This is a genomic window from Acidobacteriota bacterium, from assembly GCA_016195325.1.
Classification (GTDB): Bacteria; Acidobacteriota; Polarisedimenticolia; order JACPZX01; family JACPZX01; genus JACPZX01.
The window spans coordinates 1-57,541 of record JACPZX010000085.1 but is presented as its reverse complement, the minus strand read 5'-3'; the positions used below and the strand labels follow the sequence as shown (position 1 = coordinate 57,541).

49 protein-coding genes (1 of these 49 cut by a window edge) are annotated in these 57,541 nt (G+C 68.4%); 21 read left to right on the top strand and 28 right to left on the bottom strand.

Features of this window, described 5'->3' with window-relative positions; genetic code table 11:
• On the top strand, nt 1-3,150 hold the 3' portion of the coding sequence (locus HY049_15815; GenBank protein ID MBI3450368.1) for an isoleucine--tRNA ligase. It extends 192 nt beyond the left edge of the window; only the last 3,150 of its 3,342 coding nucleotides appear in the window; its start codon lies beyond the left edge, outside the window; the stop codon is at nt 3,148-3,150.
• Here HY049_15815 and HY049_15810 read toward each other — a convergent pair.
• Together HY049_15810 and HY049_15805 are read right to left on the bottom strand one after the other, a co-directional pair.
• Nucleotides 3,147-4,628 carry a hypothetical protein gene (locus tag HY049_15810; GenBank protein ID MBI3450367.1) on the bottom strand — a complete coding sequence of 494 codons (1,482 nt, stop codon included), beginning with the start codon at nt 4,626-4,628 and terminating at the stop codon, nt 3,147-3,149. The two genes, HY049_15815 and HY049_15810, sit on opposite strands and share 4 nt — an antisense overlap.
• Nucleotides 4,629-4,710: 82 nt before the next feature.
• Nucleotides 4,711-6,132 carry a beta-lactamase family protein gene (locus tag HY049_15805; GenBank protein ID MBI3450366.1) on the bottom strand — a complete coding sequence of 474 codons (1,422 nt, stop codon included), beginning with the start codon at nt 6,130-6,132 and terminating at the stop codon, nt 4,711-4,713.
• A gap of 108 nt (nt 6,133-6,240) precedes the next feature.
• Here HY049_15805 and HY049_15800 point away from each other — a divergent pair, with 108 nt between their 5' ends.
• The 3 genes from HY049_15800 to HY049_15790 are packed head-to-tail and all read left to right on the top strand — an operon-like array spanning nt 6,241 to nt 11,093.
• Nucleotides 6,241-8,931 carry a protein kinase gene (locus HY049_15800; protein ID MBI3450365.1) on the top strand — a complete coding sequence of 897 codons (2,691 nt, stop codon included), beginning with the start codon at nt 6,241-6,243 and terminating at the stop codon, nt 8,929-8,931.
• The gene (locus HY049_15795) at nt 8,928-9,908 is read left to right on the top strand and encodes a quinone oxidoreductase (protein ID MBI3450364.1); all 981 of its coding nucleotides are present in this window, start codon (nt 8,928-8,930) and stop codon (nt 9,906-9,908) included. Before HY049_15800 ends, HY049_15795 begins: the two co-directional genes overlap by 4 nt.
• 51 nt (nt 9,909-9,959) lie before the next feature.
• On the top strand, nt 9,960-11,093 hold the full coding sequence (locus HY049_15790) for an AI-2E family transporter (GenBank protein MBI3450363.1): 1,134 nt from the start codon (nt 9,960-9,962) through the stop codon (nt 11,091-11,093).
• Here the strand turns inward: HY049_15790 and HY049_15785 are convergent.
• Nucleotides 11,090-12,727: a hypothetical protein gene (locus HY049_15785; protein ID MBI3450362.1), complete on the bottom strand. Its 1,638-nt coding sequence runs from the start codon at nt 12,725-12,727 to the stop codon at nt 11,090-11,092. The two genes, HY049_15790 and HY049_15785, sit on opposite strands and share 4 nt — an antisense overlap.
• A gap of 305 nt (nt 12,728-13,032) precedes the next feature.
• Nucleotides 13,033-14,859, bottom strand: coding sequence for a hypothetical protein (locus HY049_15780; GenBank protein MBI3450361.1), 1,827 nt, complete (start codon nt 14,857-14,859; stop codon nt 13,033-13,035).
• A 634-nt stretch (nt 14,860-15,493) separates the two neighbouring features.
• On the opposite strand from HY049_15780, the gene HY049_15775 reads away from it, so the two are divergent.
• The 3 genes from HY049_15775 to HY049_15765 all read left to right on the top strand — a co-directional run bounded on the left by HY049_15775 (nt 15,494) and on the right by HY049_15765 (nt 17,855).
• Nucleotides 15,494-16,087, top strand: a complete 594-nt coding sequence (locus HY049_15775) for a DUF502 domain-containing protein (GenBank protein ID MBI3450360.1) — start codon at nt 15,494-15,496, stop codon at nt 16,085-16,087.
• A gap of 82 nt (nt 16,088-16,169) precedes the next feature.
• Nucleotides 16,170-16,439 (top strand): hypothetical protein, encoded by a 270-nt coding sequence (locus HY049_15770; GenBank protein ID MBI3450359.1) that lies wholly within the window; start codon nt 16,170-16,172, stop codon nt 16,437-16,439.
• A 417-nt stretch (nt 16,440-16,856) separates the two neighbouring features.
• Nucleotides 16,857-17,855 (top strand): hypothetical protein, encoded by a 999-nt coding sequence (locus HY049_15765; GenBank protein ID MBI3450358.1) that lies wholly within the window; start codon nt 16,857-16,859, stop codon nt 17,853-17,855.
• 4 nt (nt 17,856-17,859) lie between these two features.
• Here HY049_15765 and HY049_15760 read toward each other — a convergent pair whose 3' ends face one another.
• The gene (locus HY049_15760) at nt 17,860-18,705 is read right to left on the bottom strand and encodes an aldo/keto reductase (GenBank protein ID MBI3450357.1); all 846 of its coding nucleotides are present in this window, start codon (nt 18,703-18,705) and stop codon (nt 17,860-17,862) included.
• A gap of 72 nt (nt 18,706-18,777) precedes the next feature.
• Between HY049_15760 and HY049_15755 the strand changes: the two genes are divergently transcribed.
• Nucleotides 18,778-19,617 carry an SRPBCC domain-containing protein gene (locus HY049_15755; protein MBI3450356.1) on the top strand — a complete coding sequence of 280 codons (840 nt, stop codon included), beginning with the start codon at nt 18,778-18,780 and terminating at the stop codon, nt 19,615-19,617.
• A gap of 11 nt (nt 19,618-19,628) precedes the next feature.
• Nucleotides 19,629-21,149 (top strand): M28 family peptidase, encoded by a 1,521-nt coding sequence (locus tag HY049_15750; GenBank protein ID MBI3450355.1) that lies wholly within the window; start codon nt 19,629-19,631, stop codon nt 21,147-21,149.
• Here HY049_15750 and HY049_15745 read toward each other — a convergent pair.
• Nucleotides 21,146-22,054: a hypothetical protein gene (locus HY049_15745; GenBank protein ID MBI3450354.1), complete on the bottom strand. Its 909-nt coding sequence runs from the start codon at nt 22,052-22,054 to the stop codon at nt 21,146-21,148. The genes HY049_15750 and HY049_15745 overlap by 4 nt on opposite strands.
• Nucleotides 22,055-22,122: 68 nt before the next feature.
• Between HY049_15745 and HY049_15740 the strand changes: the two genes are divergently transcribed.
• Both HY049_15740 and HY049_15735 read left to right on the top strand, forming a co-directional pair.
• Complete coding sequence (locus HY049_15740; protein MBI3450353.1) at nt 22,123-22,740, top strand: glutathione S-transferase family protein; 618 nt, start codon at nt 22,123-22,125, stop codon at nt 22,738-22,740.
• Between the two features lie 12 nt (nt 22,741-22,752).
• Complete coding sequence (locus HY049_15735; protein MBI3450352.1) at nt 22,753-23,388, top strand: class I SAM-dependent methyltransferase; 636 nt, start codon at nt 22,753-22,755, stop codon at nt 23,386-23,388.
• Here HY049_15735 and HY049_15730 read toward each other — a convergent pair.
• Together HY049_15730 and HY049_15725 are read right to left on the bottom strand one after the other, a co-directional pair.
• A complete protein-coding gene (locus tag HY049_15730; GenBank protein MBI3450351.1) occupies nt 23,348-24,169 on the bottom strand; it encodes a TatD family hydrolase in 822 nt (273 codons plus the stop codon). The two genes, HY049_15735 and HY049_15730, sit on opposite strands and share 41 nt — an antisense overlap.
• Nucleotide 24,170: 1 nt before the next feature.
• A complete protein-coding gene (locus tag HY049_15725) occupies nt 24,171-26,192 on the bottom strand; it encodes an oligopeptide transporter, OPT family (protein MBI3450350.1) in 2,022 nt (673 codons plus the stop codon).
• Nucleotides 26,193-26,686: 494 nt separating this feature from the next.
• On the opposite strand from HY049_15725, the gene HY049_15720 reads away from it, so the two are divergent.
• Nucleotides 26,687-27,784 (top strand): hypothetical protein, encoded by a 1,098-nt coding sequence (locus HY049_15720; protein MBI3450349.1) that lies wholly within the window; start codon nt 26,687-26,689, stop codon nt 27,782-27,784.
• 147 nt (nt 27,785-27,931) lie between these two features.
• The gene (locus HY049_15715; GenBank protein MBI3450348.1) at nt 27,932-28,897 is read left to right on the top strand and encodes a prohibitin family protein; all 966 of its coding nucleotides are present in this window, start codon (nt 27,932-27,934) and stop codon (nt 28,895-28,897) included.
• Between the two features lie 23 nt (nt 28,898-28,920).
• On the opposite strand, the gene HY049_15710 is transcribed toward HY049_15715, so the two are convergent.
• On the bottom strand, nt 28,921-29,394 hold the full coding sequence (locus HY049_15710; protein ID MBI3450347.1) for a hypothetical protein: 474 nt from the start codon (nt 29,392-29,394) through the stop codon (nt 28,921-28,923).
• Between the two features lie 203 nt (nt 29,395-29,597).
• Between HY049_15710 and HY049_15705 the strand changes: the two genes are divergently transcribed.
• The 3 genes from HY049_15705 (at nt 29,598) to HY049_15695 (ending at nt 31,234) form a co-directional block, all read left to right on the top strand.
• A complete protein-coding gene (locus HY049_15705; protein MBI3450346.1) occupies nt 29,598-29,885 on the top strand; it encodes a YfhL family 4Fe-4S dicluster ferredoxin in 288 nt (95 codons plus the stop codon).
• A 17-nt stretch (nt 29,886-29,902) separates the two neighbouring features.
• Nucleotides 29,903-30,592 (top strand): LON peptidase substrate-binding domain-containing protein, encoded by a 690-nt coding sequence (locus tag HY049_15700; protein MBI3450345.1) that lies wholly within the window; start codon nt 29,903-29,905, stop codon nt 30,590-30,592.
• Nucleotides 30,593-30,733: 141 nt separating this feature from the next.
• Nucleotides 30,734-31,234, top strand: a complete 501-nt coding sequence (locus tag HY049_15695) for a hypothetical protein (protein ID MBI3450344.1) — start codon at nt 30,734-30,736, stop codon at nt 31,232-31,234.
• Between the two features lie 153 nt (nt 31,235-31,387).
• Here the strand turns inward: HY049_15695 and HY049_15690 are convergent, their stop codons facing one another.
• The 8 genes from HY049_15690 to HY049_15655 form a co-directional block, all read right to left on the bottom strand.
• Complete coding sequence (locus HY049_15690) at nt 31,388-31,861, bottom strand: hypothetical protein (protein MBI3450343.1); 474 nt, start codon at nt 31,859-31,861, stop codon at nt 31,388-31,390.
• A gap of 165 nt (nt 31,862-32,026) precedes the next feature.
• The gene (locus tag HY049_15685) at nt 32,027-33,112 is read right to left on the bottom strand and encodes a DNA topoisomerase IV subunit A (protein ID MBI3450342.1); all 1,086 of its coding nucleotides are present in this window, start codon (nt 33,110-33,112) and stop codon (nt 32,027-32,029) included.
• Nucleotides 33,112-34,845, bottom strand: coding sequence for a DNA topoisomerase VI subunit B (locus HY049_15680; GenBank protein MBI3450341.1), 1,734 nt, complete (start codon nt 34,843-34,845; stop codon nt 33,112-33,114). Before HY049_15680 ends, HY049_15685 begins: the two co-directional genes overlap by 1 nt.
• Nucleotides 34,846-34,895: 50 nt before the next feature.
• Nucleotides 34,896-36,314 (bottom strand): replication-associated recombination protein A, encoded by a 1,419-nt coding sequence (locus HY049_15675; protein ID MBI3450340.1) that lies wholly within the window; start codon nt 36,312-36,314, stop codon nt 34,896-34,898.
• A 264-nt stretch (nt 36,315-36,578) separates the two neighbouring features.
• Nucleotides 36,579-37,997: a 16S rRNA (cytosine(967)-C(5))-methyltransferase RsmB gene (rsmB, locus tag HY049_15670; protein ID MBI3450339.1), complete on the bottom strand. Its 1,419-nt coding sequence runs from the start codon at nt 37,995-37,997 to the stop codon at nt 36,579-36,581.
• 12 nt (nt 37,998-38,009) lie between these two features.
• The gene (locus HY049_15665; protein ID MBI3450338.1) at nt 38,010-38,954 is read right to left on the bottom strand and encodes a methionyl-tRNA formyltransferase; all 945 of its coding nucleotides are present in this window, start codon (nt 38,952-38,954) and stop codon (nt 38,010-38,012) included.
• 11 nt (nt 38,955-38,965) lie between these two features.
• Nucleotides 38,966-39,493 (bottom strand): peptide deformylase, encoded by a 528-nt coding sequence (gene def / locus HY049_15660; GenBank protein MBI3450337.1) that lies wholly within the window; start codon nt 39,491-39,493, stop codon nt 38,966-38,968.
• A 13-nt stretch (nt 39,494-39,506) separates the two neighbouring features.
• Complete coding sequence (locus HY049_15655; GenBank protein ID MBI3450336.1) at nt 39,507-40,451, bottom strand: cyclic nucleotide-binding domain-containing protein; 945 nt, start codon at nt 40,449-40,451, stop codon at nt 39,507-39,509.
• Between the two features lie 340 nt (nt 40,452-40,791).
• Between HY049_15655 and HY049_15650 the strand changes: the two genes are divergently transcribed.
• Nucleotides 40,792-42,897, top strand: coding sequence for a FecR domain-containing protein (locus HY049_15650; protein MBI3450335.1), 2,106 nt, complete (start codon nt 40,792-40,794; stop codon nt 42,895-42,897).
• A 125-nt stretch (nt 42,898-43,022) separates the two neighbouring features.
• Complete coding sequence (locus tag HY049_15645) at nt 43,023-43,352, top strand: hypothetical protein (GenBank protein MBI3450334.1); 330 nt, start codon at nt 43,023-43,025, stop codon at nt 43,350-43,352.
• A gap of 10 nt (nt 43,353-43,362) precedes the next feature.
• On the opposite strand, the gene HY049_15640 is transcribed toward HY049_15645, so the two are convergent.
• Nucleotides 43,363-44,283 (bottom strand): HEAT repeat domain-containing protein, encoded by a 921-nt coding sequence (locus HY049_15640; GenBank protein ID MBI3450333.1) that lies wholly within the window; start codon nt 44,281-44,283, stop codon nt 43,363-43,365.
• Nucleotides 44,284-44,324: 41 nt separating this feature from the next.
• Here HY049_15640 and HY049_15635 point away from each other — a divergent pair, with 41 nt between their 5' ends.
• The gene (locus HY049_15635) at nt 44,325-45,152 is read left to right on the top strand and encodes a hypothetical protein (GenBank protein ID MBI3450332.1); all 828 of its coding nucleotides are present in this window, start codon (nt 44,325-44,327) and stop codon (nt 45,150-45,152) included.
• On the opposite strand, the gene HY049_15630 is transcribed toward HY049_15635, so the two are convergent.
• The 5 genes from HY049_15630 to HY049_15610 all read right to left on the bottom strand — a co-directional run bounded on the left by HY049_15630 (nt 45,149) and on the right by HY049_15610 (nt 49,809).
• Nucleotides 45,149-45,613, bottom strand: a complete 465-nt coding sequence (locus tag HY049_15630) for a hypothetical protein (protein MBI3450331.1) — start codon at nt 45,611-45,613, stop codon at nt 45,149-45,151. The genes HY049_15635 and HY049_15630 overlap by 4 nt on opposite strands.
• A gap of 8 nt (nt 45,614-45,621) precedes the next feature.
• Complete coding sequence (locus tag HY049_15625) at nt 45,622-46,650, bottom strand: zinc-binding dehydrogenase (protein MBI3450330.1); 1,029 nt, start codon at nt 46,648-46,650, stop codon at nt 45,622-45,624.
• 15 nt (nt 46,651-46,665) lie between these two features.
• Nucleotides 46,666-47,457, bottom strand: coding sequence for an enoyl-CoA hydratase/isomerase family protein (locus tag HY049_15620; protein ID MBI3450329.1), 792 nt, complete (start codon nt 47,455-47,457; stop codon nt 46,666-46,668).
• A 4-nt stretch (nt 47,458-47,461) separates the two neighbouring features.
• Nucleotides 47,462-48,271 carry an enoyl-CoA hydratase/isomerase family protein gene (locus tag HY049_15615; protein MBI3450328.1) on the bottom strand — a complete coding sequence of 270 codons (810 nt, stop codon included), beginning with the start codon at nt 48,269-48,271 and terminating at the stop codon, nt 47,462-47,464.
• A 68-nt stretch (nt 48,272-48,339) separates the two neighbouring features.
• Nucleotides 48,340-49,809, bottom strand: a complete 1,470-nt coding sequence (locus tag HY049_15610; GenBank protein ID MBI3450327.1) for an aldehyde dehydrogenase family protein — start codon at nt 49,807-49,809, stop codon at nt 48,340-48,342.
• Between the two features lie 189 nt (nt 49,810-49,998).
• On the opposite strand from HY049_15610, the gene HY049_15605 reads away from it, so the two are divergent.
• Both HY049_15605 and HY049_15600 read left to right on the top strand, forming a co-directional pair.
• On the top strand, nt 49,999-50,403 hold the full coding sequence (locus HY049_15605) for a hypothetical protein (protein ID MBI3450326.1): 405 nt from the start codon (nt 49,999-50,001) through the stop codon (nt 50,401-50,403).
• A 119-nt stretch (nt 50,404-50,522) separates the two neighbouring features.
• Complete coding sequence (locus HY049_15600) at nt 50,523-50,972, top strand: hypothetical protein (protein ID MBI3450325.1); 450 nt, start codon at nt 50,523-50,525, stop codon at nt 50,970-50,972.
• Nucleotides 50,973-51,101: 129 nt separating this feature from the next.
• Here HY049_15600 and HY049_15595 read toward each other — a convergent pair whose 3' ends face one another.
• The 5 genes from HY049_15595 to HY049_15575 all read right to left on the bottom strand — a co-directional run.
• The gene (locus HY049_15595; protein MBI3450324.1) at nt 51,102-52,601 is read right to left on the bottom strand and encodes a hypothetical protein; all 1,500 of its coding nucleotides are present in this window, start codon (nt 52,599-52,601) and stop codon (nt 51,102-51,104) included.
• A 75-nt stretch (nt 52,602-52,676) separates the two neighbouring features.
• On the bottom strand, nt 52,677-53,315 hold the full coding sequence (locus HY049_15590) for a hypothetical protein (GenBank protein ID MBI3450323.1): 639 nt from the start codon (nt 53,313-53,315) through the stop codon (nt 52,677-52,679).
• Nucleotides 53,316-53,360: 45 nt separating this feature from the next.
• Nucleotides 53,361-55,835 carry a CHAT domain-containing protein gene (locus HY049_15585; GenBank protein ID MBI3450322.1) on the bottom strand — a complete coding sequence of 825 codons (2,475 nt, stop codon included), beginning with the start codon at nt 55,833-55,835 and terminating at the stop codon, nt 53,361-53,363.
• 24 nt (nt 55,836-55,859) lie between these two features.
• Nucleotides 55,860-56,732, bottom strand: a complete 873-nt coding sequence (locus HY049_15580; protein MBI3450321.1) for a tetratricopeptide repeat protein — start codon at nt 56,730-56,732, stop codon at nt 55,860-55,862.
• Nucleotides 56,729-57,541, bottom strand: an 813-nt coding sequence (locus HY049_15575) for a tetratricopeptide repeat protein (GenBank protein MBI3450320.1), incomplete at its 5' end; no start/stop codon positions are given. The genes HY049_15580 and HY049_15575, both read right to left, overlap by 4 nt.

The following is a 57,541-nucleotide window of genomic DNA, read 5'->3' as shown; positions in this document are numbered from 1 at the left end:
GTCAAGGACCTCTTCCCGCGGTACAAGACGATGCGCGGGCACCTCTGCGAGCGGCGCGGCGGCTGGGACACGCACGGGCTTCCCGTGGAGGTCGAGGTCTCCAAGGAGCTGGGAATCCACAGCAAGGAGGAGATCGAGAAGTACGGGATCGAGCCCTTCATCCACCGCTGCATCGAGTCGGTCTTCCGGTACACGAAGGAGTGGGAGCAGCTCACGAGGCGCCTCGGCTTCTGGGTGGATCTCGACGCGGCGTACGTGACCTACCACCGGAGCTACGTCGAGAGCGTCTGGTGGTCGCTGAAGACCCTCTTCGACGCGGGGCTTCTCTACCAGGGGCACAAGATCGTCTGGTGGTGGGCGCAGGGAGGGACGGCGCTCTCGGCCGGCGAGGTCGGGCAGGGGTACCGCGAGGTGGACGACCCCAGCGTCTTCGTCCGCTTCCCGCTCGAAGGGGTCGAGAGGACCTCCCTCCTCGTCTGGACGACGACACCGTGGACGCTTCCCTCGAACCAGTTCGCGGCCGTCCACCCGGAGATCGACTACGCCCTCGTGCAGGACGCCGAGAGCGGCGAGCGCCTCTACGTCGCCGCGGCGCTCGCCGACGAGATCGCGAAGCGCGCGAAGCGGAAGCTCGAGACGATCGAGACCTGCAAGGGGAAGGCGCTCGTCGGCCGCCGATACCTCCCTCCGTTCGACTTCTACCACGCGAGCCTGGGCGCGAAGACGGCGCGGCTGAAGGGGGGCGGAGAGGCCCCCGTCGGCTGGCGCGTCGTCGCGGCCGACTTCGTCACGACCGATTCGGGGACCGGCCTCGTCCACGAGGCGCCGGCCTTCGGCGAGGTCGACTTCGATCTGCTCCAGAGCGAGCGCGAGCGCTTCGAGAGCCCGGATGCCGTGCCGCTCCTGTGCGCCGTCGCCCCCGACGGCCGGTTCACGGACGAGGCGCCGCCGTGGGCCGGGAAGTGGGTGAAGGACGCCGACCGGGAGATCACGCGCGCGCTCCGCGACAGGGGGCTCCTCTTCCACCAGGAGCAGTACCGGCACGAGTACCCCTTCTGCTGGCGCGCCGACGAGGACCCGCTGATCCAGTACCCGCGCAAGAGCTGGTTCATCCGCACCACGAAGTTCGTGCCGGATCTTCTCGAGAACAACCGGAGCGTGAACTGGATCCCCGGGCACATCAGGGATGGACGCTTCGGAAAGTTCCTCGAGAGCAACGTCGACTGGGCGTTGTCGCGCGAGCGCTACTGGGGGACCCCCCTGCCGATCTGGGTCTGTGAGAGCACGGGGCACATGGAGGCGATCGCCTCGTACGACGAGCTCCTGGCGAAGCCCGGCGTGGCCGGCACCGGCGCCTTCGACAGGGCGAGGGTGAAGTTCCCGAACCTGAGCGAGCACCTCAGGGTCCACCGCCCGTACGTCGATGAGGTCACGTACGCCTCGCCGAAGGCGGAAGGGGCGCGGATGCGCCGCGTCCCCGACGTGATCGACTGCTGGTTCGACAGCGGCGCGATGCCCTTCGCGCAGCTCGGGTGGCCCCACACCGGCCGCGACGCCTTCGAGGCGTCGCTCCCGGCGGATTTCATCAGCGAGGCGCTGGACCAGACGCGCGGGTGGTTCTACTCGATGATGGCGATCTCGACGATGCTCTTCGGGAAGAACGGCGTCGCGCGGGCGGAAGGAACGGGTCGCGTGAGACGCGAGTGGCCCGTCCCGTACAGGAACTGCATCGTCCTGGGCCTCCTCCTCGGCGAGGACGGCCTGAAGATGTCCAAGTCGAAGCAGAACTACAAGACGCCCGACCACATCTTCGACAACGACGGCGCCGACGCGATGCGGTGGCTCTTCTTCTGGGGGCAGGCGCCGGGGACGAGCGTGCGCTTCGAGGAGGGGGCGATCAAGGAGGGGCAGCGGGAGTTCCTGATCCGCTGGTACAACGTCTACTCCTTCTTCGTCATCTACGCGAACATCGACGGGTGGCGGCCGGCGGGCGCGCTCAGGGGGGATCTTCCCGCGCCCGACGCGCGGGGCCTCGCGGAGCTCGACCGGTGGATCCTCAGCGAGCTGAACAGGGCGATTCGCGACGTGACGGCGGCCCTCGACGCCTACGACACGTACACGTCGGCGCGCCGCCTCAACGACTTCGTCGACGCGCTGAGCAACTGGTATCTGAGGCGAAGCCGCGAGAGGTTCTGGAAGAGCGGTGCCGACGCCGACAAGGACGCCGCGTACGCGACGCTCTACCACTGCCTGGTCACGACGGCCCTCCTCGCGGCCCCGTTCGTCCCGTTCATCAGCGAGAGCATGTACCGGAACCTGGTCGGGAGCCGCGGCGATGCGGCCTTGCCGGAATCGGTGCACCTGGGCGACTGGCCCGACGTGGACGAAGGCCGCGTCGACGAGCCGCTCAGCGCGCAGATGGGACTCGTCCGCGAGATCGTCTCGTCGGGGCGCGCGGCGCGCACGCAGGCGAAGATGAGGGTCCGCCAGCCGCTCGCGCGCGTGGAGCTCATCCTCGCCGACAGGAGCCGCGAGGAGTGGATCGGCCGTCACGCGACGCTGATCCGTGACGAGCTGAACGTGAAATCGGTCGACCTCGCCGCCGATGCCCACCAGTACGTCGACTACGTCGTGAGGCCAAACCTCCCGAAGCTCGGCCCCCGGTACGGGAAGCTCGTCCAGGGGATCAAGTCCGCGCTCGCCTCCGTGAAGGACCCGGCCGCGCTCCGTCGCGCGCTCGACGAGAAGGGGGAGATCCGCCTCGACGTTCAGGGGACCGAGGTCTCCCTCACCGAGGACGATCTCCAGATAGAGCTGAGGGCGAAGGAGGGATGGGCGGCGAGCCTGGGCCGCGGCGCCGTCGTCGTCCTCGATCTCGATCTCACCGACGAGCTTCGACGCGAGGGGCTCGCGCGCGAGGTGGTGCACCACGTCCAGGGGATCCGGAAGGACATGGCGCTCCGGTACGAGCAGAGGATTCGCCTCGGCTTCGCGGGAGATCCCGCGCTCCAGGAGGCGATCGCTGCGCACGCCTCATATATCTGCGGCGAGGCGCTCGCGGCGGAGATCGGCGGGGCCCGCTCCAGCGAGCCGACGAAGGACGTGAAGGTCGAGGGGCTCGCGCTGAAGATCTGGCTCGAGCCGATCTAGCGCAACGGCGGCGGCTCGAACGGGCCCAGCCACTTCTCGAAGATCGCCCGCACGTCCACCCCCGTCGCCTGCCGGATGAGATCGGGGAACTCCACGGTGCCGAAGCCCGGGGCGCCGTGCGCGCTCCGCGCGACGATCGCGCGCATCGCGTCACGGAGGCGCTTCGACCCGGCGCTCGCCGAGCGAATCGCCTCGTCCATCTCCGCCGCCATGAGGCCGCCGCGGGAGAAGACCGTCCTCCCGGTGCGGAAGTCGTCGCCGTACATCGTCGAGGCGACCCGCGAGAGCTGGACGAGGGGCATCCGCAGCATGAAGGTCGGGGCGGTCTCGAGCGATTTCCGGAACCGCAGCCTGACGCGTCGCGCCCGGAACGCCGCGCGCTCCCCGTCCGGAAGCGCGTCGGCCTGGGCGTCGATCGCGACGTACTGCCCGAACCCCTCGGCGAACCAGATCGAGTCGAGGATCGGTGGGGTCTCCCACGTGTGCGGGAAATACCCCTCCCCCGCCCCGCGCTTCGGGATCCACGCGTGGGCGACGTGGTGGGCGATCCAGAACTCCGTCACGGCGGTGGCGTCATCGGGGGCGCCGGGTGAGAGGCCGCGCAGATCGTCGGCCGACGTCCCGACGCCGAACGTGCTGCTCTCGAGGTGCTCCATCGCGAAGCCGTACTCGTGAGCGGGAGTGATCGGCTTGAGCACGTCGAAGACGATCGTGTAGTGGTCGAAGGGGGCCGGGCCGAAGTACGCGACGAGCTGGTCGAGAGCGCGGCGCGCCATCGCGCCGAGGCGAGGCCGGTCGACCTCCGCCTCCGCGTGCACCGCGACGAAGAGAGCCGGCGCGCCTCCTTCGACCCGCACCGCGTCGAAGCCGGAGCCGAGGAGGATCTGCGAGTCGGCGAGGGCGTAGTAGTCGGCCGCCTTCGCTGTCGCCCGGCCTCGCGGCGGCGGCGCCGCCGGGGCGAGGGTCGTGAAGACGGGCTCTTCGGCCGAGCCGATGAACTCGAGGGTGATCGGCCGATCCTCGAGCCCGTCGACGTATCCGAAGACGGAGTAGCCGAGGAGGCCGAGGTACCCGTCCCGGCACTTCGAGGCGTCCGAGCCCGCGAGAATCTCCCGCTCCATCGCCGCGACGTCGACGTCGTAGGCAATCGTCGAGACGGGGGCGCGGGGGCGCCAGCGGGGGCCCTCGCTCCTCTCGAGGGGCCCCGGGGTCCCGCCAGCCGCCGCGCCCGTCACGCCGCTGACGTGGCGGTCGTAGTGCTGGATCCCGTACCCCATCGGGATCGCGCGCGGCATCACGAGGTCCGCCGCTCCCGGCGCGTCGTCGGGAATCGCGATCTCGACGTGAACGGTGCAAGAGCCTGCGACGTGGCGAAGCCGGTACGCGACGGCGGCGGCCGCGCCGAGTGACGACGAGCCGGCGACGAATAGCGCCATCACCGCCGCGATCGTAAGGCCCTTCGTGGATCTCAGGCTCACCCCTCCCTCGCGCCACCCCGGAGAGCTGCCTTCCCGGGCAGCGCGGGGGGGAGTATATAAAGATGATGGGACCGGGAGCGGCTTAACCTCCTCCCGCGGCCCTCCGGATCATCCTCCCCGCCGTCTGCCCGAACTGCTCGGCCGCGGGCGGGTCCAGGTTCGAGAGGACCACGAGCGTGTACGGGCCGCTCATCTCGAGCAGCGCGTTCACACCCGGAGAGCCGCCGGCGATGCCGAGGGAGGCCTGGTCGCCGATCATCGCGCTCGTGTGCGCCGAGTCGAGAAGTTTGCCGGCGCGGAGCGCGTTCGCGAAGGCGACGAGGTCCCGGACCGTCGCGTACCCGCCGCCGGCTGGGCTCCCGCGCCCGAGCCGCGTCTTCTCCTCGACGAGCTCGACGCCCCCCGCGTGCAGTTCCCTCACGTAGCCGACGGCGGTCTTCCCGGGAAGCGCCTCCCCGAGGTCGCTCTCGGCGTCCGTCATGCCGGCCGGGTCGTACACGTGCGCCTTCACGTACGCGTAGTAGTCCTCGCCGGAGACGCGCTCCACGATCGCGCCGAGGAGCACGTAACCCCCGTTCGAGTACTTCTGCCGCGTTCCCGGTTCGAACTCGAGATCGCGATCGCGAACCAGGGCGTACCAGTCGGAGACGGTGCGCACGCGGAGAGGATCGTCCCAGAGCTTCCGCGATTCCAGGACGTCGGGGACGCCGCCGCGGTGATCGAGGAGCATCCGGACGGTGACGCGACTCCCGTTCGCCTTCGGATAGTCGGGAAGGAACCGATCGATCGTGTCGTCGAGCTTGAGCTTCCCCTGCTGCTCGAGCTGGAGGATCGCGACGTGCGTGAAGATCTTGTTGATCGAGCCGAGGTTGAACCGCGTCCCGACGGCGTTTGCGCGGTTCTCCTTCCGGGACGCCAGGCCGTAGGCACTCTCGAGGAGCGACTTCCCACGCTTGTCGAGAAGCGCGGCCCCGGAGAACTCCCCCGCAGCCGCCTTGCGCTCCAGATCCGACGAGAGGCTCGCCACAATGTGGGAGTCGTCGGGAGGCGGGCCCGAGGCCTCGGGCGCCGGCGGCGGTCCGCCGCCCATCTCGTCGGCCGGCTCGAGCCGCAGGTTCAAGAGCGTGTGCGGCGGCTCCTCGGAGCAGTTGAAGCGGATCTTCAGCGGCTGGCCGTGCTCAACGTGCACGAGCACCTCCACGAAATCGGCCCCCTCGGCGAGGACGCGCACCGCGTTGAGCGTCCCCTGCTCTCCCCTCATCCGCCGCCAGACGCCGAGCCTTGCGTCCGCCGGCCGCTCCTCGAGATCCTTCGAGGAGACGTTCGACGTGTAGAAGGCGCGCATCGCCGCCTCGTCCTTGTTGCACGCGTCGAAAAACTCCCGGGCGTGACGTCCCGGCTCGGACTTCGGGTAGCTCACGTCGTCCGACCGCGCCGGCGTCGGCGCCCAGACGGCGATCGAGGCCACGGCCAACGCGCCGATCACGATCCGCATTCGATTCATCATGGTCCTCCTCGAGCCCACGCAGACTTCACTTCACGGCCCGGAAAGCACCGTGGATCGCGGGTGTGAAGAATTGATGAAGGTCGAGGGCCAAGGTATGTTCCGCGGATGCCCATCAGCCCGGGAACCCGCCTCGGACCGTACGAGATCCTGTCCCCCCTCGGCGCGGGAGGCATGGGCGAGGTCTACCGCGCGCGCGACACGCGCCTCGGGCGCGACGTGGCCGTCAAGGCGCTCCCCGAGCACCTCGCCTCGAGCCCGGAGGCGCGCGAGCGATTCGAGCGCGAGGCGAAGGCGATCTCCTCGCTCAACCATCCGAACATCTGCACGCTCCACGACGTCGGCACGGAGGGGTCGACAGGCTATCTGGTGATGGAGCTCCTCGAAGGGGAGACGCTCATGCTGCGGCTCGCCCGCGGCCCGATGAAATGGGAGGAGGCCCTTCCCGTCGCGGCGCAGATCGCCGGCGCCCTCGAGAAGGCGCACCGCAAGGGGATCGTCCACCGCGACCTCAAGCCTGCGAACATCATGCTGACGAAGAGCGGCGCCAAGGTCCTCGACTTCGGCGTGGCAAAGCTTCGCGACGACACGTCGCCGGCCCCGCCCGGTGTCGGGATGCTCCCCACGGCGGCGCCGACGAGGACGACGCCGCTCACGTCGCACGGCGCCGTCCTCGGCACGATGCAGTACATGGCCCCCGAGCAGCTCGAGGGAAAGGTCGTCGATCACCGGGCCGACATCTTCTCGTTCGGTGCGGTTCTCTACGAGATGCTCTCGGGGAAGCGCGCCTTCGAGGGAGCGAGCCAGGCGAGCGTGATCGCCGCCATCCTCGAGCGCGCGCCGCGACCCCTTGCCGAGTTCGTCACTCCGGCGTCGCCGGCGCTCGATCGCGTGGTGCTTCGCTGCCTCGCGAAGGATCCCGACGCCCGGTGGCAGAGCGCGTTCGACATCAAGAGCGAGCTCGAGTGGATCGCCGGCGGGAGCGGAACGCGCGAGGCCGTGACCGGGGCGGCGCTGGCCGCCGCGACGGCGCCGAAACGATCTCCCGTGGTGGCCGCGGGCCTCGCGCTGATCTTCGGCGCGGCGCTCTTCGCTCTCGGATGGTCCTTGCACCGCTCCGCCCCCGCGCCGGCCCCCGTCACCCGGGCGAGCCTCGTCCTGCCGGCGGGATTCTCGCTCGACACCGACAACAACTCGGTCGCGATCTCCCCCGACGGCACGCGCCTCGCCTTCGCGGGATCGGAGGTCGGGGCGAAGAGCCACCTGTGGATTCGCCGCCTCGACAGCCTCACCGCACAGCCGCTCACGGGAACGGAGGGTGCGTCGTACCCCTTCTGGTCGCCGGACGGGAGCACGCTCGGCTTCTTCGCGGATCACAAGCTCAGGAAGATCTCCGCAACGGGCGGGGTCGTGCAGGCGATCTGCGACGCGGCGGACGGACGCGGCGCGAGCTGGAGTTCGTCCGGCGTGATCGTCTACGCGCCGGAGCCCTTCGGCGGCCTCTTCTCGGTTCCCGCCACCGGAGGCACTCCGGCCGCGCTGACGTCTGCCGAGTCCACCCTGACGCATCGCAACCCGCACTTTCTCCCGGACGGCAAGCGCGTCCTCTATTTCTCCGGACGCAACTGGAAGGACGCGGGCAACGGGATCTTCGTCGTCGATCTCGCGACGAAGGAGTCGCGGCTGCTCGCCCAGGCGGACAGCGAGGGGATCTACGTCGAGCCCGGGTACCTCGCGTTCGTGCGGGACGGGAACCTCTCCGTCCAGCGTTTCGTCCCCGCCACGTTGAAGCTCGAAGGGGAGGTGACGCCCATCGCGGAGAGCGTCCAGTTCAACACGTTCCGTTACACGGGGACGTACACCCTGTCGCCGACGGGGCTCCTGGTCTACCAGACCGGTGCCATCCAGGGGCGGGCGCAGCTCACCTGGTTCGATCTCGACGGGAAGCGCGTGGGGACGGTGGGTGAGCCCGCCATCTTCTGGCTGACGCTCGCGATATCTCCCGACGGACGGAGGGCGGCGACGAGCGTGCGCCACCCCGACGGCGCCTCGGACATCTGGATTTACGACCTCTCGCGCTCGATCGGCAGCCGGTTCACGATGGGGGATACGAGCGCCCTCGGTCCTCTCTGGTCGCCGGATGGCCGCCAGTTGGCCTACAGCGACGGCGGCAGCCGGATCTTCGTCAAGTCGGCGGACGGAGCCTCCCCCGCGAGGCTCGTCCTCGACGAAAAAAAGACACCGGCCTTTCCGACGGACTGGATCCGTGACGGATCGGGGCTCCTGTGCACGGTGCAGACTCCGGAAGGCGGAAACGACCTCGCGATCATTCCGCTCTCGGGAGAACCGAAGCCGAAAACGGTCATCGGCGGGCCCGGCTCCCAGAAGATCGGAAGCTTCTCGGCAGACGGCCGCTGGATCCTGCACACCTCCGACGAGTCGGGGCGCGACGAGGTCTACGTGACGTCGTACCCCGGAGCGGAGGGCAAGTGGCAGGTCTCGACCACGGGCGCCCAGTTCTTCGCCTGGATGGGCGCGTCCCACGACGTGATGTACGTCGATGCGGAGACGAAGGCCTACCGGGTGACGATCGCGCCCAGTGGATCGGGGATCGACATCTCGCCGCCGAAACGGATTCTCGGAGATCTCTCTCTCGGCGGGACGGCCTCCGGCTCCATCACGCCTGTCGCTTTCACACCGGACGGCAAGCGCGTGCTGGTTGCCGAGCCGATGCCCTCCACCACGGGGCCGATTCTCACGCTGGTGACGAACTGGCAGTCCGAGCTGACGAAGCGATGAGAACCCGCGCGATTCGAATCCACGCAACCGGCGGCCCCGATGCCCTCCGCCTCGACGAGATCGACGTCCCGGAGCCGGGAGCTGGCGAGGCCCGCGTGCGCCACACGGCGATCGGTGTCAACTTCATCGACGTCTACCACCGATCCGGACTCTACCCTCTCCCTTCGCTCCCCCACGGTCTCGGATCGGAGGCGGCGGGGGTCGTCGAGTCCGTCGGTCCCGGCGTGACGCTCGTGAAACCCGGCGATCGCGTCGCCTACGCCGGCGGGGGCCCCGGCGCGTACGCGGGGGCGCGGGTGATTGCGGCGGATCGTCTCGTGGCGATCCCCGAGGGAATCGACGATCGAACCGCCGCGGCGATGATGCTCAAGGGGATGACCGTCGAGTATCTGATCCGCCGAACGTTTCAGGTGCGGGCCGGCACGACCGTGCTCTGGCACGCCGCGGCGGGGGGCGTCGGCCTCATCGCCTGCCAGTGGCTGAAAGCGCTCGGCGCCGTCGTCATCGGCACCGCGGGGGACGACGCCAAGGCCGAGCTCGCGCGATCCCACGGGTGCGCGCACACGATCGTCTACACCCGGGAGGACGTCGCGGCTCGGGTCCGCGAGATCACGTCTGGAGCCGGCGTCGCCGTCGTCTACGACGCCGTGGGGAAGGCGACTTTCGAGGCGTCGCTCGACAGCGTCGCGAAGCGCGGGATGGTGGTCCTCTTCGGAAACGCCTCGGGCCCGGTCCCCCCGATCGACCCTCTCATCCTCTCGCGCAAGGGATCGATCTTCCTGACGCGGCCGACCCTCTTCGACTACACGGCGACGCGCCAGGACCTCGAGGCGAGCTCCCGGGCCCTCTTCGACGTCGTGGGCCGCGGCGCGGTGAAAATCCGGATTCAGCGCGATTGGCCCCTCGCCGAGGCGGCCGAAGCGCATCGCGCGCTCGAGTCGCGCCGGACGACCGGGTCCACGGTGCTGATTCCCTGACCGCGCGGCGCGCCCGGCCGGGCTGCTAGAATCCGCCGCCGGAGGCGTCGCGTGGCGAGACCCGACGAGACATCGAGGAAGTACACCGGCGCATTCCTGGCCGGCGCCTCCCTCGTCCTCGGCTGGCTCTGCCTCAGGGTCCTGAGCCCCTTCCTCTCCGCTATTGCGTGGGCCTCGGTCCTCGCGATCGTCTTCGATCGGCCGTGGCGACGGCTCCGGAAGACGCTGCCCGGCCGGCTCGGGTTCGCCGCCGCGCTGATGGCGACGGCGATCGGCCTCCTCGTCGCCCTCCCGATCACCTTCATCGCGACCCTCGTGGCCGGCCAGGTCATCGACCTCGCGTCGCAGGTCAGCGCGAAGCTCGAGACCCAGCACGTTTCGTCGCTCGCAGACATCGTGACCCTGCCGCAGGTGGCCGCATGGGTCGAGCAAGCCCAGGATCGGCTCGGGCTCACTCGCGAGCAGTTCGAGGGGCTCGCCGCGACGTTCGCCGCGAAGGCGACCTCGATTCTCGGGGCCCTGAGCCGGTACCTCGTCCTCAGCGTCTTCGACGGCGCCCTGACCTTCTTCACGACCGTCTTCCTTCTCTTCTTCTTCCTCCGGGACGGGGCCGACATGGCGGAGGCGGTGCTCGGCATCGTCCCGGGGGACGACGACGTCCGCAGCGCCCTCGGTCAGTCCGTCGCCGGGATGATCTCCGCGATCTTCCGGGGCTCCCTTCTGACGGCGGTCATTCAGGGAGTGAGCGGATCGGTCGGTTGGTGGATCGCGGGTCTCCCATCGCCCGTGCTCGCGGGGGCGGGGATGGGAATCCTCTCACTCCTCCCGCTCGGCGGCACGGCGATTCTCTGGGTCCCCGGCGGCCTCCTGCTCCTTTTCACCGGCAGCGTCGGCCACGGCCTCTTCCTGCTCCTCTGGGGGTCGATCGTGACGACGTTCGCCGCGGACAACATCCTCAAGCCCGCCCTCATCGGCCGCGCCCAGGAGCTGAGCCCCCTCGTCGTTTTCCTCGGCGTCTTCGGAGGCCTCGCCGCCTTCGGCTTCACCGGCCTCTTCATCGGCCCGGTCGCGCTCGCCCTCGCCGCCTCGCTCCTGGACGTGTTCAGGAGGAGGGCCGGGGCGGCGAGCGAAAAAAAAGGGGCGCCCGAAGGCGCCCCTGATCTTCGAAGCTCAGCCGAGGTCTAGAACAGGCACTTCGCCTGGGCCGACGTCACGACCTTGCACGCGTTCTTGATGGCGTTGTTGCACTCGGTGGAGCTGCCGGCGCCACCCGGCGGCTCGAAGTTGATGCCGAGGCCGCTGTTGACGAGGAGCTGTTGGTGGCAGTTCCCGGCGTCGATTCCGCCGCACTCGGAGCCGTCGGCGCAGATGCTCCCGACGGTGCACGACGTGACGCCATCACCGCAGATGCCGGCGCCGCACTTCCCGCTCGCGTTGAGAGCCCCGCCGTTGTTCAGGCAGTTGAGCTGGTTGATGCACGACGTAAGCTGCGAGCTGGTGGCCGACGAGCTGGCGCACGTGGCGTTGCAGCTCGCGAACAGCGTCTGGAAGAGCGGCGTCTGGGAGCAGTCCGGCACGCCGTCGCTGACGACGCAGTTCAGGGCTGCCGCGGTGAGCTGGCGCGCGAGCTGGAAGATGCTCCCGTCCTTCACGTTGACGCAAATCCCCTCCACCGCGGAGTCGTCGTCGTTGAGGACCGTGTTCGTAATCGCCTGACCGCAGACGTTCAGGACGCCGCCGCCGAGCGTGATCACGGCCTGCGTGATGTTCTGACTGCCCGACTTCTCGGTCCCCGCGTGCGTTCCCCAGAAGCCAGGGGTGCGGCAGATCGCCGCGCCGCAGTTCGTCGGCGGCGGGTTCGTCGCCACCGAGTGGCACTGGCCGGTCGTCGTGTCGCAGACCTCGGTGGTGCAGTTGTCGGAGTCCTGCTGGCAGGTCACGGGCGTCTGCTTGCAGTTCCCTGTGGCCGTGTCGCAGGATCCGGTGTTGCAGAGGCCGTCATTGGCGCAGAACTTCGGCGCGCCGGACTCGCACTGGCCGTTCGCCGGGTTGCAGGCCTCGACGGTGCACTTGTTCCCGTCCTGCGCGCAGCTCTTCGGCGTCTGGACGCAGTTCCCGCTCGCGGCATCGCACGAGCCGGTGCTGCAGAGGCCGTCGTTGGCGCAGACCTTTGGGGTCTGGGTGCACTGGCCCGTCGCGGGGTCGCACGAGCCGGTGCTGCACTTGCTGTCGTCCGAACAGCTCTTCGGGGTTTGGACGCAGTTGCCGGTCGCCGGATCGCACGAGCCGGTGCTGCACAGGCCGTCGCCCGCGCAAGTCTTCGGCGCGGTCGACTCGCAGAGGCCGTTTGCGGGATTACAGAACTCCGTCGTGCAGTGGTTGTCGTCCGCCTGGCACGTGATGGGCTTCTGGACGCACGCGCCGGTGGCGGCGTCGCACGAACCCACCGAGCACAGGCCGTCGTTCGCGCAGCTCTTCGGGATCTGCACGCACTGGCCCGTCGCCGGATCGCAAGAGCCGGTGCTGCAGAGACCGTCGCTCGCGCAGCTCTTCGGGGTCTGGATGCACTGGCCCGTCGCCGGGTCGCAGGAGCCGACCGAGCACGCGCTGTCGATCCCGCACGACTTGGGAACGGACGTGCAGGTGTGGGTCGCCGCGTCGCAGATTTCGTCCGTGCACGGGTTGCCGTCGCTCGGGCACACCCCGTCCAGGGTGCCCGGAGTGCAGCTTCCCGGCGGAGGATCGATTTGGGCCCACGCGGGATGTGCGAGCGTGAAAGCCATCAGGACGAAAGCGGCGATGGGAAGCCACCTGGCCACGGAACGAAGCCGGTTCGCCGTGCTACAACAGCTCAGATCTCCCTGACTCATGTTTCACTACCTCCATTCCAGACGACACCGCGGGCGTAGACAATCGAACCATGCGCGGCAGGGGTAGCCATCTGGTACGCCGGCCAGGGTGAGATGGCAAGGACAATCTCGCACAGAACGCATGAAATGACCAGCAAATTCGGGGTTCTCGGGCTCTTCGGCTCCCATTCGAGGGGCGCGATTCCGTCCGAAAAAAAAGGGCGCCCTTTCGGGCGCCCCTGGAAGAGCCGTTCGTCGTCGCGAGTTCAACCCCTCTAGTAGAGGCACCTCGTGACGTTGGCACCCACCACCTGGCAGGCGCTCTTGTTCGCATCGTTGCACTCCGTCGAGCTGCCCGCGGCTCCCGGCGGCTCGAAGTTGATGCCGAGGCCGTTGTTCACGAGGAGCATGTCGTGGCAGTTGTTCGGGAGGCCGTTGCACATCGACCCGTCCCCGCACGTCGTTCCTGCCACGCATCCGGTCACGCCGTCACCCGCGCAGACGCCCGTCTGGCAGGAACCGTTGCTCAGCATCGTGCCGCCATTGTTCAGGCAGTCGATCTGGTTGATGCAGTCGGTCACGTCCTGCTTGGCGCTTGCGGTGTTGGCGCAGATCGCGTTGCACTTCGCGAAGATCGCGGAGTAGAGCGGCGTCGCCGTGCAATCGGCGATGCCGTTGCTGACGACGCAGTTCAGCGCCGCCGCCGTGAGCTGGCGCGCGAGCTGGAGCTGGCTGCCGTCCTTCATCGCCACGCAGATCGCCTCGACCGCCGAGTTGTTGTCGTTCAGCACGGTGTCGGTGATCTTCTGGCCGCACACGTTCAGCACGCCTCCGCCGAGGGTGATGACCGACTGCGTGATGTTCGTGCTGCCGGACTTCTCGACGCCCGCGTGCGTTCCCCAGAATCCAGGCGTGCGGCAGATTGTCGCGCCGCATCCCGGCGGGGTCGGGTTCGCGGGAACCGAGTGGCATCGTCCATTGACCGGATCGCAGACCTCGGTCGTGCAGATGTCGGCGTCCGCGGTGCAGGGAGTCGGCGAGCCCGATTCACACTTGCCGGTCGCCGCGTTGCAGGCCTCGATGGTGCAGAGGTCGTTGTCCTGGGCGCAGGTCTTGCGCGCCCCCGACTCGCAAGTGCCGCTCGCGGGATTGCACGACTCGAAGGTGCAGAGGTCGGCGTCCTGCGCGCAGGATCGTACCGGGCTGGACTCGCACGCGCCGTTCTGCGGATTGCACGCCTCGACGGTGCAGAGGTTGCCGTCCTGCGGGCACGTCTTGTTCGTCGTCTTGCAGTTGCCGGTTGCGGCGTCGCAGACCGAGTCGGAGCAGAGGCTGTCGCTGACGCAGGTCTTCGACGCGCCGGACTCGCAGCGTCCGGTCGCCGGGTTGCAGGCCTCGGTGTTGCAGAGGTTGCCGTCCTGCGCGCAGGTGATCGGGGTGAAGTCGCACTGGCCCGAAGCCGGGTTGCAGGATCCGACCGAGCAGAGGTTGTCCGAGCTGCACGTCTTCGACGGTCCCGATCCGCAGGCGCCGGTCGCCGGGTTGCAGGTCTCCGTCGTGCAGAGGTTCCCGTCCTGGGCACACGTCTCGGGCTGATAGACGCACGTGCCCGTCGACGGATTGCATGAGCCGATCGAGCACTTGTTGTCGATGGGAGATGGGCAGGTGACCGGCGCGCCCGACTGGCAGGTGCCGGTGGCCGGGTTGCAGGTCTCGGTCATGCAGAGGTTCCCGTCCTGGGCACACGTCACCGGCTGGTAAGCGCACTGGCCGTTCGCGGGATCGCACGAGCCGACGGAGCACTTGTTGTCGATGGGCGACGGGCACGACTTCGGCGTGTAGTCGCAGAAGCCGGTCGAGACATTGCACGTCGCCGTGTTGCAGGGATTGTCGATGGGGCAGATGCGCGGGTTGTGCTGGCACGTGCGCGTGGCCGGATCGCAGACGTCATTGGTGCACGGATTGCCGTCGCTCGGGCAGCCCGAGTCGATCTTGGTCGGATCGCACTGACCGTCAATCTGCGCCCAGGTCGGCGCCGAGATCGTCAGCGCCAGCAGGCAGAACATCGCGGCCGGCAGGACGGCGACGAGCGCGCGTCCCAACTTCGTTCCGCGTCGACAGCTCGATTCTCCTCTTCGCATCAATGAACCCCCTTTTCGTGAAGGTGATGGCCTCGTCGAAATCTGTTTGACGTCGTGTTGCACAACGGCATGCATGTCTTAACGCGCTCCCGGCGGGCGACACTCCCCGCAGCCGGGGGACGTGGACCGGGCGCGGAGCGAGACGCGCGCCTCCGGCGGCGACAGAACTCTCTTGATCTCGATGGTCGTGGGTTGCGGGGCTTCTAGGCACTCCAACGCGGCGGACTCCCGTCGCCATCTCGCCGAAGTGCCGGAGTCAGCAGGGGGTGCTCCGGCTTTCGACTCCGAAGCGGGTCAGGCCACCGTGCGACGGATGAACCGACGGTGGCGCTCCGGAGATCCCTTGCGGGAGATGCCAATATTTACTGCGGTCTCCGGCGGAATTCAAGGGATTCTCGCGTGGAGCTCGAAATACCTGATTCGGGCAAAGACCTCGGGTTGCGTCTGGTTCGCTTTGTCGGATTTTTCCAGATCATCTCGCGATGCGGCGTCAGCGCACGAGGGGCTCCGAGCCGCCGGCCCCTCGATGGTAGGCTGGGGCGCGTGTCTGCACGGCCAGCAGGAGCGCGGCCGGCATCGCGCGCACGAGGTGACCATGTCGACGACCCGCCGCTCCGTCCTCGCGTCGTTCGCGACCTATTTCTTTCGTGGGCTCCTCATCGTCGCGCCCGCGGCGGTCACGCTCTACACCCTCGTCACGGCGTTCAGATGGGTCGACGGACTCATCGACCTGGAAGGACGGTTCGGGTTCCGCATGCCCGGGCTGGGAGCCCTGGCGGTCCTTGCAATCGTCACGGCGACAGGCTTCGTCGCGAGCAACATCCTGATGAGCTACCTCATCGGTCTCGCCGAGCGCATCTTTCACCGGCTCCCCCTCGTCCGGCTCGTCTACCGTTCGATCCAGGATCTCGTCGGCGCCTTCGTCGGAGAGAAAAAGCGATTCGATCGTCCTGTGCTCGTCACGCTCGTCCCGAACAGCGACGTCCGGGCCGTCGGGTTCGTCACGCGCACGAGCCTCGAGGAGTTTGATCTTCCCGACCATGTCGCGGTGTACTTCCCCTCGTCTTTCAACTTTGCGGGACATCTGGTCGTGGTCCCACGCGATCGCACGACGCCGCTCCGGGTCGACAGCACCGCCGCCATGAGCTTCATCGTCTCCGGCGGCGTGTCGGGAGAGCCCGCGGCGTAGAGCCGGCGCCGACGACGGAACGGGAGATGCGCGGCGCCATGCGCTGGGGTACAGTGGAACCGCGCGCCGTGGAGGAATCACCGTGAAAAACATCCGCAACAAGACGAAGTCGCCGCTCAAGATCCCGCTGCCACAGGGCAGGACGCTGCACCTCGGTCCAATGAAAACCGGACAGATCGCCGACGCCGCCGTCGAAAAGCCGGCCATTCAGAAACTCATCAAGGACGGCCATCTGGAGCTCCTCGGGGAAGGCGAGACCCTCTCGTCGTCGGGCGACGCCTCCGGAGCGGTCCACGAATCGACACACGGCCACGGGCAGCAGAAGGACATCCGGCCCAAAGGGAACCGGTAGTCCACGTGTTCCAGCGGCGACCGCAACGTCACCCGTCGCGCTCTCTCGCCGCCTCATGTCTTCTCGCTCTGCTGATCGTCACCGCCTCGCCCCTCTTCGCAGCCGGGGGCTCGGACTGCGGATGCGACGGCGCGTGCTGCCGGGCACCCGCCGCCGTGAGCCGGGGGTGCGCCATGCGCCCGGGCTGCTGCGGCGGACACGGAAGCGCACCGGGCCCCGTGTCGGTCCACGAGGGGCTGATGCCCCGCCCCTCCGGAATCATCACCCCTGCGATCTCGGGTCATCCCGTCTCCGGCCGCGGCTGGCACGCCGCCGCGAACGACATCCCGCCCGACGAGCACCCTCCCCGACCGGCCGCCTGACTCCAGGCCCGACGACACCGAATCACCGACCCATCCTTCACTGGAGAAAACCGGCATGTCTCACTCCGTCCGCACCCGTGTTCCGCTCGTTCTCCTCGCCGCCGTCGCCTGCGCCGCCCCGGCGCTCGCGACCTGCGGCTCCGCGAACTGCTTCCTCGTCACCGGAACGCGCGAGGGGATCAACGACCAGGGGGCGTTCACGTTCGATCTGTCCTACCGATACGTCGACCAGAGCCGCGGCCTGGACGGCTCCCGGGAGACCGGGGACGTCCTCACCCCGGCCATCGACTTCTCGAACGGCACGATCGTCCCCGACCATCATCGCGAGATCCGGACGCTGAACACCCTCATGCAACTCGATCTCGACTACGGCCTGACGGGACGCCTCACGCTCTTCGGCGCGATCCCGTTCCTGAACGAGCGGCGTCACGAGCACGTCAACGACGTCGGCACCGCGACGGAGGCGTTCACGAACGGCGACGGCACGAGCGGCTTCGGCGACGTGAGGATCGGCGCGAGGTACGCCGCCGTCGTCCGGCCGAAGCAGATCCTCGTCGCCGGCGCGGCCGTGAAGCTTCCGACGGGCCCGTACCGTCTCCTCGACAGCGAGGGGGAGATCAACGAGCCGACGATCCAGCCGGGGACGGGAGCGTATGCGCTCAACGCGTCGATCTACTACGCGTACCACCCGGCGCCCCGATCCGGCGAGTGGTTCGTCTCGGGCTCCTACCAAGGGAACCGGGCGAACGCGCTCGAGTACCGGCTGGGCGCCGAGGCGATCGTCAACGTCGGATTCGATCGGCGCGCGGGAAAGAGGGCGACGTGGGTGCTCCAGCTCGATTCGCGATGGACGCGCCGCGACGAGTTCCTGGGGTCGAACGTGGCGTCTACCGGCGCCGCGATCGTGAACTTCACACCCGGCCTCCGGTTCGTGGCCTCTCCTGGCACGGTCTTCTACATCTTCGGACAGGCCCCCGTCGTCGAGCGCGTGAACGAATCGCAGCTCGCGCCGCGCGGCGGCGTCATCTTCGGGATCTCGAAGACCTTTGATTGAGGATTCAGACCGTTTCGAGCGGGATCGCCCGCGCCGGCGCGGGGAATCCCGCGTCGAGGTCGCGGAGATCCTCGGGAGTCAGCGCGAGGGCCGCCGCCGCGGCGTTCTGCCGGACATGCTCCGCACGCGAGGCCTTCGCGACCGCGACGACGCCTTCGCACCGGATGGCCCACGCGAGGCAGACCGTGGCGCCGGAGACGCCGTGACGGGCCGCCACCTCTTGGACAGCGCCGCCACCGGTCCCGCAGCCGGCCAGACGACCATCGTCGAGAGGGGTGTACGCCATCACGGTCACTTTCCGGTCAACGCACCATGGGATGAGGCCGCGCTCGATGCCTCGGTGCCTGAGGTTGTAGTAGACCTGGTTCGCGGCGACCGCCACCCCTCCATCGAGCGCCTCCGCCTCTTCCAGGTCCGTGACGTCGAAGTTGCTGACGCCGTAGCCAAGGATCTTTCCCGCTTCGCGGAGTCGCGAGAACGCCTCGATCGTGCCGGCGAGGGGATACGTCCCCCTCCAGTGAAGCAGGTAGAGGTCGATGCGATCCGTCCCGAGTCGCCTCAGGCTCGCCTCCGCGGCCGCGATCGTCCCTGAGCGCGACGCGTTCCGGGGCAGAACCTTCGTCACGACGAAGACGCCGTCCCTCCGGCCGGCCATCGCCTCGGCGACCAGCGCCTCGGCCGCTCCGTCGCCGTACATCTCCGCGGTGTCGACGAGCGTCATCCCGAGATCGAATCCGAGTCGCAGCGCGGCGATCTCCTCGCGTCGCCGGCCGGCATCGCTCCCCATCTTCCACGTCCCCTGGCCCACGACCGGCATCGCAGAGCCGATTCGATCCGTCACCGTCCTCATCGAGGCCTCCCTGTCACGCGTCGAGCGCGTATTATGAGCCCTCCACGGAGATGGCAGGGGGCGGCGGAGAGGATGACGGCAAGCGATGCGTTCGAGCACACCGGGCGCGTGATCCGCGTGGAGATGCGGACGCCGACGCCCGCGGACCGCGTATGGTCGGCGTGGGCGGACCCGGCGAAGCTCTCGCAGTGGTTCACCGACCGGACCGAGGGAGAGGTCCGGCCGGGCCGGAGCTTCACCTGGATCTTCGAGAGATTCGGCGCCCGGTTCCCGTATGAGGTGCTCGTCGCCACGCCTCCCTCGCGGCTCGTCTTGCGCGGCTCGCCGCCGGGACGCAGGCCTTTCTTCCTCGAAGTGCTGATCGCCGGCTCCGATGTCGAGACGACGCTCACGATCGTCAACTCCGGGTTCAGCGCGGGCGAGGCGACCGAGGAGGAGCACGAGGGAGTTCTCTCGGGCTGGGAGATGGCGCTCGCCATCCTCAAGGAGTACCTCGAGAGGCACTACGGGCGACCCAAGGCGGCCTTCTTCGCGATGCAGCCCGCGGTCTTCGCGTACGAGGGGCTCCTGCCGTATTTTCTCGAGGAGCCGTGGCTTCGTGAGTGGCTCACGGCCTCGGGCTCCATCCGCGGCGAGGCCGGGGCGCTCTACCATCTCGAGCTCCGAGGTGGAGGCACGATGAGCGGCCGGGTCCTCGCCGTCACGCGGCGCGAGGTGGCGCTGTCGTGGGACGAGATCGGCGGCGTCTGCGAGCTGAAGGCCTTCTCGCTCGGACCGAATCAGCGGGCCGTGGCGGTCCGCGGCATCGGCTGGGAGATCGGCGAGGAACGGGCGTCGAAGATCGAACGGGGCATGGCGAAGGCGATCGATCGCCTCGTGGCGTCGGTGAGCGGGACCGGGACGGTCCACTGATGGAGGAGAGCATGACGAGACAGGAGTCCGGATTCCGCGTGCGAACGCCGATCGCCTCGGCGCTCGCCGCCCTCGCGCTCATCGTTCCAGTGGCCGCCGCGGCCCCCGTCCCGGGAGATCCGGCGGTGCGGGCTCTCGTGGCGCGCGCGCTCGGCGAGACGCCCCTCGTCGATGACCTGAGGGAGCTGTGCGATCGGATCGGCGGACGGCCCACCGGCTCGCCCGCGCTGGATCGAGCCGTGGACTGGGCGGCCGCGAAGTTCCGCGCCGCGGGCGTCGAGTCGGTGACCCTCGAGACCTTCACCGTGCCGGGCCTCTGGCTCGGCGATCGGGCGGAGGCCGCCTGCGTCGCGCCCGTCGCCTTCCCGTTCCGGCTCGCGGCCGCGCCCTACGCACCTTCCACCCCTGCTGGAGGCCTCGAGGCGCCCCTGGTCGACGCGGGCGCGGGGACCGCGGCCGATTTCGAGAAGCTCGGCGCCGGCGCCCGGGGGGCGATCGCCCTCGTGCGATCCGCCGAGATGCGCACGTTCGACGATCTGTTCGCCGAGTACATGAAGAACGCGCCGATGATCGCGGCGGCGAAGAGCGCGGGGATGGCGGCGCTCCTTCTGCAGTCGACGCGTCCGCGAGGCCTCCTCTACCGCCACCCGATCAGCATCCACGGCGAGATGGCGCCGTTCCCGGTGGCCATCGTCTCGCGCGAGGGGGCGGAGCGCCTCGGGCGGCTGCTCGCGGAGCCAGGCGGACAACCCCCGAGAGTGCGCCTCGATCTCGCCAATCGAACGGGCGGCGCGTACGAGGCCAAGAACGTCGTCGCGGAGATCCGCGGCCGGGAGAAGCCGGACGAGATCGTTCTCCTCGGCGCGCACCTCGACTCGTGGGACCTGGGAACGGGCGAGGAGGACAACGGCGTCAACGCCGCGCTCGTGCTCGACGTGGCGCGCGCATTCCGCGAGCTCGGCATCGTTCCCCGCCGCACCGTGAGGTTCGTCCTCTTCTCGGGCGAGGAGCAGGGTCTCTTCGGATCGAGCGGGTACGTGAAGCGGCACGGGGCCGAGATGGACGGCCATGTCGCCGCGATCGTCTTCGACACCGGCTCGGGCCACACCTCCGGGTTCTATCTCGACGGACGCGACGAGCTGCGCCGGCCGCTCGACGCGGCGCTCGCCCCGGTCGCCGCGCTCGGTCCGTTCACGCACCGCCACGACGGGATCGACGGCACCGACAACTTCGACTTCCTCCTCGCGGGGGTCCCGAACTTCGTCGCGGATCAGGATCCCATCCCGTACCTTCCGGACTACCACGCCGAATCGGACGTCTTCGAGCGCCTGAACGCGCGCGAGGCGCGCGCGAGCGCCGCCATCGCCGCCGCGCTGGTCTACGGCCTCGCCGAAGCGAAGGAGCGGCCCGGCCGGCGGCAGTCGCGCGCGGAGGTCGACGCGCTCCTGAAGGAGACGCGGCTGGACCAGCAGATGAAAGCCTTCGGTCAGTGGGAGGAGTGGATCTCCGGAAAGAGCGGAGCGCGCCCCTAGCGGTTCCCGACGAGCCCGTGCGCCGCGCGGTGGAATCCTTCTTTCGAGACGCCGACGCGCTCCGCGCCGAGCCGCGCGACGAACGCGTCGCGCACGCGATCGAGCGCCTCGCCCCGGGTCCACTCCGCGTATCCCGCGGCGACGAGCAGCTCCGGAAACGTCCGGCCCGCGAGGGCCAGCCGGCGCCGGGTCCGCATCCCGTCCTTCGATCCGTCGCCGAGCAGGTAGTGGTCGAGAACGACGAAGTCGGCCGCCTCGCCGAGCCGCACGTCGAACGCCGTGAGGTCGTCGATGGGCCAGAGCGGGGCGACGACGGCCACGGTCCGGAGCCCGCGCCGGCGCAGGCGGGCGAGGGCCGCGATGCGCTCTCCCACGGGGTAGGCGTGCTTCGGGAAGGGGGGCGGAAAGCTCTCACGGTCGGTCTCCACGCTGATCTGGATCGAGAGGGCGCATCGCGCGGAGAGCGCGGCCAGCCGATCCTCGTCCCAGAGCGGGTTCGGCGTGTGGGTCTGGAGCGCCAGCAGATCCGGGGGCCTGTCGAGCATCGCCTCGAGGATCCGGGACGTGATCCGCAGCCGAATCTCGTGAGGTGGGTAGGGGTCGGTCACGCTGCTCATGTAGATGCGGAGCGACGGATCCGGGGAGCGACGGATCCGATCGTGATCGGCGGCGTAGATCCCGGGCGCGTTCACCTTCGCGTCGAGATACGTCCCCCACGCGCGCGTCTCGCCGAAGCCCCGGACGATCTCGGGGGCGTAGTCGGGGACGCCGCACAGAGTCCTCCCGTAGGCGCACCCGTGGTACGGGTTGATCGTGTGGGTGAATCCGGAGAGGAATCCCCCCGTCCTGTTGACGAGCGTGCGGCATTCGATCTCGCCGACGATCATCTCCCTGAAGCCCCCCATCCGCCAGCGTCGTGTATCCTACCGCTTCGATCCGGCCCTCGCGGAGGAGGGCGGCGAGGAGGATGACGATGATCCGTCTCTATCGATTCAGGTACTCCACGAACGCCGAGCGCGTGGCGCTCGCCCTCGCCCACAAGCGGCTCCCCTTCGATCCGGTGGAGATCGATCCGAAGGATCGAAGCGTCGTCCGCAAGGTCAGCGGCCAGGATCTCGTCCCCGTGATCGACGACGGCGGCACGGTCGTCTTCGACTCGATGGAGATCGTCCGCTGGCTCGAGGACCGGTATCCGGAAAGGCCGCTGTACCCGAAGGACCCGGCGCGCCGCGCCGAGATGCTCGTCTTCATCGACTGGTTCAACCGGGTCTGGAAGCGGCCGCCCAACGACATGGAAGCGGAGATGAACGAGCCGCACCCCGACGCCGCGCGCATCGCGCGCCTCGGAAAGTCGATGACCGACGCGCTCGAAGTCTTCGAGGGGATGCTGCACGGGCGCGATCACCTGATGGGCGAGTTCTCCGCGGCCGATTGCGCCGCCTACCCGTTCCTCCGCTACTCACTCCACCCGCCGGTTCCCGAAGACAGCGAACTGTTCCACAGGATCCTGACCGACTACCAGCCCCTCGGCAAGACCCATCCCGGGATCGAATCATGGATCCGGCGCATGGACCCGAGGCCCCGCTACTGAAGGAGGCAATCGGTGAAGGACGAGGTCCTGTCGAGCTACCGGTACACGGGCGAGCGGATCGTGCCGACCGACGTCGGCGAGCACTACGCGACGTACCGCGACCACCTCGCCCGCTACGTCTTCGCGATGGAGTGGACGTTCGGCAAGAAAGTCCTCGACGCCGCGTGCGGATCCGGCTATGGCACCGCCCTCCTCTCGGCCGGGGCGCGCGAGGTGCACGGCCTCGACCTGTCCAACGAGGCGCTCACGTACGCGCGCCGCATCAACACCTTCACGGCGCCGCACCGATTCTACCGACTCGACCTCGAACGCGAGCCGATCACCGAGGAGTACGACGTCGTCGTCTCGTTCGAGACGATCGAGCACCTGGCCGATCCCGGCCCCTTCCTCGATTCGGTGGCGGCAACGTGCCGCGAGTGGTTCGTCTTCTCGATTCCTCTCAACGACCTCACGGACAACCCTTTCCACCGGCGCGTCTACACCCTCGAGGACGTCAAGGCGCTGACCGCCGCCCATTTCCCCGGACGGCCCGCCGCGTTCTGGGGGCAGGACACGTGGATCGGCAAACCCTCGTTCCAGATCACGATGGGGCTCGGGGCGGAGGACCTCAAGTACGCGGTCGTCCTCGTCCGGATGGGTCGGGAGTAGGGGCCGGCGGAACGGGGGAGATCTCGCGGCCGAGGTACCGGCCGAGATTCGCCGAGAGCCTCTCGCGGAGGCGATCCGGGCTCTCCCCTCGCGCCGCTGCGAGGGCCTGCGCCACCCGCTGCGCCCACGCCGGCGACGCCCGCACCCCCGCGTACTCGACGGGGCTGTCGGTCTCGACGAGGACGAGATCCGGATCGATCGCGCGGGCGACGCGAGCCTGCGTGGGGTCGATCTGGATCGAAGGTCCGGCGGAGATGTAGACGCCCGCGTCGGCGCACCGCCGTGCGAGTCTCCTCGAATGCGTGAACCAGTGGAGCAGAGCCGGCAACCCCGTGCGCCCCGTGAAGGCCGCGGCGATATCGACGATCTCACCGTCGGCGCGCCGCGAGTGCATGTTGACGGGAAGCCGCGCGCGCTCTGCCACGTCGAGCAGTCGATCGAGGATCTCGCGCTGGCGGCGCTGGTCCACCGAATCCGGAGCGTCCCTGTAATCGAGGCCGATCTCGCCGACGAAGTCCGCGGCCTTCACCCGTTCCGCCACGAGCCCGAGCTCCGCCGCCGCTTGTTCGTCGGTGAGCCCCGGAACGCGCGAGGGATGGAGGCCGACCCCGGCGAGGACGACGCCGGGATGTCGCCGCTTCAGATCGAGGGTGAGGAGCGCATCGTCCGGCGTCATCGAGACGGCGAGGAGGACGGAGACGCCGGCGGCGCGCGCTTCGGCGACGGCCTCGTCCGGCTCCGGAAGGTCGGCGAGGTGGCAGTGCGCGTCGCCGACCGTCACATCACGCCGCGTCCGGCCTGGGCGCCCGCATCGGAACGACGATGAGCACCGCGGCCACGGCGGCGAAGACCAGCAACCCCGCCGCGCCGCTCCCACCGAACTTCGGAAGCTCGAGGTTGATGCCGAATCGGTCCTGAACGAGCACCGACACCGCGAGAAGGACGGCGACGAGCGCCTCCCCCGCGATCATCCCCGAGGCGAGGAGGGTGCCGATGTTCACGCGGTGCTCGATCTCCGGCGCCGCCATCTTCCGCCGGGCCATGAAGCGATCCGCGAACCACCGGATCACCCCGCCCACGAAGATCGCCGAGACGGTCGCGAAGTCGAGGTACATGCCGACGGCGACGATCATCGGCGACTCGCACCCCATCATGATGAGACCGATCGCCAGCCCGACGCCCATCAGCACGAGCGGCCACGCCATCTCGCCGCCGACGATGCCCTGCGCGAGCATCGCCATCAGGCCGGCCTGAGGCGCGGGGAGGTGCTCGCCGCCGATCCCCGAGCCCCCCTTCACGATGTCGGCCGAGTGGAGCGAGGCGATCGGAAGGACCAGGACGAACGACGTGCAGACGACGGCGATGACGTACGCGACCTCCATCGTCCACGGCGTGCCGCCGAGGATGTGCCCGACCTTCAGGTCCTGGATGACGCCGCCGCCGATCGAGGTCGCGCAGCAGACCACCGCCGCGACGGCCAGGACCGCCATCACTCCCCCGGGGCCCGTGACGCCGATCGCCACGAGGAGGACCGCCGCCACGATGAGGCTCGAGAGAGCGAGACCCGAGATGGGGCTCGACGACGAGCCGATGACGCCGACGAGATATCCCGAGACGGCGGAAAGGACGAAGCCGGTCAGCGTCATCGCGAGCGCCGCCATGAAGGCGCCGGCGATGTCGTGCATGTACCACTCGAAGAGGGCGGTCATCGGCACGAGGAGCGCCACGGTTCCCCCGACGACCCAGGCCATCGGGATGTCGCGCTCCAGGCGCGCCGTCGTGTGCCCCGCGGCGCGCGCCACCTTCATGTCCTTGAAGGCCCTCAGCACGCCGTCGAGGAGCGGCCCGCGCATGTTGAAGAGGGTCCACAGGGCCGAGACGAGCATCGCGCCGACCGCCATCGGCCGCACGACGCCGCGCCAGGCCTGGTCGGCGACCACGTCGAGGCGGTCGAGCTCGCCCGCCGACGCGAGCGAGGGATGGTGCGCGAGGTTCATCAGCGCGCTCCCCTCGCCGCTCAGGAACATGATCATCGGCACGAGGATCACCCAGGCGAGGACGCCGCCCGAGAAGTTCAGGGCCGCGAGCTTCGGGCCGATGATGTAGCCGACGCTCATGAAGGCGGGCGACGCGTACGGCGTCTCGTAGTGGATCCCGCCGGCGAAGGTCCCCGGATCGCCGAACGGCCGCCCTTCGCGCAGGAAGTGAACCTTCGACGCGCGGAACGGCAGGAACCCGCTGACCGAGTCCTTGATCGCGGCGAACCCCCAGTCGTTCTTGAGCAGCTCCACCAGCCCCGCGAACCCCATCGTCGCGAAGAGGTACTTCGCGCCGGTCGCCCCCTTGCGTCCCGTCTTGTGGATCTCGGCGGCGGCCACCGCCTCGGGGAAGGGGAGCGTCGGATCCTCGCACAGCGTCCGGCGAAGAAAGATGACGAAGGTGACGCCGAGCGTCCCCCCGACGAGCATGAGGAAGCTGCTCTCCCAGTAGTTGAACTCCTTCCAGAGCCCCGTGATGATGAAGGCCGGGAGGGTGAAGATCGCGCCCGCGACCAGCGCCTCGCCGACCGAGGCCGCGCTGCGCGAGACGTTCTCCTCGAGGATGGAGGAGCCCTTGAAGGCCCGGAGGACGACCATCGAGATGACGGCCGCCGGGAAGGTCGCGGCAATCGTCTGCCCGGCCTTCATCCCGAGGTAGGCGTTGGCTGCGCCGAGCACGACCGCCTGCACGACGCCGAGGATGACGGCGCGGAATGTGAACTCGGGGAGGCGGGAGGATTCCGAGACGAACGGCTCGTGCTTCATCGCTGTTCAGGATGTCCCACGATGTCGCGTGATGTTTCCAGGTGCCCTCCCGTTCCGATTCACGGCGGCGCACCAGCGGCCCCAGGCGGGGCGCAGGGTAACACAACACCCGGAGCCCGCTGACTCCCTTGTTCTCGATTTCTCCCCATTATGGGATTGACGGCTCACCGCCAATCACCGTATGATGGGCCGTTCTCGCCCGACCGCGCGCGTCTCGGGGCGCCCGCCGTCACGCCGGATCGCCCCGGCAGGGCCCGCCACGGTTCGCAGCGATCGCCGCTCCGCAATACGTCGAAAGGAGCCCGTTGCGTGCATGAAGTGAACGTCGGCACCGCAGCAGCCCCGCCCATCCTCTCTCATCAGCTTCCAATGAACCGTTTTCGGAGTCCTTCACCGCGTGCGGGCGCGCGCGGTGTTGTGTTTGCTTGGGGGATCGGCGCGCGTCCATGAGGACTCGCGCCGCGGGAAGTCAACGTTTCGAGAAGGAGCCCGCGATGAGAAATGCGAAGTGGATGTTGGCCCTTGCCGGCGCCGTGGCGCTGGCCCTGACCGCAACGCCGATGTTCGCCGACGGCGGCGCCAACCACCAGGTGAAACAGACACCGCCGGTGCAGATGGGGACGTCCGGAGGCAGCCTCGCCGATCACAGCAATGCGTTCTGTTGCGGCGGGACGCTGGGCTCGCTGATCACGAGGGACGGCACGACCTACATCCTGAGCAACAACCACGTCCTCGCCCGCTCGGGCAGCGCGACCACGGGTGAGACCGACATCCAGCCGGGACTCATCGACAAGGGCTGCAGCCAGACCCTAAGCAACTACAACGTCGTCGGCACGTTCGCCGGCAACATCGTCCCGCTCGGCACCGCCAACGTGGACGTGGGGCTCTCGGTCGCCAACGCGAACGTCGACGGCTCGGGGTCGATCATCGACATCGGCGTGCCTTCCTGCGTCACGGCGGCGGCTTCCGGAAACGTGACGAAGAGCGGCCGGACGACCGGCCAGACTTTTGGCACCGTCCAGGCCACCAACGTCAACGTGAGCATCAGCTACCAGAAGGGGTGCAACTCCGGGAAGAAGTTCACCATCACCTACTCGAACCAGGTCTCGATCACGCCGGGGACCTTCAGCGGCGGAGGAGATTCGGGCTCGCTCATCGTGACGGACAACGCCAGCCATAACCCCGTGGCGCTCCTGTACGCCGGCAGCAGCAGCGTCACCATCGGCAATCCTGTCGCTGACGTCCTCGCCGCGCTCAACGCAGGGGGACACACGACCCATTTCGTGGGCAGCGGGTCCTGCACCGGCACGACGCCGATCGGGGTCGGCGTGGAGTCGGCGAACCTTCTCCACGGCCCCTCGGCCAACGACATCGATTTCGCGCGCACCATCAAGGAGCGCTACGAGCCGGATCTCTTCGCGAAGCCGGGCGTCATCGGCGCAGGCGTCGGCAAGGACGACATCGACCCAACGAAGGCGGTCATCATCCTGTACGTCGAGAACGCGGGCGGCTCGAGAGCACACGGCCTCCCCACCGATCTCGAGGGCGTGAAGGTCAAGGTCATCGAGACGGATCCCTTCGTCGCGAGGTAACTCGATCGGCTTTCTGCAAGAGGGGCGGCGCCCGGTGCGCCGCCCTTTTTTTGTGTGCGCGCGCACGAATTCCACAACCGGCATCGCGCGCGGTAAAGTGAGTCGCACCGAAACTCACACTCCGTTCCAACCTAGGGGGACTCCCTCATGCCCGGCATCTTCGTCGTCCTCGCAGTTCTGGCTCTCGGCATGATCGCCGCCACGCGGTTCATGAAGGGCGGCCGGCGCCCCCACGTCTTCGACACGGACGGGCGCCGCGTCTCGGGGCCGCAGGGTCCCGCGCTCAAGAACCTCCTGGTCGCCGTTCCGCTCGTGCTCCTGGTGCTGCTCTTCCTCGCGTCAGTGCGCAGCGTCCCCGTCGGAAACGCGCTGGTGATTTTCAACACCGTCACCAAGCAGTTCGATCTGGCGCGGCAGGGGATCGCGTTCGTGACGCCGCTCGTGACGGACACGCACCTGTACGATCTGCGCCGGCTCGAGTACACGATGTCGGGAACGCAGGGTGAGGGGCGGAAGGCGGAAGCGGACGACTCGCTCTGGTCGCCGACGCAGGAAGGGCTTCTCGTCGGCATCGACATCACGGTGTGGCATCACCTCGACCCGTCGCGCGTCATCGAGATCCACCAGAAAATCGGGCCCGACTACGAGGAAAAGATCATCCGCCCCGCCATCCGCTCGGTGATCCGCCTCGTCATCTCCGAGTACGCCGTCATGGACGTGTACTCCTCGAAGCGGGCGAAGATCCAGACGGAGATCAACGAGAAGATCAGGACGCTGGTGGAGAAGGACGGCTTCCTCATCGACGAGGTCGTCCTCAGGGACGTCCGGTTCACCGAGCAGTTCGCGAAGTCGATCGAGGCGAAGCAGATTGCGCAGCAGTCGGCCGAGCAGATGAAGTACGTCCTCGAGAAGGAGCAGAAGGAAGCCGAGCGAAAGGTGATCGAGGCGAGCGGCCGGGCGAAGGCGATCGAGACGATCAACGAGGCCTTGCGGCAGAATCCCAACTACATCCGGTACCTCTACGTCGACAAGCTCTCCGACAAGATCTCGGTCATCGTGTCGGATCAGAACACGATCATGGACCTGAAGGGGATCGTGGAGGGGAAGAAATAGCCCCCCCCCGCGTGGGGGGCGCGTCAGCGCGGAACGCCGTCGATCGGGAAGGCGAGCTCGTTTCCGTCGCGGGTCGTGAGATGCCCTCCCAGGATGAAGTAGCACCCTCGGCGGCGCCCGTCGACGTTCTCGAGGACGGCGTACCCCTCCTCGGGCTCGACGCGCACGACGCGCCCGGTGAAGGTGAGCTCCTTGTGCTCGACCAGCATCGTGACGATCTCTCCCGACCGCTTCTTTTCCTTGAGGAGGTCGACGATCTCCTGCCGGAGAGCCGCTATCTCGGCGGGACCGAGATCGGTGACGCTCTTCTTCGGTGCGGGGGCCGCAGCCTCCGCGGCGGACTTCCCCTCACCGGCGGGAGCCGGCCCTGCGGGCTTCGCGGACGGGGCGGCCTTCGGCGCCTCACCGGAGCCCTTGAGTCCCAGGCGGACGATGGACTTCAGATCCTGGGGGGGCGCGACGGGGCGGGCGGGCTTCGGCTTCGAAGGATCGGCCATCGGATGTCCTGCGCGATCGAAGGATCGCGGAAGGCGCGGACTATACACTTCGCCCGGAGGAGAGATCAATCGGCCGTGGCGCCGTCGGCTTGCCCTCGCCGTGGAGCCTCCATATAATCCAGACCGCTGTTTCGACCCCAAGCAGGACTTTATCCCGGCGCGCTCGAACGCCGATCGGCCGGTTCCCACAGGAGAACGCCTTCATGTCCACGATGATCACCGAGGAGTGCATCAGCTGCGGCGCTTGTGAGCCCGAGTGCCCGAATCAGGCGATCAGCGAGCAGGACGACATCTACGTCATTGATCCTGAGCTGTGCACCGAGTGCGTCGGGTTTCACGACGCCGAGCAGTGCGCCGCCGTCTGTCCCGTCGACTGCTGCGTCCCAGACCCGAACAACGCGGAAGAGGAGGCCCTTCTCATCGATCGCGCGAAGGCCATCCACCCGGACAAGGAATTCGGCGAGGAAGTCCCGTCGCGGTTCCGCAAGTAGAGGGGGCGGCCGCAGCGATGGCGGGTGCTGGATCTCCGGAGCCGTTCCCTCAGACTGCGCCCGTCTTCCCGCTGCCGACCGTCGTCCTCTTCCCGAGCACGATCCTTCCGCTTCACATCTTCGAGCCGCGGTATCGGGCGATGATCGCCGACGCGGAGCGCGGAGACGGCTGCATCGCGATGTCCCTCCTGAAGGCCGGATGGGAACGCGACTATGAGGGGAACCCGGACTACTGCGAGGTGGGGTGCCTCGGGCGGATCACGTCGCTCCAACGGACCGAGGACGGGCGCTACCATCTCAAGCTGGTCGGCCTTCGCAAGGTCGCGCTCGGCGACCTCGTCGGATCTTCTCCATACCGGACCGCGCGGATCCAACCGATCGCGGAGACGATTCCCGACAACTCGACCGGCGCGGGCCGCGAAGATCTCGTCCGGCTCTTCGGCGCCTGCACCGTCCTCGTTCAGGAGATGGCGGGCGAGTCCACTCCGATGGTGACGCTCGGCGAGCATCTCCCCTATGAAACCGTGGTCAACTCCGTCTGCGCCCACGTGGGACTCCCCCCCGAGGTGAAGCAGTTGCTCCTCGAGATCGACGAGATTCGGGAGCGCTGCCTGAAGCTGACGACATTCCTGGAGGCCCATCTGCAGAAGGTCGTCCTCTCGCGCGCACCCGGCGCGCCGGGTCGGCCGCCGGGCCCGATTCACTGAAAGCGAGGAGCGATTCGATGGGAAAAGGAACAAGGCAGGCAGAGATCCGGCGTCGGCGTCAACGCAAGGCGAAGAGGGTGAAGCTCCGCAAGAAGGGCCTCCTCCCCAACTCCGCCGGCCGGAAGTAGCGGGAGGCGCGCCATGGCGCCCAGGAAACCTCTCGATCTCAAGGGGTATTACCGGATTCTGAAGGTCAGCCCGGAGGCGCCCCCCGACGAGATCCGGCTCTCGTACGCGCTCGTGCGGCAGGACGCGAACGGCCCGCACCTCAAGCGCATCGAGGAAGCGTACGAGACGCTGAAGGACCCCGCGAAGAAGGCCGCCTACGATCGGGAAGGGTTCGAGCGGCCGGATCCGCTCAAGAGTCCCGTCACGCTCGCGGCGACGGTGGTCGTCTTCATCGCGATTCTCGCCGCAATCTACGGGCCCGGGTACCTGAGATCCCGCAAGAGCTTCCAGCCCGGGCAAACTCTCGTCGATGTCGCCTCCGGGAGGGAGTTCGGCAGCGTCGTCCGGTTCGAGGATTCGCACCGCTTTCCCCAGGGCTCCTCGACGCCGGCGTACCTCGTGAGAATGCCCGGCGCGGAAGGTGAGCGCTGGTATCCCGCGTACGACTTGCAGGCGTCCTGCGAAGGACGCTGAAAAGAAGAGGGGGGGGCGGCCACCCGCCGCCCCCCCCATGTGGCCCGGGTCCGCCCGACCCGAGCCTGTATGGGCGGCGCACGATCCGGGTTACGCGCGCCGCCGGTCCACCCACCCCAAGTCAGCCGCCCGGCCGGCCTAACTGGAAGGACGCTAGAGAACCTTGACGCTGACCTCGTTCGAGTTGAGGACCTCTCCGTTGGTCGAGAGCACCTGAACGCGGAACGAATAGGTGCCGGGCTTCCGGATCTCCATCGAGCGCTGGAACGCCGTCGGCTCATCCGGACCCACCGAGAGCGCCTCGTAGTGCGTGTCGCTCACCAGAGGGAGGAAATTTCCGCTGCTCTGCACGCGGAGAAAGGGCGACTCGACGACGATGCGAACCCTCTGGCCACCCTTCATCGGGGAAAGGTTTCCGTCCGGCTCCTGGAGCATTCCAGAGAGGCGAATCGTCATGGGAGCGAAGCCGAAGATCCTGTCGGCCCGCAGCATCACGTGGCGCGCCGTGATCCGCTCGGCCTGGGGTGGTTCGGTGAACGACGCGATGTCGGCGCGAACGCCGGTCGCGAAGCAAACCCCGCCGAGAAGCCCGAGCAACGCTGCGATCCATCGACGCTTCGTGTACATGCCGCCTCCGCTCACCGCCCGATTGATTGCATATGTCATTCACAGAAACAACATATTCAAAAACACAAAGACGTCAAGTTACGCTAGGCCTTGCGCAGCAAGAGTTTTTTGCCGATCGGGACAATCAATACGACGAAGGAAGGGGGTGCGGCGGGGCGGCCTCCCCTACGGCAGAAACCTCTCCGTGTGGGCGAGCTTCTCGGGAAGATACGTCTCGATGACGTAGTTCAGGCCGTGCTTGGCCAGGGCCTGTTGCTCGGCACGGACGCCCATGTCGAGAAGGTGGTTCATCGCCTTGACCCACTCCTTGTGATGCTGGAAGAACGGGTCGTTCTTGATCGCGTCGCGCGCGCGCTTCACGTCCACGTCCTTGAGCGGGTGAGTCGGGAGCTTGTAATCGACGATGTCCTGGGGGGTGATGCCCATGAACCGCGCCTGCGGCACGCAGAAGAACTCGTTGAGGTGCGCGGCGTTCCCCGAGCCGACTTTCAGCGTGCGGTAGATGTTGCTGATGCCGTAGGGGTCGCCGTCGACGAAGACGTAGACCGGGATCTTCTTGAAATCGGCGAGGCGCCGGACGAACCGGCGGCACGCCCGCGTCGGCACGCCTCCCATCGATACGAGGACGCAATTCGCGTGCTTGAAGTAGCCGTGCTTCACGAGCCGCTGGAACATGCCGGCCGTCTCGATGGCGAGGATGAATTTCGCGTCGGTCTCGAACTTGAGGTGCTCGACCGAGATGGGGATCGAGTAGGCCCCCGAGCCGAATTTCGTGCAGTCGATGCGCAGGAGCTTCTTCGTCTCGGTGTCGCGGTCGATGATGAAGAGCTTGCCGGCGACCTCCCCCCCCTTCTCCTCCGGGACGAAGCCGAGCTGCTCGCGGTTGATCTGGAACAGCGCCTCGACGTCGTCCATCACGGCGTCGGACTCGGGCTGCTCGAGGAAGCGAGCCGCTTCCCAGTTTTTCGAGACGTAGTACGCCTCTCTCTTCGTGGCGATGTCGTCCTGCTCGACCAGCTCCTTCGACAAGGCCATCATGCGGAGCGTCTGCGCAAAGGTCTTCACCGTCGAGACGGTGAGCGTGCGCTCCTTCTTGCGCCCGCGCATCTCGAAATAGCCCGCCTTCGGATCGTACTTCACGTTGGAGAGGGCGCGGAGCGGGAACTTCATGGTGGGCTTCTGGCCCTTGAGGATCTTACGCTGCACGTCGGCCGCCTGATCCCTGATCTTCTTGACGGTGCTGTCGGCCATCAGATCGTCCGGCTCCTCTCCAGGGTGTCCTTGAGGACGGCGACGAGCTTCGCCTCGTCCTTCGCGTTGAACCCGAGGATCTCGCGCAGGGCGATCCCGATGTGCGGGATGTACTGCTCGATGTAGGACTTCTTCTTCTCCTCCTCGGCGAGACGGCGGCGCCGGCTGAGGAAGGCCCCGAGGCGCCGGCCGCACTCCTGGAGGCCGAGGCGTATCTCCTTGACGATTTCGGGGTACGTCGCCACCGCCTCCTTGCTCTCGGAGGTGAAGGGGACCCAGACGGACGCGATGTGGACGAAGAGGACCATCGCCCCGGCCGGAAGCGCGCCCCGAGCCTGCTGCAGCCCGTACTTCTTCCAGTCGGTCGTGATGACGGAGCGCGTGATGGCGCATGCCGACTGCTGGTACTGGAGCGGCACGCGGTTCGCGAACCGCCACAGGTCGACCGGCTCGTCGCCCGGGAGCTGACCGCCGTACGCGAGCCCCACCTCGACCTGGAACGGGTTGCCGCGGTAGACCGCCGGGGATCGCGTCGCGGCGGCGTAGAACTCCGCCGCGATCGACTTCCGGAGCCCCCCTTCGATCAACTCGGCGCCGATCGGGCTCAGGCAGTTCGTCGGCGGGCTCATGATGCGGATCTTGGGGATCGCCTTGAAGATCCGCTCGACCTCCGCCGGAGTGAGCTTTACGGGCCTGCCTCCCGGGGCCACACCGGCCGCCTGGCAGATCTCGGTGGCGACCTTCGACGAGACGCGCGAGAAATCCGACTGGAGCGCGCCCGCGACGCTGCGCCCGCGCGACTCCTTCATCATGCGCATCAGGATGCCGAGCTCGACGCCGTACGGGTGAGGTTTTATCGCGAGAGGCTCCTTGGGGAGCTCGTTCGCGATCCGCTCGTAGCGGAACTCCTCACCCTTCGGCGATCGATAGACGATTTCCGCGTGCGGGTTGGCCTGGGCGGTCTGCGCGACGTAGTCGTCGAGCGATCGCCTCCCCTTCTTGTAGACGCCCGCGAGCTCCATCGACACGCGCGTGCCGTGGTCCCGATCCCACTCGACGACCCCCTCGGAGATCGTCTGCGGCGCGTTCTTCGCGGTGTTGATCGCGATCTCGTACTGGTGCGCGGGCTTTCCCCTGGCGGTGCGCGAGACGATGCGTACGGGTTTCCCGGTCGTGAGCTGCGCGTACATGCCCGCGGCGGAGATGCCGATTCCCTGCTGTCCGCGGGACTGCTTCAACGCGTGGAACTTCGATCCGTACAACAGCTGGCCGAAGATCCTCGGAATCTGGTTCTTGACGATCCCCGGGCCGTTGTCGGTGACCGTGAGACGGAAGCGCTCCTCCTCGATCTCGTCGATCACGATCTCGAGGTCCGGGAGGATCCCCGCCTCTTCGCAGGCGTCGAGGGAATTGTCCACCGCCTCTTTCGTCGCCGTGAGGAGGGCCTTCGCGGGGTTGTCGAAGCCGAGGAGGTGGCGGTTCTTCGTGAAGAACTCCGACACCGAGATCTCGCGCTGGCGCGAGGCCATCGATTCGGCGTTCTCACGACGCACCGATCTCGCCGGCGCGGCCGGGGCCGGCACGGGCGCCGGCGCGGGGATGGGAGCCTGTTTCGAGGAGACGGCAGCCCCTTCGCCGGCGAAGAGATCGAGCTGCGTGCGCTTCGCGGCGCTCTTCCCCCCGGTCTTCTTCGTCGCGACAGCGGCCTTCCGGCCCGCCTGTTTCTTCGCCATCCGCTCGGCCCGCTCCCTCAACGCGTCAAAGGCGGCGCGGAGTCTAGCATCTACTCCCGCGACTTCTTCACCGCGCCGCGCTTCTTCCGGACCTCGTCGCGATGCTCCATGAGCTGGCGGATCGTCTTCTCGTAGCCCGCATCCCCCGGCCTGTAGTACTTCCGCCCGCTCACGATCGGCGGGAGCAGATCCATGTCGGTAACGCCGTCCTCGAACTCGTGCGCGTGCTGGTAGCCGCCGCCGTAGCCGAGGCTCGACATGAGCCCCGTCGGGGCGTTGCGGATGTTCAGCGGCACGGGCTCCACCTTCCCGGCGCGGATGTCGGCCACCGCCTCGTTCCACGCCCGGTAGACGGCGTCGCTCTTCGGCGCGGTCGCGCAGTAGACGACGGCCTGCGCCAGGGCGAGCGCCCCTTCCGGCAGCCCGAGGAAGTGCATCGACTCCTTCGCCGCCATCGCGACGGCGAGCGCCCGGGGATCGGCGTTTCCGACGTCCTCGCTGGCGAAGCGCACCACGCGCCGCGCGACGTAGAGGGGATCCTCTCCGCCCTCGATCATTCGCGCGAGCCAGTAGACGGCGGCGTCGGGATCGGAGGAGCGCATCGACTTGTGGAGCGCCGAGATGATGTTGAAGTGCTCCTCGCCCGACTTGTCGTAGTAGAGAGCGGTCCTCTGCAGAGCGTCGGCGAGGATCTCGTCGGTGACGTCGCGTCCCGCGTCGGTGGCGGGAGGGGCCGCGGCCGCCGCGAGCTCGAGGGTGTTCAGCGCGAACCGCGCGTCCCCCTGCGATCGCCGGGCGATTTCCGCGAGGACCGTGTCCGCGGCGCGGACCCTCAGGAGACCGAGGCCGCGCTCGTCTCGAAGCGCCCGGTGCAGGATCTCGACGAGCTCCTGCTCGCCGAGAGGCTTGAGGACGTAGACCTTCGATCGCGACAGCAGCGCGGAGTTGATCTCGAACGACGGGTTCTCGGTCGTCGCGCCGATGAGGACGATGTCGCCGCTCTCGACGTAGGGGAGAAAGGCGTCCTGTTGCGCCTTGTTGAACCGGTGGATCTCGTCGACGAAGAGGATCGTGCGCCGGCCCGTCGCGCGGCGCTCCGCCTCGGCGCCGGCCATGACCTCCCGAATCTCCTTGATTCCCGAGAGGACGGCGCTGAACGGAACGAAGACCGCGCGGGTGTGGCGGGCGATGATCGAGGCGAGCGTCGTCTTGCCCGTCCCCGGCGGCCCCCAGAGGATCACGGACCGGAGCTCGTCCGCCTCGATCGCCTTCCGGAGGAGCTTCCCGGGGCCCACGATGTCGCCCTGACCCTGAAGCTCCTCGAGATCCCGGGGTCGCATCCGATCCGCGAGCGGCGCATTCGGAGAGGGCTCGCCGCTCCCCGGCCCCGAGGCTCGCGCGCGCGACGAGGGGCGCCCTGATCGACCGGGCGGAGGCGGCGTGAGCTCGGGGAAGAGGGTGTCGGCCATCGGTGCCGAGAATGCTAGATGGCCTCCATCGAAGGTGTCAACGGGCCCGGGTCTCCCGCCGCCACGCGCGGAAGATGGCTGATTCCAAGAACTTTGATTCGCTTGACACCGCCGGTGGCATTGGTCGAGAATCCTGCCGTCCAACAGCCATCGCGATCGGCGCACGAACCCCGTCTCCTGGATGATCCACGAGGCTCGTCTTGCCGATCCGCGCTGGTGCACCTCCATGGGAAGGGCAGCGCGGCCGCGCTGCCTTTTCTTTTTTCAGGAGGCGCCTCCGACTCTCACCATCCCCGCCGCGAAGAATCCGTCGAGATCGTTCCGGTGCGGAGCCGTGCGGAACGTCCCGTCCGGCGCGAAAAGATCGGGATGCGCGGACAGGGCGGGGGCGAGATCGACGCGCCGGAATCCCGCCCGTCGATCCAGGAAGGCTGCGACGACGTCGGGCCCCTCCTCGGGCTCGAGGCTGCACACCGAGTAGACGAGGCGCCCCCCCGGGCGCAGGAGCGGCGCGAGGACCTCGAGCAGCGCGAGTTGCCGTCGCGCCAGCACGGCGAGGTTCCCCTCCGTGAGGCGGTAGCGAAGCTCGACGTCGCGCCGGAAAACGCCGGTCCCGGAGCACGGCGCGTCGACGAGAATCGCGTCGAACGGCCCCGCGACCGGCGGCGAGACCGAGAAGTCCCCGGCCACGCACCTCACGTTGGCGACCCGCATACGGCGCGCGTTGGCCGCGACGAGATCGAGGCGCGCCGGGTGAGCGTCTCCGGCGACGACGAGGCCGGGACCACCGACCATACGGGCGAGCGCCAGCGTCTTGCCGCCGGGAGCAGCGCACGCATCGAGGACGCGCGCGCCTGCGAGGGGCGCGACGAGATGCGGCACGATTCCGGACGCCTCGTCCTGCACGTAAATCCACCCCCGCCGGAAGGCCACCGTCTTGTGCGGCACGCCCCCGGTGACGCGGAGAAACGAGGGGAGGCGCGTCGAGGGCACCGTCTCGACCCCTTCGGCCGCGAGGGCTCGCGCCGCCTCCTCGAGGGTGGCCCTCGCGAGATCGACGCGCCCGCCCATCGGCGCCGGCCGGTTGTTCGCGGCGAGGAGCGCGTCGCACTCGGCGGCCCCGAGTCGGTCGAGGTACCGGCGAACGAGCCATTCGGGATGCGATCGCCGGATCGAGAGCGCGCGGACTGCCGCGCCGTGATCCGAGTCGGCCTCGTCGTTCCGCACCGGTGGGAGCGGCAGCGACTCTTTCTCGCGGCACAGGCGCCTCAGCACCGCGTTGAGAAAGCGCGCCGCCCCCTCGCGCTGCGGCGCCGTCGCGGCGCCGCCGCCCCGGAGCTTTCGTGTCGCCTCGACCGCCTCGTGCACCGCGGCCCGCTCGGGGATTCGATCGAGCCGGAGGATCTGATGGGTCGCGATGCGGAAGAGGATCGCGACCTCGGGATCGATCTCGGCGAGCGGCCGCTCGGCGAACCTTGCGAGGAGGTACTCGTCGTGAAGTCGGTGCCTCAGAGTGCCGTAGACCAGCTCGGTCGCGAGCGCGACCTCGCGGTCCGGGATCGCGCGACCGACGTGCTGGAGGAGGATGGACGCGAACGCCCCCTGTCGCTCGACGCGCCTCAGGATGTCGAAGGCGAGCGCGCGGCCGCGCTGTCCTGGGCGTGGGATCGCGCTCTGCCCCATCACGCCCCTCGGTCAGACGAGCCGGTCGCCGGACGTGAAATATCTCCCCGCAGCCGCCATGGCCGCCGTGATCCTCTTGCGTCCCTCCGGCTGCACTTCGACGAGATCGAGCGCCGATCCGCCGCCGCAGGCCACGCGGACGCCGTCGGCCCCGGCGTGGATCACCGATCCCGGGACCACGCCCCCCCGGGGGGGCACCGCGGGATCGCCGGCATCCCCGGAAACGGCCCGCGCACGGAGGATGCGCATCTCCTTCTCCCTGGCGCGCGTGAAAGCGACGGGCCACGGATTGAACGCGCGCACGCGGCGTTCGACGACCGGCGCCGGTTGCGTCCAGTCGACGCGCGCGTCCGCTCTGGCCAGGACGGGTGCGAACGTGGCGAGCGCTTCGTTCTGCGGGAGGAGGGCGAGCGTCCCCGCGGCGAGGGCGTCGAGCGTCTCGACGAGGAGCGCCCCGCCGATCTCCGCGAGACGAACCCCCAGCTCGCCCGCGGTCTCGGCCGGCTGGATCGGCGTCGACCGCTGGAGGAGGATGTCCCCCGCGTCGAGCCTCTCGACCATCTTCATCGTGGTGACTCCCGTCGCGGTCTCACCGGAGGCGATGGCCCACGCGATCGGCGAAGCGCCGCGGTACTTCGGAAGCAGCGAAGCGTGGACGTTCACGCCGCCGAGGCGCGCCGCCGCGAGGACCGCGGGGGGCAGGATGCGGCCGAACGCCACGACGACGAGGACGTCGGGCTGCAGGCGCCGGAGTTCGCCGACGAACTCCTCACCCCGGATTTTCTCCGGCTGGAGGACTGCAATCGAATGCTCGAGCGCGACCCGTTTCACCTCGGGAATGCGCACGGACAAACCCCGGCCCGCCGGCCGATCCGGCTGCGAGACGACTCCCACGATCTGGTGCCGGGATCCGAGGAGCCTGCGGAGCGAGGCGGCGGCGAAGGAGGGAGTCCCCATGAAGAGGACTCTCAAGGATAGACCTCCTCCCAATCGCCGGCGTCCACGGACTTGCGGATGCGCTTCGTGATGAGGCTGCGCTTGATCCCCCCGAGCCGGTGGATGTAGAGCCTGCCGTCGAGGTGATCGGTCTCGTGGCATATCGCGCGCGCGAGAAAGCCCTCTCCCTCCATCGTGAACTCGCGACCCTCGAGGTCGAGGGCGCGGAAGGCGGCTTTCATCGGACGCTGCACGAACTCTGTGAATCCCGGAATGCTGAGGCATCCCTCCTCGTCCACCTGAGTTCCCGAGGAGGAGATGACTTCGGGATTGATCATCACGATGCGCGCGTCCGGGTCCTCACCGACGCTGGTGTCGATGACGGCGATCCTCAGGCCGACCCCCACCTGGTTCGCGGCCAGCCCGACGCCCGGGGCGGCGTACATGGTCTCGAACATGTCGCGCACCAGATCACGGATCTCGTCCGTGATGTGCGCGACGCGCGCCGTCGGCGCCTGAAGCACGGGGTCTCCGAACTTGACGATGCGGCGGACCGGCATGCGGTGGGGGGGCTCAGCCCCGGCTCGTGGGCTTCGGCGGCCTCGCCGCCTGGATCATCGCCTCGACCGTCGAGGCGACGCGCTTCTCGTAGAACTCACGGATGACCGCCGTGACGCGGGGGTGGGTTCTCTCGAGCTCCACGAGATCCTCCCTGTTCAGCTCGAGCACCTCGGTATCCTCGAGGCTCGTGATCGTCGCGGTCCGTGGCCTTCCCGTCAGCAACGAGACCTCGCCGAAGAAATCCCCCTCCTTCAGCTCCGCGAGATCGACTGCCTTCCCCTTCGGCCCGCGCGTCGTCACGCGAACGCGCCCCTGGCTGAGGACGAAGAGCGAGTCGCCGGGTTCTCCCTCGGTCACGAGGACGGTGCCGGCCGCGAAGTCGCGGTGGCGCAGCCGCCCGATCATCCCCTTCATCTCGTCAGGGGTCAGGTCCGAGAAGAGCGGCGTCGCGAGGAGGTTGGCCGGGCCCGGTGGCGACGGCCCTTCGTCCATGGGCGCGACGGGAATGGACGGCTGGTCGTCGATCGCCTCCATGTCCAGCGACAGCTCATCCCGCCCGTCGTCCTCGCCGGCGCGGGAGGAGAGGTCCAGGAGCGGAGAGGCGACGGCCGCCGAGGCGGAGGAGCCAAGCACCGAGAGCTTGGTCAGACGCGCTTCGACCGAGGCGTTGCCCGGATCGAGCTTCTGCATCTTCTTCAGGATTGCGATGGCCTTGATGAGGAAGCCTTCCTCCTGGTATCCGTCGGCGGCGGCCGAGTAGTCGGCGAGGGAGTCTTTCTCACGACCCGCGAGGCACAGGACGTCGGCAACCTTGTGCCTCAGAACGTAGTTCTTGGGCTGGGCCGAGATCTGCGCCCGGTAGGCGGCTATCGCCTTCGGATACTCCTTCCGGGCGACGTAGGCGGAGGGATCGAGAGGGGCCTCCTTCTCGCCCTTGTCCTTGCTCCAGAAAGCCATGAACCCGCTCCTTCGGTCGCGCTCGAGGGATTGGCCCGGCCTCGGCAGGATGGAAGACGGAGACGGAACGTACCACGGGATCCTGACCCTTTCAACAGACGCGAAACGTGTGGACGAATCGGGATCGTCGGCGTACTATCGGGCGCCTGACGCGGCCGCCGTCCCCGGGAATAGACAGGAGCGCAGCCCGGTAGACGGAACGGGTGACAGGCACGGCGTAACACGGCCCTGCAACTTCATGGAAACAAGTAAGTAATTCTGACGAGCTATGTGGCACACCTCTCGCTACGATGCCAGTTGTCCGGCGTCGTGAACGCCGGGGGATGAGAGGTCGGTCACCATGAGAACTCAGCGAGCGGTTCTCGCAGGCACTGCGGTTCTCCCCTTGTTCTTCCTTGCGGCGCTTCCGGCTCATGCGCAACAGCACGACGACGTTGGGGCGACCGCCGCCGCGACGGTCGATGCCTCGAGCACGGCCCCCGGCGACGATCAGCCGGCGGTCGCTCCCGCCCGCGGCGCCACCTACGCGCGGCTGCGCGAATTCGAGGGCGGGATATCCCTCAAGCGGGAGGACGAGAACGCGAGCCAGGACGTCCATCTCGAGGTCAACTCGCCGCTGATGCCGGGCGATCAGGTCTGGACCGGCGAGGACGGCCGCCTCGAAATCCAGCTCGCGGATGGCTCCCTCCTTCGACTCGATCGCAACTCCAGGCTCTCGCTCCTCAATCTCGCCGATCGGGAGGCCAGCTTCGATGACACCACGCTCATCCGCCTGATGAACGGCAGCCTCTACGTTCGCGCGGACAACTTCGACGCGCACAGTCGCCGGTTCCAGATCGACACCCCGGCCGGATCCGTCTTCCTCCTCTCCGGCGGCTCGTTCCGCCTCGACGTCGGCGTCGACGGCGTGTCCACGGTCGCCTCGTACCGCGGCGTCGCCGAAATCCTCGCGGACGACGTCTCGGTCATGGCGCACAGCGGCGAGCGCGCGACCGCGGAGCCAGGACGCCGCCCCTCCGACGCGCGAGCGTTCAACACTCTTCATCGCGATCCGTTCGACGAGTGGGTCGAGAGCCGGGACGACAGCTACGCCTCCGCCGACAGCCGCCGCGGTCCGAGGCCCGAGGTTCCGGATCAGGTCGCTCCGTACGCCGGTGAGCTCAACCGCTACGGCACTTGGCGCGACGATTCCAACTACGGCTGGGTGTGGCAGCCCGCCGGCGTCGCCCCCGACTGGCGGCCCTACTACTACGGTTCCTGGTACAACGCACCGATCGGCGCGACGTGGGTCTCATCCGAACCCTGGGGCTGGGCGCCGTACCATTACGGTCGCTGGCAGTGGGCCCTCGGACTCGGCTGGTTCTGGGCGCCGGGAATCGTCTACTCGGGTGCGTACGTCTCGTGGTCCGTGGGCCCGAGCTACTACGGCTGGTGTCCGCTCGGCTACTACAACTCACCTGTCGTGATCGCCGGAGGCGGCTTCGGGTTCGTCTACGTCCCGCACACGTACCTGTACTCGAACGGCGTCCACCATCACACGTACGGTTACTCCGACGTCGCGCGGTACCGCCTGGAGCAGAACGCCGTGCCGATGAGGGGAAATCCTTCCTGGAGGGCCGGCGCGCGCCCCGAGTTGACGGGCGCGACCTCCTACCGCCGTGCGGTCGTGGATGCCCGCCTCGGCCCTGCGCGCCAGCCGCTGGGCGCGGGGTCGAGCACGGCAGCTCCATTCAGCGTCCGCGAGAAGGAGACCTACCGCCGCGCGACGCTCGAGCACCAGGCCTCGATGAGGCGATCGAGCGACTCGACTCCGAGGGCGGCGGGACCGCGCGGCCTCGACTCGCGACCCGTCGACTTCAAGTGGAGATCCGCCCGTTACTCGCAGTCGCCAGGAGTCGCTCGGCAGATGCGACCGTCCGCCGTCGCGCCGGATGAGCCGGCGTCGCCGGCGACCGGTCGGCCGATGCACCCGCCGCTGAGGATGCTGCCGGAATCGGGGCGTCGATCCACCGCCATCAACCCATGGACGCCCGGCGAGAAGCAGATCAACGACTCCACGGCGGATAACCCGAATGCGGCCCGACAGGATGGCAATAGAGGACAGAGCTCAATCGCTCGGCCGCCTCAGGCGGATCCACGAGCCACCTCCCGCCCCACCGATTCCGGTCCTGCCCCGCATCCCCGGGCCGACGTGGGCCGCTACGCTTCGGGCGGACAGTTCGTGATGCCGGACCGCCCGGCACAGCCTGGCTCGCAGAGACGGGAATTCGCCCAGCGCCCGAACCACCCGACCACAGGCGGCGCGCCGGGCGGCGGATACTCGCCGAGACCGAGCCGGCCGACGGGCGCCGGCTCTCCCGGAGTGAGAAGCTCCCAGACTCCCTCGCACCCGACCCCCCGGCCGCAGGCGGCCGAGAGGGGAAAGGGCGGCGGACACAGGAAGTAACCCTGAAGCCCCACGCGACGGCCGCGACACTCCTCGCCCTCGCGCTGCTCACGCAGCCCCTCGCCGGGGGCGCCGCTTCTTCGAAGAAAGCGGCGCCCCCTCCTCATCCGACGGACAGGCCCACGTTGACACTTCAGGTGAACCCGCGGAATGGTTTCCTGCCGCTGACGGTGACGCTCTACGGCCGGCTCGAGGGGGTCGAGAAGGCGGACACGCGGTTCTGCCACGCCGGAGTGGAATGGACCGGCGAGACCGGGGCCGGCCAGGTGATGCGCTCCACGGAAGACACGAAGTGTCTCCACGCGCCGACGGATACGGTGATCGAGCACGCCTACCAGAAGACGATTCAGCTTTCGAACGAGGGGATCTACCGGTACCAGTTGATCCTTCACCTCAACAACGGCGAAAAGATCCGATCCAACTCCGTCGACGTGCGAGCGATCTCCAACAACTGACGCCAGACCGTCAGCGCGATCCCATCGCCGAGAGCGCACGGCCGGCCTCGTAGCGCACGAGTTGCGATGCATCGTCCTTCGCCAGGCGCTCGAGGAAAGCCCGCTCGTCCGCGCCCCCGAGAGCCGCGACGACCTTCACCGCCTCGGCCCGGAAAAGATCCCCCCCGTCGCCGATCACCTTGGCCTTGAGCCGGTTGACGATATCGGCCTGATCCTCGAGCCGCCCGCCCGACGCCCGGAGATCCTCCGCAACCTGGCCGAGGATTTGAAGCGCGTCGAGCCGCACGGGCTCCCGCGGGCTCTCGGAGAGACGCAGGAGAAGCTCCGTCTGGGCCGGGCCGGCAAGCCGGCGTTCGATCGTCTGCTCGAGCCCGGCCTGCTGGATGTGCGGGTTCGGGGAATCCAAGAACCCGAGGATGGCCGCCTCTTCGGCCGGAGGATCGGCGAGGCCCGAGGCGCGGACGAACTCGCGAATCGCCTCGACGTACGCGCCGCCCCCCTCCTCCGGCAGCACGAACCTCCCCTGCGCCCCGAACGACGACGCGAAGAGATCGTCCGCCTTCATCCAGTCTTCGAGCCTCCCGTCCGGCCGGTCGGTCTCGTAGCGCTTCAGGAAAAAGACGCCGCGCTCGCCCGCGTGGAACTCGATGCGGTCCTCGTACGACTTGCGGAGAAAGTTCTCGAGCTTGTAGATGACACGGAGACCGGGCTGCGCGTAGGACCCCTTGAGAACCTCGACGACGCTCACCGAGACGAAGCGCTTGTCCGAGCTCTTGACCTGGCCGAAGAACACCCATGGGGATCGGCCGACGCGTTGGAAGAGGGTGAGGGGCCGGACGTCGGCCTCCGCCGGAGCGCCGGCCCACGCGGCGATGACGGCAAGCGCCGCGCACAGAAAGACGCGGAGAGCCGGAGCCTCGGCACGGGTCATGCGGGCCATTCTACGCGGACCTGATAGAATCCGCCTCCACCATGACACCCCGCCCGTCACGCGTCGCCGTCGTCGGCGGTCCCGACGAGTTGCTCGCGATAGCGAGGGCACTCGCCCCCTGGCGCTTCGCGCGGACGACGCTCGTAGGACGGAGCCCGGGGGAGGGGGACTCCATCGCGCGCGAGGCCGGTCCGGGAGCCGCCGGCGGGAGAGACCTCGGGGCGATCGCGGGAGCGGACGTCGTCGTCCTCGGCTCGACGGCGTCGTCGGGACCGGACCTTCGTGAATCGGGAGCCTGCCTCGCGCGGTACGCCGCCGAAGCCATCGTGATCTGCGCGGCGGAGGATTCTTTGCGGTGCGCGCGCGCCGTGATCGAGTCCTCGCGCCTCTCCTCCCGGCGGGTCCTCGCGATCGGCGGCGCGGCCTCGGCCCGTCACCGCGCCGGGGAGCTCGCGGCACGGCACGGCGTCGACGCGGCGCAGGTATCGCTCCTCGTCGCGGGAGGCGACGCCCCCGACCTCGTCGAGCTGAAGCGCTACACGGCCATCGCCGGGATTCCCGCCCGAATCCTCGACGGAGACCCGGCGACCGAGGAGGTGGGCGCCCCCCGTGACGGATCGCGAGGCCCCGAGAGATCCCCGACCTCCCTCTCCGGCCGGGCGTGGGCCGCCTCGCTCCTCGCCGGCGCGGTGATCACGGACACGCGCCGGGTCGTCTGCTGTGGCGTCTTCGCGGAGGGCTCCCTCGGCATGGCGCCTCTCTTCGGAACGCTTCCGGCGATCGTGGGAAGGAACGGGTGCGAGGAGATTTTCCCCGCGGCGCTGACGCTCGAGGAGAGATCCTTCGTGCAGCGCGCCGCGGGCGGCTAGTCGAGCCCCGGGGCGGGCGGCGGGAACGTCGCGTAGAACGTCGAGCCCTTGCCAGGCGCTGAGTTCACGAAGAGCGTCCCGCGCATCGAGCGAATCGTCTCGAGGCACTCGGGAAGGGTGAGGGGGGCCTCCTCGCGCCGCGCACGCGACGTGTCCGTGAGAATCACGTCGCGCGCGTCCGGCGGCATCCCCGGGCCCTGGTCCTTCACGCTCAGCATCACCGCGGCGCGGTTGTGCTTGAGGCAGACGCGGATGCGGCCGCCGTCGACCGTCACGGCCGCCGCCTCGGCGAGGATCGTCTCGATCACGTGCCTCAGACACTCGCGGTCGGCGTGGACTTCCGGGCTCGTGCGGTCGATCTGGCGGACGATGCGGACGTCGCGTCCCTGGAGGCGGCGCTCGAGATGCTTGAGACAGACGCTGAGGAGATCGTGGATGAGGATCGGGCCCGCGTCGACCACGCTGTCCCTCAGGGTTTGACGACGATCTTGCCGAAGTGCTTCCGCCCCTCCATCCGGCGGTGGGCGTCGGCGATCTTCTCCAGCGGAAGCACGCTGTCCACGACGGGTCTCAGCGCCTTCTTCTCGACGAGGCGCATGATCTCGAGCAGCTCCGACTTGCTCCCCATCGTCGAGCCGAGGATGGAGAGGTTGCGGTAGAAGATGTAGCGGATGTCGGTCGCGACCTCGAACCCGCTCGTGACACCGCAGGTCACCACGCGCCCCCCCTGCTTGAGGAGCTTCAGGTCCTTGTGCCAGACGTCCGCGCCGATGCTGTCGATGATGATGTCGACGCCGCGCTTCCCGGTGATCTTGCGGGCTTCCTCGTAGAAATCGTACTTCTTGTAGTTGATCCCGTCGTCGGCGCCCATCTCCTTCGCGCGCTTCAGCTTGGCGTCGGAGCCGGCGGTGGCGATCACGCGGGCGCCGTGGAGCTTCGCGATCTGGATCGCCGCGACGCCGACGCCGCTCCCCGCGGCGTGGACGAGAACGTCGTCGCCGGGGCGGACCTGCGCGCGCGCGACGAGCATGTGCCACGCCGTCAGGAAGGTGAGGGGGACCGCCGCCGCCTCGTCGAAGGAGAGCCCCTCGCGCAACGGGATGACGTTGATGGACGGGACCGTGATCAGATCGGCGCACCCGCCGTTGCGCGTCTCGCCGATGATCCCGTAGGAACGGCACAGATTGTCGGTCCCCGCCAGACACTGCGCGCAGCGCCCGCACGACAGCCCGGGCTGCACGACCACGCGATCGCCCGCGCGGATCCCCTTCACCGCGATCCCGGCCTTCTTCACGACGCCGGCGATGTCGCTCCCGGGGATGAGCGGCAGCGGGAACTTCTGGCCGGGGATGCCGCGGCGCGCCCACAGATCGAGATGGTTCAGAGCGCACGCCTTCACTTCGATGAGAACTTCGTCCTCGCCGGGGGAGGGATCCTCGACCTTCTCGACCTTCAGCTTCTCCGGCCCGCCGTGCTCACGGATGACGACCGCCTTCATGGACGCTCTCTCCCCCTACCGGTTCTTCCAGATCGGCTTGCGCCTCTCGATGAACGCGAGGACCCCCTCTGTCGCGTCGTCGAGCTTCATGAGCTCGTCAAGATACACCCTCTCGAGGCGCGCGAGATCGGATCGGAAGTCGCCGGGCATCGACAGGCGCAGCGCCCGCGCCGTCACCTTCAGGACGCTGCGGCTCTTTCCCTGGAGGTCCGTGAGGAGGGCGGCGAGCGCCGGCTCGAGCTCCTCCGGAGGGACGACGCGACTCACCAGCCCCATCGCCAGGGCCTCGAACGCGGAGAGCCTGCGCCCCGTGAGGATGATGTCGGCCGCGCGGTGCCGGCCGACGCGCTGCGGGAGCACCGCCGTCGCGATCGGCGGGAAGCACCCGACGTTGATCTCCGGCTGGCCGAAGACGGCCCGTTCGCTCGCGACGATGAGGTCGCAGCAGAGGACCAGCTCGAACCCGCCGCCGAGGGCCGCCCCGTTCACCGCGGCGATCGAGACCGCCTCCATGCTCGACAGGTACAGGGCCACTCTGTGGAAGGCCTCGAGCATCTCGCGGACCTTCTCGGGCGTGTGGTCGACCACGTCCGCCCCTGCGCAGAAAGCCTTCTCTGAAGCCGAGCGGAGGACGACGATCGATGCGCCCGACGCGCCGACCGCCTCCTCGAGCGCGTCGCCGAGCCTCAGGAAGGCGTCGATGTCCAGGACGCCCAGGGGCGGGCGGTGGATCGTGAGAAAGGCGGTCCCCGTCGCCTCGTCGAGCTCGGCGAGAATCGGGGACGCCGATCCGCCCGCGCCGCTCACGCCGCTACTTGCCCGCGAACTTCGGCTGCCTCTTGCCGACGTAGGCGGCCAGACCTTCCTTCGCGTCCTCGCTCTGGAAGAGGAGCTGCTGCAGCTCGCGCTCGATCGCGAGCCCCTCCGAGAAGGGAACCTCGCACCCCGACTGCACCGACCGCTTGATGTGCCCCACGGCCTTCGACGCCTTGTTCGGCGGCACGAACTGCTCGGCGTAGTTGAGGACGTCCGCCCAGAAGGTGGGCTTGTCGAAGATCTGATTGACCAGGCCGAGCTCCTCCGCCTCCTCGAACGAGAAGGTGCGCCCCGTCACCATCAACTCGATCGCCTTCGACTTGCCGACGGCGCGGCCGAGTCGCTGCGTGCCGCCCGTGCCCGGGAGCACGCCGAGCGTCACTTCCGGGAGGCCGATTTTTCCGCCGTCCTTGCACGCGACGCGGATGTCGGCCGCCATCGCGATCTCGAGGCCGCCGCCGACCGTGTGGCCGTTGAGCGCGGCGATGACGAGCTTGGGGGTCTGCTCCAGCCGGTTCAGCGTCTCGTTCGCGTGGAGGCAGAAGAAGTACTTGAACCTCGGCGTGACCTCGGAGAGCATCTTGATGTTCGCGCCGGCCGAGAAGAACTTTTCCCCCTCGCCGCGCAGCACGATCACGTGGACGGCGTCGTCGAAGCGCGCCTTCAGGATCGCCTCGTCGAGCTGCCGCATCATCTCGTGCGTGTAGGTGTTCGCCGGCGGATCGGACATCTCGAGAATCGCGATCCCCTTCCGCTCGATCCGGTAGTTGATGAGGGTCTTCGTCGCCGTCGCCTGCTCTGCCATGGAATTCTCCGTCGGCCCGCCGCCTCCCGGGCCGTCCTCAGAAACGATGGATGATGTCGTCGCGCCCTTCAGCTCAGATCGACCCACACGCTCTTGACCTGCGTGTAGAGATCCAGCGCCGCCTCCCCCAGCTCGCGGCCGAACCCCGACATCTTGTACCCGCCGAAGGGGGATGCGACGTCCAGGGGGCCGAAGGTGTTGATCCAGACCGTGCCGGCGCGAAGGCTCCGCGCGACGCGGTGCGCCTTCTTCACGTCCTTCGTCCAGACGCCGGCCGCGAGGCCGTACGCCGTGTCGTTGCCTATCCGCACCGCCTCGTCGGGGTCCTTGAACGGGATGACCGCGACGACGGGGCCGAAGATCTCCTCCCGCGCGATCGTCATGTCGTTCCGGACGCCGTCGAATATCGTCGCCTCGACGTAGAAGCCGTTCCCGTCGCCGACCTTCGGGCGGCTCCCGCCGGCGACGAGCTTCGCCCCCTCCTCGCGGCCGATGCCGATGTATCTCAGGTTTCTGCTCATCTGCTCCTCGCTGACGAGCGGGCCGAAGCGGCACTTCGGATCGAGCGGGTCGCCGGGGACCGTCTTCTTCGCGCGCTCGACGAGCCGCTCCATGAAGGCGCCGTGGATCGACTCCTCGACCAGCACGCGCGACCCCGCGGTGCAGCACTGCCCGCCGTTGTAGAAGATGCCCCCCGTCGCCCCGCGCACCGCGGCGTCCATGTCGGCGTCGGCGAAGACGATGTTCGGGGACTTCCCGCCGAGCTCCAGGCTCACCCGCTTGAGGTTTCCCGCCGAGGCCCTGAGGATCTCCTGGCCGACGGGGGTCGATCCGGTGAAGGCGATCTTGTCCACGCCGGGATGCGCGACGATCGCGCCGCCGGCCGTGGGGCCGAACCCCGGGACGACGTTCAGCACCCCTTCGGGGAGCCCGGCCTCGGCGAAGATCTCGCCGAGGAGGAGCGCCGTCATCGGCGTCTGCTCCGCGGGCTTCAGCACGACGGTGTTCCCCGCGCACAGCGCCGGCGCGAGCTTCCACGCCGCCATCAGGAGCGGGAAGTTCCACGGGATGATCGCCCCCACGACGCCGACCGGCTCGCGGAGCGTGTAGTTGAAGAAGGGGCCGGAGACGGGGATCGTCTCCCCCTGAATTTTCGTCGCCCATCCGGCGTAGTACTGGAAGGCGTCGGCCGCCATCGGGATGTCGATCTTGAGGTTGTCGGTGTACGGCTTTCCCGAGTCGAGCGTCTCGAGCTCGGCGATTTCCTCGCGGCGTTTCAGGAGGATCTCCGACGCGCGCCAGAGAATCTTCCCGCGCTCGGCGGCGGACATCTTGGGCCATGGCCCCGTCTCGAAGGCGGCTCTCGCCGCATTCACCGCAGCGTCGACGTCGCTCGCGTCGGCCTCCGCGACCTTCGTGAGCACGGAGCCGGTCGCGGGGTTCACCGTCTCGAAAGTCTTTCCGCTGTGCGAGGGGACGTACCGGCCGCCGATGAAGAGCTGGCCGGGTTTCACCTGGACTCTGGTCGGTGCGAGCATGGTCTCCCCTTTGCTGAGTCGTTTCGGGGTGCCGTAACCCTAGTTCCACGTTGAGGTTGGAGGGCATACTAGGGGATCGGAGCGCAGGGTGTCAACCGCGAGGGGCGGTATGGCCGCCGCCAAGCCCGACCGTGGGTCCAATCCAGGTGATCAGGTGGCCGATCGCGGGATGAAGGAACACGCACGCGGATGTTCGAGCGAAAACCGGTCGCCGAGCCATTCCCAAGCGCCGTGCTCATGATGGCGAGCACGTGGGGAGTCCTGTGGTTCGCCATGATTCTGACGTTCGCCGGGTATCGGTCCTTCAAGGAAGCCACCCGAGTGCCGACCGCTGGAGAGCTCGCTTGCGCGACGGATCCAGGCTGCATCGACCTTGGACAAGTGCACTCACAGTCGGTTATCGAAGAGGGTGCCTTGGATGTCTTTGTCTTCGGCACGCCGGTGATGACCGTCGTCGCAGCGATCTCCGCTCGTCGCTCGCGACGGCGAGGGATCGCGTGGCGCAGGCTCCTCGTGCCGTGGGGGACGATGGCCACGATGGGGTGCCTTCAGTGGGGGTGGAGTCTCGTTTCCGTCCTCAGAACATTTCCCTGAACTGCAGTGACGGCCCAACCAGGAACTGGAAAGGGGGTTACCACTCCGCCAAATGAGGTAATATCTCGCCCCTGTTACCCCATTCTTCGTGAGCCTTGTCAGAATTGCGAAAGTAGACAATGACCGCGACGCGAGCCCTCACTTTCGTCCGGAAGCACGGCGTCGTGCTGATGTCGGCGCGCGGGCCGGTCCCGAGCCTCGTCGAAGCGGTGGCCGGCGAGCCGATCAAGGGAAGCTGGTGGTCACATCCCGACGCTCATCGCATCTACGGCATCGTCGAGAGCGTCTGCGACTCGAAGGACGTGATGCTCTGCCGCCTCGTCTCGGGAAAAGTCACTCTCGTGCACCGGCGTGTGTGGCCGGCGCTCGTCCGCCTCGCAGAGCGGTGGCCGAAGAGCGCGCTGGCCGCCGAGCGGCAGGAGCACACCGAGCGCGGGAGCCATCGCGTCGTCAGCACGCCCTATCCGAAATGGGTCCCCGAGAAGGTCGCCGCCGAAGCGAAGCGCATGAGCGAACCGGAGGCCATCAAGCTGATCGGCGAAGCATGCCTCCCCCCTGCCCGCCGCTGAATCGAGCGATTCCCGACGTCGTGCGAAATCCCGGCGGGCGCTCGTGAGCGATCAGCGCCTCCCCGCAGGTATCCCCGGCAACTGGCGGCCTGCCCCGATAGCCTCTCCGCACGCGGTGCAACGGCAACGTCAGTGAAGGGGCGGCTTCGGCCCGAGGACGGCGCCGCCGGCGGAGGGACCGAGCCATGCCCCGGAATCCGTCGGTGCCAGCGACGGTGTCGGAATGCTGTGCCCCCAGCCGGGCTTCCTCAGGTGAACCAGCCGGAGCAACTTCATCATGGCATCGTGAATCTCCTCGGGCGTCTGGCTCGCCTCTCCGGAAGCCGCCGACATGATCGCCGCGGCCACGATGTTGGCCACGTCACAGTCGTCGGGGTCTCGAGGAAGAAATCTCTGTTGAGCCGCTCCTGAAACCTGGAGCCATGACCTCATCTCGGCCGTGACGCTCTCGTCGTGATCGGTCCAGTTCTCGATCTCCCTGAGGGCGTGGTTTCCAAGGCTCAACAGCCTGGCGCCGGAGATCGTCTCCGCCACGATTCTTGCCGAGTGCTTTGCCTTCCCGAGGTTGAAACCCTCTGGCAGACGATCCTTACCGAACCGGCGAAGCGCCTCTTCCTGCAGGCGCTCCGCCCAGATCCCCGCGCCGCGGAAACTCAGCAGGTTGACCGTGGCAGCGGCGAGCAATCCCCGGAGCAGCTCGGTGGGATACCTGCTGTGCTCAATCTCCTCCCCCCGCGGTGCGTCCCCCTCGTCCCGGAGAGCGTCGACGAAACCGATGATCCCGAGCGCAGCCGCCGGCCCCATGCCGAGGATCCCGAGGACGTCCGCCGCCGCCTCCTCGGTCCTGCGGGCCCAGTACGGCGCGCAATCACCCAACTGATCGCGGCCGAGTGCGACACGCATGGCTTCGCTGAGCTCCCATCGGAGGTCCGCGTGGGAGTCAAGCACGACGTGCCCGACCACCTCGTGGGTCAGCATTCCCCACGCGAGAATGGCCGGACGTGAGAAGGACATCGGAAGACCGACGACCGCGCCGCTCAGCCCGAAAGCGCTCGTATCCTCCAGCGTCCAAACGTAAGGTTTTTCCGGATCACCCCCCGTTCGCGTCCACACGACCAGCGGCGCCGAGAAGCCGCCGTCGGGGTGCTCGATGCCGAGTCGAGCTTCCCCGGCGAGGAACCCTTCATGGAGGTCCTGCGCCGCCTCAAGAAACGCGGACCTCGCGACCGCCGTGCTTTGACTGCTATCCGCAGAAAGACAGATGGCGCGCGCGATGTCCTCGAAGAGGCGTTGGGCGTTGGGCCGGGGAGGCCTGGCATCGACCATGTCTCGAAGATCTCGTTGAGCCGTGTCCTTCAGGAGCCGCAGAAACGGATCCGCCACCGTCCGGCGCGCGTCCGGCGTCAGACTCTCACGTGCCCGGCTCAGCAACTCCTTGAGCGTAGTTAGCTCTTTGTCGAACTTCTCAGGCGGTGGGTCTTCGGGGGCGAAAATCGTCGACAACGCCGATTCAAGCCGATCGAACCCGCCTGCGGAGATGGACGACGCGGTAATCTCCACCTTCTTTCCCTCATGGATAGCCGCTCTGAGCTCGCGAACGCGTTCGTCGAATCCCTTGAGATTGAGCATGCATCCTCCGATCCCTGGCGTTCGGACACTTCCCTGGCGCGGCGACCCGGGCCCGGGCCCGGGAACCGCGCACCGTTACGGTTTCGGCGGCGGCGGGTCGATGCCCCCGCCACTGGGGCCACCCTTCTCCCGGATTGAAGAGAGGGTGATCTTCGAGATCCGCGAGACCTCGTCCCGGCCGTCCAACCTCTTGCCGTCGATGTCGATACTGACATCCTGATTGAACGTGAACTCGTGTCTGACCTGGACGCGCCCCCTGCCGGTCAGGTGCTCGGTGACCTGAAGGTCGTACCCCTTGCGATCGTGCCAGTAGGTGATGGCGGCGAAGGGTTTGAACTTGGGGTAGAGGGTGACCATCAGGGATTCAGGGAGGGTGTTTCCGTGAACGAGATCCTCGCTTTTCACCGGGTCGTTGCGGCCGTCGTTCACCGGGACGATGTTGATCCATTTGAATCCGCCAACGCGGATCAGGACCGGGCTCTCGTCCGCTCGCTGAAATCTGATCGAGCCGAAGAAGTTGTGGTACGGCCCCCCGTTGCCCTTATGGGGTGGATCGTCAGGCCAGAAGGAAGGACGCGTGGACGCGCCCAGCTGGATGAGGATCCCGTTCCAGAAATCCCTGTCGAGTCTGCAGGCGGGTGTCTTCCGGAAAGTGAAACAGTTGTTGATCGGCGCCCACGCGACGATGTCGGCATCCTCGATCACGAGCTTCATGCGATCCATGGTCGCTCTCCCCTGCCGCTCCGGCGGCAATCCCCTTCAATGCCAGTCACCGGCCGCCACGAAGGCGGCCCAGTAGAACGGATGGGACGTGTGGTTCTGCTTGCGGTAGAGCCGCAGCGTCTCGAGGCTCGCACGGCGGACCGAGCGGACCGTGTCGAGACGCCGGACGAAGCGGGCCTCGTAGAGCGCCTCCATCCACCGGCGCGCCGCCTCGTCGTCGATCGGCCAGAGGCTCATGATCAGCGTCCGCGCCCCCGCGACCTCGAAGGCCCGCCGGAGGCCGAAGACTCCCTCCCCCGCCTCGGCCCGCCCCGACCCCGTGTCGCAGGCGGAAAGCACGGCCCACTCGACCCCCGAGAGATCCGATCCGGCGATCTCCTCGGCCGTGAGGATCCCGTCGTCCTCGTCCGGGCTCGCGGCGTCGCGATGATTCGCTCCGGCGAGGGCGAGCCCGGACAGAAGCAGAGGATTGTCGCCTCCCCGCGCCGCGTCGGGCGACGGCGAGCACGGCCCCTCGAGGAAGAAACCGTGCGTCGCCAGGTGCAGGATCCGGCGCCCCGGAGCCAGCTTCTTGACGGCCGACTCGGTCGCCCCCGCGCCGCCGAGGAGGATCGTCCGCCCCTCCGACCGCGAGGAGTAGATGGCCGCCACGGCCTCGGCTTCGCGAGCCGACTCGGGGAGCGACTCGAAGACGATCGAGCTCAGGTCCGAGCACTTCACAGGCCGGGTCCGACGACGATGATGTCCGTCGGGTTCGGGGGAGGGATCCCCTCCCGCCGCCTGCGGGGAGACCGACGCCCTCACGATCGCGGCACCTTTTCCCAACCTCGCGAACGTGGACGCGTCGTCGAAGGCCGGTCCCCCGACGGCGAGGATCCCCGTGCCCGCGGGCGATCTCCCCGCCTGAGGGACGAGGTCGCGCTCCGACGAGAGGTAGTGGATGTCCGGCCCCGTCTCGACGAGATACGTCGCATCGCCTGACGGAAGCGCGGCGAAGTTCACCAGGTTGAGGGCCCCCTCAGGGACGACGAAGACACGCTTCGCGCGAGCCAGCGCGGGCGCCAGCCGATCCCACGTTCGCTCGCGGAGCGCCGAGGCGGCTGCCCGGTACCGCTCCTCGAGATCGGACGACGTGAGGCCCGGGCGGATCGCCTCCTGCGATGCCTCTTTCCGCCACGCCGCCACGAGATCGTCGATCTCGGCGGCCGGCCCCATCGGGACGAGGGTCGGGGCCTCTTCCCCGGCGCGCAGGACGAAAGCCGCGTACTGGAGGCCGTGGGGCGGAGTCCCCGCGGCCGGTGCCGTCCTCGCGAACCAGGCAGGAGGACGGTACAGGACGAAGGCCACGAGTGCGGTGGAGCGAGGGAGGCTCGCCGCGACCTCGCGGAGCCCGGCCCGATCGGCCGCCATCTTCTGGCGAAACGTCAGGCTCCTTTCGGCGAGCGCCCGCTCCGCATGCTCCACGTCCCGTCGCGAGCGATCGATCCGCTCCCGAAACGCCTCCGGGTGCCTGGAGTCGGGGCCTCCGATGGTGATGTGCGCGAGGCGGGCCCGGCTCGAAGCGACTTCCCCGGCGAGCGCGGCGATCTCTGGATCGCCGGACGTTTTCGGCACGCGATTTCTCGCCGCCATCTCGTCGAGAACGAGTGCCCTCGATCGGATCACGGCATCGAAGGCCCTGCGTCCGGCCTCGGGGAGTTCCTTCCCGCTCTCGAGCGCGATCCACTCCGCGAGATGGAGCCCCGAGACCCGCACCGAGGCGTATCCCAGCGCCTGCCTCTCGGCGAGCGTCCGTGACGTGAGGCGCAGATGGTCGCGGGAAATCTCCTCCGCCCGCAACGCCGCGTCGAGGGCCGGCGTGAGCTGCCCATCTCTCGCGAGGAGGTCGCCCATGTCACCCAGGGTCTTCCCCACGAGGGGGCTCGTCGGCCCGAGAACTTTCTCGCGGATTCCCAGCGCGGTCTCGTACAGCGACCTGGCCCGCGCCTCCTCGCCCGCATCCGCGAGGAATCCGGCGAGATCGTTGAGGGTCGCCGCCACGTCCGGATGGTCCGGCCCGAGCGAGGCCTGCCGGATCCCCAGGGCGCGCTCGCCGAGAGCGCGGGCGCCGGCCCCGTTCCCCGTGGCGGCCTCGACCCTCGCAAGGCCGGTCAGCGTCTGCGCGATGTCGTCGTGTTCCGGGGGGAGCTTCGCCTCCCGGATGGCGAGGGCGTGGTTGTAGATCTGCCGGGCCTCGCCGTAGTCGTGGACGGATTCGGAGAGCTCGCCGAGCTCGTTGAGACAGCTCGCGACCTCCGGCGTGTCGGGGCCCACGAGCCGCTCCCATATCGCCCTCGACCTCTCGTAGGCGCGCCGAGCCTCCGCGATGTCGCCCATCAGGCCCAGGAGCTGCGCGAGATTGAAGACGGTCGAAGCGATGTAGGAGTGCCGATCGCCGTACGCGCGCTCCTCGATCCTCAGCGCGCGCTCGAGAACCTCCCTGGCCTCGGAGTACTCGCCGGTCTCCCTCAAGAGGAGCCCCAGGTTGTTCAGCGTTCACGCGACATGCGGATCGTCCGGGCCGAAGAGTTTTTCCCAGAGCTTCAAGGTCTGATCGTAGAGCGACCTGGCCGTCTCGTAGCTGCCCATCCGCTGGTGGAGGAGCGCGAGACCGTTGAGGATTCGCGCCACCTCCGGGTGCCCGGGGTCGATATTCCTGCGAATCTCCAGGGCTCTCTCGTAGAGAGGTTTCGACCCCTCGTAGTCCCCCATCTCCCGGAGGAGTATGGCGAGGGCATTGAGGCTGTCCGCGACGTCGGGGTGGTTGGGGCCGAGCCTCTCCTCACGGATCGCCAGCGCGCGTTCGTAGAGAACCCTGGCCCCCGGGTAGTCGTCCAGCGTCATCAGCACGTTGCCGAGGTTGCCCAGCGCGTCCGCGAGCGAAGGGTCCCTGGGGTCGCCGTTCCGCTCGCGAATCGCGAGCGCGCGCTCGTACACCGGCCTCGCTTTCGCCGGCGTCCCGCCGAGATCCAGGACGATCGCGAGGTTGTTGACGCTCCGGACGACCCCCGGATCGTCGGGACCGAACTGCGCCTCGCGCGCCCGCAGGGCCCTCTCCGCCAGCGCCTCCGTCCCGGGCCGGGCCGATTTCTCCTGGCGCCACAGGCTCTCCACGAGGATCTCGAGCGCGTCCGCGTCCGCGGGGGACGCGTCGCCCTCCGCCGCCGGGACCGCGTCGAGGAGGCGACGGGCCATCGCCTCCGCGTCGGCGTAGCGACCGATCCCGATCAGGCGGCGCGCCTCGTCGAGGGTGGGGGAGGCGGGCTCCCCCGCCCCGCCCGCGGCGCCCGCGGCGCCCGCAATGACGAGCGCGAACGCGCTCAGCGCCATCGCCAGCACGCTGCCGTTCGGGCGTCCCGGGCGTCTCATGGAGCCTGGCCGACCCCGCTCTGCAGCGGCTGAAGGAGGAGCTTCGCGTCGACGTCCCCGGGGTGCGCCTTCAGGTACTTCTCGAACGCCTCCTTCGCCTTCAGCCGCAGGTCCGACTCCTCGGCCGCGCGCTCCGATTCCGTGGCCGCGGGCGATCCGGCGCGGTCGGCTCGCAGCTTCGCGCAGAAGGCGATCCCCAGGTTCTTGAAGCTGCCCGGATCCGCATCGTCGGCGGCGACGACGATCTCCAGTTGGGCGATCGCCGCGTCGATCTCGCCGTCGTCGAGGAGCGCGACGCCGAGATCGTTCCTCGCGACCAGATTCTCCGCATCCGCGTCCAGCACCGTCTGGTACTTCTCCCGGGCGATGAGGAGCCACGAGCGGTCGAGCCCCTCCCTCAGACCGCGAGGGGCGAGCAGCCTCTTCAACTCGGGCTCGAGGGCTGCGGCCAGAAGGATGATCGGCGCGGGCTCCTCCGCCCGCTTCGCGGATCGGTACTTGCCGTGGTAGGCGGCCCCGAGGTTCACGAGGGCGTTCTGACTCTGCGGGAAGACGTCGGTGAGCTCCTCGAAGGCGTTGATGGCCAGATTGAAGTCGCCTTCGTGCAGCGCCCGGTATCCCGTGTCGAACTTGTTCGCGGCATACGCCAGCTGGCTCAGACCCTTCCGAACCTCCTCGAGGCGCACGGAGATCTCGGGGTGGAGCGGGAACGAACCCGGGTGGACGGGAACCTCCACGCGCGGGCCGATCGCCTCGCGGAGCTTCTCGAGGAAGGTGACGGCGCCGTCCGAGTGATAGCCGGCGCGCAG

Excerpts from the sequence above, each read along its gene's own strand:
- HY049_15760 (MBI3450357.1), bottom strand. The coding sequence starts at position 18,705 with ATGAGGACGGTGACGGATCGAATCGGCTCTGCGATGCCGGTCGTGGGC.
- HY049_15750 (MBI3450355.1), top strand. The coding sequence starts at position 19,629 with ATGACGAGACAGGAGTCCGGATTCCGCGTGCGAACGCCGATCGCCTCG.
- HY049_15610 (MBI3450327.1), bottom strand. The coding sequence starts at position 49,809 with ATGCTCGCACCGACCAGAGTCCAGGTGAAACCCGGCCAGCTCTTCATC.
- HY049_15705 (MBI3450346.1), top strand. The coding sequence starts at position 29,598 with ATGTCCACGATGATCACCGAGGAGTGCATCAGCTGCGGCGCTTGTGAG.
- HY049_15740 (MBI3450353.1), top strand. The coding sequence starts at position 22,123 with ATGATCCGTCTCTATCGATTCAGGTACTCCACGAACGCCGAGCGCGTG.
- HY049_15650 (MBI3450335.1), top strand. The coding sequence starts at position 40,792 with ATGAGAACTCAGCGAGCGGTTCTCGCAGGCACTGCGGTTCTCCCCTTG.
- HY049_15600 (MBI3450325.1), top strand. The coding sequence starts at position 50,523 with ATGACCGCGACGCGAGCCCTCACTTTCGTCCGGAAGCACGGCGTCGTG.
- HY049_15795 (MBI3450364.1), top strand. The coding sequence starts at position 8,928 with ATGAGAACCCGCGCGATTCGAATCCACGCAACCGGCGGCCCCGATGCC.
- rsmB (MBI3450339.1), bottom strand. The coding sequence starts at position 37,997 with ATGGGGCAGAGCGCGATCCCACGCCCAGGACAGCGCGGCCGCGCGCTC.
- HY049_15805 (MBI3450366.1), bottom strand. The coding sequence starts at position 6,132 with ATGAATCGAATGCGGATCGTGATCGGCGCGTTGGCCGTGGCCTCGATC.
- HY049_15685 (MBI3450342.1), bottom strand. The coding sequence starts at position 33,112 with ATGGCCGACAGCACCGTCAAGAAGATCAGGGATCAGGCGGCCGACGTG.
- HY049_15680 (MBI3450341.1), bottom strand. The coding sequence starts at position 34,845 with ATGGCGAAGAAACAGGCGGGCCGGAAGGCCGCTGTCGCGACGAAGAAG.
- HY049_15800 (MBI3450365.1), top strand. The coding sequence starts at position 6,241 with ATGCCCATCAGCCCGGGAACCCGCCTCGGACCGTACGAGATCCTGTCC.
- HY049_15755 (MBI3450356.1), top strand. The coding sequence starts at position 18,778 with ATGACGGCAAGCGATGCGTTCGAGCACACCGGGCGCGTGATCCGCGTG.
- HY049_15710 (MBI3450347.1), bottom strand. The coding sequence starts at position 29,394 with ATGGCCGATCCTTCGAAGCCGAAGCCCGCCCGCCCCGTCGCGCCCCCC.
- HY049_15765 (MBI3450358.1), top strand. The coding sequence starts at position 16,857 with ATGTCTCACTCCGTCCGCACCCGTGTTCCGCTCGTTCTCCTCGCCGCC.
- HY049_15635 (MBI3450332.1), top strand. The coding sequence starts at position 44,325 with ATGACACCCCGCCCGTCACGCGTCGCCGTCGTCGGCGGTCCCGACGAG.
- HY049_15700 (MBI3450345.1), top strand. The coding sequence starts at position 29,903 with ATGGCGGGTGCTGGATCTCCGGAGCCGTTCCCTCAGACTGCGCCCGTC.
- HY049_15745 (MBI3450354.1), bottom strand. The coding sequence starts at position 22,054 with ATGGGGGGCTTCAGGGAGATGATCGTCGGCGAGATCGAATGCCGCACG.
- HY049_15715 (MBI3450348.1), top strand. The coding sequence starts at position 27,932 with ATGCCCGGCATCTTCGTCGTCCTCGCAGTTCTGGCTCTCGGCATGATC.
- HY049_15665 (MBI3450338.1), bottom strand. The coding sequence starts at position 38,954 with ATGGGGACTCCCTCCTTCGCCGCCGCCTCGCTCCGCAGGCTCCTCGGA.
- def (MBI3450337.1), bottom strand. The coding sequence starts at position 39,493 with ATGCCGGTCCGCCGCATCGTCAAGTTCGGAGACCCCGTGCTTCAGGCG.
- HY049_15655 (MBI3450336.1), bottom strand. The coding sequence starts at position 40,451 with ATGGCTTTCTGGAGCAAGGACAAGGGCGAGAAGGAGGCCCCTCTCGAT.
- HY049_15580 (MBI3450321.1), bottom strand. The coding sequence starts at position 56,732 with ATGAGACGCCCGGGACGCCCGAACGGCAGCGTGCTGGCGATGGCGCTG.
- HY049_15625 (MBI3450330.1), bottom strand. The coding sequence starts at position 46,650 with ATGAAGGCGGTCGTCATCCGTGAGCACGGCGGGCCGGAGAAGCTGAAG.
- HY049_15775 (MBI3450360.1), top strand. The coding sequence starts at position 15,494 with ATGTCGACGACCCGCCGCTCCGTCCTCGCGTCGTTCGCGACCTATTTC.
- HY049_15595 (MBI3450324.1), bottom strand. The coding sequence starts at position 52,601 with ATGCTCAATCTCAAGGGATTCGACGAACGCGTTCGCGAGCTCAGAGCG.
- HY049_15725 (MBI3450350.1), bottom strand. The coding sequence starts at position 26,192 with ATGAAGCACGAGCCGTTCGTCTCGGAATCCTCCCGCCTCCCCGAGTTC.
- HY049_15590 (MBI3450323.1), bottom strand. The coding sequence starts at position 53,315 with ATGAAGCTCGTGATCGAGGATGCCGACATCGTCGCGTGGGCGCCGATC.
- HY049_15690 (MBI3450343.1), bottom strand. The coding sequence starts at position 31,861 with ATGTACACGAAGCGTCGATGGATCGCAGCGTTGCTCGGGCTTCTCGGC.
- HY049_15605 (MBI3450326.1), top strand. The coding sequence starts at position 49,999 with ATGTTCGAGCGAAAACCGGTCGCCGAGCCATTCCCAAGCGCCGTGCTC.
- HY049_15695 (MBI3450344.1), top strand. The coding sequence starts at position 30,734 with ATGGCGCCCAGGAAACCTCTCGATCTCAAGGGGTATTACCGGATTCTG.
- HY049_15675 (MBI3450340.1), bottom strand. The coding sequence starts at position 36,314 with ATGGCCGACACCCTCTTCCCCGAGCTCACGCCGCCTCCGCCCGGTCGA.
- HY049_15640 (MBI3450333.1), bottom strand. The coding sequence starts at position 44,283 with ATGACCCGTGCCGAGGCTCCGGCTCTCCGCGTCTTTCTGTGCGCGGCG.
- HY049_15615 (MBI3450328.1), bottom strand. The coding sequence starts at position 48,271 with ATGGCAGAGCAGGCGACGGCGACGAAGACCCTCATCAACTACCGGATC.
- HY049_15720 (MBI3450349.1), top strand. The coding sequence starts at position 26,687 with ATGAGAAATGCGAAGTGGATGTTGGCCCTTGCCGGCGCCGTGGCGCTG.